General features: G+C 39.5%; 46 protein-coding genes (2 of these 46 cut by a window edge). 41 read left to right on the top strand and 5 right to left on the bottom strand.

Going from position 1 to position 57,671, the window contains the following annotated elements:
* A protein-coding gene (locus H9I37_RS10530) for a Na/Pi cotransporter family protein (RefSeq protein ID WP_187382681.1) crosses the window boundary here: on the top strand, positions 1-464 show its final stretch. Its footprint begins 1,183 nt before the window's first position; the window shows 464 of its 1,647 coding nt (coding positions 1,184-1,647); its start codon lies beyond the left edge, outside the window; the stop codon is at positions 462-464.
* 58 nt (positions 465-522) lie between these two features.
* On the opposite strand, the gene ilvC is transcribed toward H9I37_RS10530, so the two are convergent.
* Positions 523-2,001 carry a ketol-acid reductoisomerase gene (gene ilvC, locus H9I37_RS10525; RefSeq protein ID WP_187382680.1) on the bottom strand — a complete coding sequence of 493 codons (1,479 nt, stop codon included), beginning with the start codon at positions 1,999-2,001 and terminating at the stop codon, positions 523-525.
* 190 nt (positions 2,002-2,191) lie between these two features.
* On the opposite strand from ilvC, the gene H9I37_RS10520 reads away from it, so the two are divergent.
* From H9I37_RS10520 to H9I37_RS10480, 9 genes are all read left to right on the top strand, one after another.
* A complete protein-coding gene (locus H9I37_RS10520; RefSeq protein ID WP_187382679.1) occupies positions 2,192-3,748 on the top strand; it encodes a pallilysin-related adhesin in 1,557 nt (518 codons plus the stop codon).
* A 176-nt stretch (positions 3,749-3,924) separates the two neighbouring features.
* Positions 3,925-4,209 (top strand): type II toxin-antitoxin system Phd/YefM family antitoxin, encoded by a 285-nt coding sequence (locus tag H9I37_RS10515; RefSeq protein ID WP_187382678.1) that lies wholly within the window; start codon positions 3,925-3,927, stop codon positions 4,207-4,209.
* The gene (locus H9I37_RS10510; protein WP_187382677.1) at positions 4,199-4,540 is read left to right on the top strand and encodes a type II toxin-antitoxin system RelE/ParE family toxin; all 342 of its coding nucleotides are present in this window, start codon (positions 4,199-4,201) and stop codon (positions 4,538-4,540) included. Before H9I37_RS10515 ends, H9I37_RS10510 begins: the two co-directional genes overlap by 11 nt.
* Before the next feature lie 436 nt (positions 4,541-4,976).
* A complete protein-coding gene (locus H9I37_RS10505; protein WP_187382676.1) occupies positions 4,977-5,210 on the top strand; it encodes an AbrB/MazE/SpoVT family DNA-binding domain-containing protein in 234 nt (77 codons plus the stop codon).
* Positions 5,204-5,542, top strand: a complete 339-nt coding sequence (gene mazF / locus H9I37_RS10500) for an endoribonuclease MazF (RefSeq protein WP_187382675.1) — start codon at positions 5,204-5,206, stop codon at positions 5,540-5,542. Before H9I37_RS10505 ends, mazF begins: the two co-directional genes overlap by 7 nt.
* Positions 5,543-5,788: 246 nt before the next feature.
* Positions 5,789-7,615 (top strand): alanine--tRNA ligase, encoded by a 1,827-nt coding sequence (locus H9I37_RS10495; RefSeq protein WP_187382674.1) that lies wholly within the window; start codon positions 5,789-5,791, stop codon positions 7,613-7,615.
* Positions 7,616-7,696: 81 nt separating this feature from the next.
* Positions 7,697-8,779, top strand: coding sequence for an MOSP complex formation periplasmic protein, TDE1658 family (locus H9I37_RS10490; protein WP_187382673.1), 1,083 nt, complete (start codon positions 7,697-7,699; stop codon positions 8,777-8,779).
* Between the two features lie 4 nt (positions 8,780-8,783).
* The gene (nusB, locus tag H9I37_RS10485) at positions 8,784-9,251 is read left to right on the top strand and encodes a transcription antitermination factor NusB (RefSeq protein ID WP_187382672.1); all 468 of its coding nucleotides are present in this window, start codon (positions 8,784-8,786) and stop codon (positions 9,249-9,251) included.
* Positions 9,229-11,076 carry a tetratricopeptide repeat protein gene (locus tag H9I37_RS10480; protein WP_187382671.1) on the top strand — a complete coding sequence of 616 codons (1,848 nt, stop codon included), beginning with the start codon at positions 9,229-9,231 and terminating at the stop codon, positions 11,074-11,076. The genes nusB and H9I37_RS10480 overlap by 23 nt, the downstream gene beginning before the upstream one ends.
* A gap of 2 nt (positions 11,077-11,078) precedes the next feature.
* Here H9I37_RS10480 and H9I37_RS10475 read toward each other — a convergent pair whose 3' ends face one another.
* Positions 11,079-11,351, bottom strand: coding sequence for a co-chaperone GroES (locus tag H9I37_RS10475; RefSeq protein WP_187382670.1), 273 nt, complete (start codon positions 11,349-11,351; stop codon positions 11,079-11,081).
* A gap of 133 nt (positions 11,352-11,484) precedes the next feature.
* On the opposite strand from H9I37_RS10475, the gene glgX reads away from it, so the two are divergent.
* The 24 genes from glgX (at position 11,485) to cheB (ending at position 46,374) form a co-directional block, all read left to right on the top strand.
* A complete protein-coding gene (gene glgX, locus H9I37_RS10470; protein WP_187382669.1) occupies positions 11,485-13,608 on the top strand; it encodes a glycogen debranching protein GlgX in 2,124 nt (707 codons plus the stop codon).
* A 45-nt stretch (positions 13,609-13,653) separates the two neighbouring features.
* Positions 13,654-16,101: a glycogen/starch/alpha-glucan phosphorylase gene (locus H9I37_RS10465; RefSeq protein ID WP_187382668.1), complete on the top strand. Its 2,448-nt coding sequence runs from the start codon at positions 13,654-13,656 to the stop codon at positions 16,099-16,101.
* Between the two features lie 144 nt (positions 16,102-16,245).
* Complete coding sequence (locus H9I37_RS10460) at positions 16,246-17,025, top strand: transporter substrate-binding domain-containing protein (RefSeq protein ID WP_187382667.1); 780 nt, start codon at positions 16,246-16,248, stop codon at positions 17,023-17,025.
* 64 nt (positions 17,026-17,089) lie between these two features.
* Positions 17,090-17,767, top strand: a complete 678-nt coding sequence (locus tag H9I37_RS10455) for an amino acid ABC transporter permease (protein WP_255422573.1) — start codon at positions 17,090-17,092, stop codon at positions 17,765-17,767.
* A complete protein-coding gene (locus H9I37_RS10450) occupies positions 17,745-18,467 on the top strand; it encodes an amino acid ABC transporter ATP-binding protein (RefSeq protein ID WP_187382666.1) in 723 nt (240 codons plus the stop codon). The genes H9I37_RS10455 and H9I37_RS10450 overlap by 23 nt, the downstream gene beginning before the upstream one ends.
* Positions 18,468-18,779: 312 nt before the next feature.
* Positions 18,780-20,381 (top strand): NAD(P)/FAD-dependent oxidoreductase, encoded by a 1,602-nt coding sequence (locus H9I37_RS10445; protein ID WP_187382665.1) that lies wholly within the window; start codon positions 18,780-18,782, stop codon positions 20,379-20,381.
* A 21-nt stretch (positions 20,382-20,402) separates the two neighbouring features.
* Positions 20,403-20,714, top strand: coding sequence for an Asp-tRNA(Asn)/Glu-tRNA(Gln) amidotransferase subunit GatC (gatC, locus tag H9I37_RS10440; RefSeq protein WP_187382664.1), 312 nt, complete (start codon positions 20,403-20,405; stop codon positions 20,712-20,714).
* 15 nt (positions 20,715-20,729) lie between these two features.
* Complete coding sequence (gatA, locus tag H9I37_RS10435) at positions 20,730-22,244, top strand: Asp-tRNA(Asn)/Glu-tRNA(Gln) amidotransferase subunit GatA (protein ID WP_187382663.1); 1,515 nt, start codon at positions 20,730-20,732, stop codon at positions 22,242-22,244.
* Positions 22,245-22,264: 20 nt separating this feature from the next.
* On the top strand, positions 22,265-23,359 hold the full coding sequence (locus tag H9I37_RS10430; protein ID WP_187382662.1) for a 30S ribosomal protein S1: 1,095 nt from the start codon (positions 22,265-22,267) through the stop codon (positions 23,357-23,359).
* A 30-nt stretch (positions 23,360-23,389) separates the two neighbouring features.
* Positions 23,390-25,564 carry a DUF4954 family protein gene (locus tag H9I37_RS10425; protein WP_187382661.1) on the top strand — a complete coding sequence of 725 codons (2,175 nt, stop codon included), beginning with the start codon at positions 23,390-23,392 and terminating at the stop codon, positions 25,562-25,564.
* Between the two features lie 24 nt (positions 25,565-25,588).
* The gene (locus tag H9I37_RS10420; RefSeq protein ID WP_187382660.1) at positions 25,589-30,082 is read left to right on the top strand and encodes a 2-hydroxyacyl-CoA dehydratase; all 4,494 of its coding nucleotides are present in this window, start codon (positions 25,589-25,591) and stop codon (positions 30,080-30,082) included.
* Positions 30,083-30,092: 10 nt separating this feature from the next.
* Positions 30,093-31,454, top strand: a complete 1,362-nt coding sequence (locus H9I37_RS10415) for a hypothetical protein (protein WP_187382659.1) — start codon at positions 30,093-30,095, stop codon at positions 31,452-31,454.
* Between the two features lie 4 nt (positions 31,455-31,458).
* A complete protein-coding gene (locus H9I37_RS10410) occupies positions 31,459-34,302 on the top strand; it encodes a tetratricopeptide repeat protein (protein ID WP_187382658.1) in 2,844 nt (947 codons plus the stop codon).
* A gap of 27 nt (positions 34,303-34,329) precedes the next feature.
* Complete coding sequence (locus H9I37_RS10405; protein WP_187382657.1) at positions 34,330-35,982, top strand: hypothetical protein; 1,653 nt, start codon at positions 34,330-34,332, stop codon at positions 35,980-35,982.
* A gap of 41 nt (positions 35,983-36,023) precedes the next feature.
* A complete protein-coding gene (locus H9I37_RS10400) occupies positions 36,024-36,632 on the top strand; it encodes a MotA/TolQ/ExbB proton channel family protein (protein WP_187382656.1) in 609 nt (202 codons plus the stop codon).
* Positions 36,633-36,658: 26 nt separating this feature from the next.
* Entirely contained in the window at positions 36,659-37,072 is a 414-nt protein-coding gene (locus H9I37_RS10395; RefSeq protein ID WP_187382655.1) for an ExbD/TolR family protein, read from the top strand.
* Positions 37,069-38,112 carry an energy transducer TonB gene (locus H9I37_RS10390; RefSeq protein WP_187382654.1) on the top strand — a complete coding sequence of 348 codons (1,044 nt, stop codon included), beginning with the start codon at positions 37,069-37,071 and terminating at the stop codon, positions 38,110-38,112. The genes H9I37_RS10395 and H9I37_RS10390 overlap by 4 nt, the downstream gene beginning before the upstream one ends.
* 111 nt (positions 38,113-38,223) lie before the next feature.
* The gene (gene uxuA, locus H9I37_RS10385; RefSeq protein WP_187382653.1) at positions 38,224-39,330 is read left to right on the top strand and encodes a mannonate dehydratase; all 1,107 of its coding nucleotides are present in this window, start codon (positions 38,224-38,226) and stop codon (positions 39,328-39,330) included.
* 79 nt (positions 39,331-39,409) lie between these two features.
* A complete protein-coding gene (locus H9I37_RS10380) occupies positions 39,410-41,017 on the top strand; it encodes a mannitol dehydrogenase family protein (RefSeq protein WP_187382652.1) in 1,608 nt (535 codons plus the stop codon).
* Entirely contained in the window at positions 41,018-42,433 is a 1,416-nt protein-coding gene (gene uxaC / locus H9I37_RS10375) for a glucuronate isomerase (protein ID WP_187382651.1), read from the top strand.
* An 84-nt stretch (positions 42,434-42,517) separates the two neighbouring features.
* A complete protein-coding gene (eda, locus tag H9I37_RS10370) occupies positions 42,518-43,156 on the top strand; it encodes a bifunctional 4-hydroxy-2-oxoglutarate aldolase/2-dehydro-3-deoxy-phosphogluconate aldolase (RefSeq protein ID WP_187382650.1) in 639 nt (212 codons plus the stop codon).
* A 33-nt stretch (positions 43,157-43,189) separates the two neighbouring features.
* Positions 43,190-44,215, top strand: coding sequence for a sugar kinase (locus H9I37_RS10365; RefSeq protein ID WP_187382649.1), 1,026 nt, complete (start codon positions 43,190-43,192; stop codon positions 44,213-44,215).
* Positions 44,216-44,303: 88 nt separating this feature from the next.
* Complete coding sequence (locus H9I37_RS10360; protein ID WP_187382648.1) at positions 44,304-45,122, top strand: CheR family methyltransferase; 819 nt, start codon at positions 44,304-44,306, stop codon at positions 45,120-45,122.
* A 52-nt stretch (positions 45,123-45,174) separates the two neighbouring features.
* Entirely contained in the window at positions 45,175-46,374 is a 1,200-nt protein-coding gene (gene cheB / locus H9I37_RS10355; RefSeq protein WP_187382647.1) for a chemotaxis-specific protein-glutamate methyltransferase CheB, read from the top strand.
* A 221-nt stretch (positions 46,375-46,595) separates the two neighbouring features.
* On the opposite strand, the gene H9I37_RS10350 is transcribed toward cheB, so the two are convergent.
* Together H9I37_RS10350 and H9I37_RS10345 are read right to left on the bottom strand one after the other, a co-directional pair.
* Positions 46,596-47,114, bottom strand: coding sequence for a tetratricopeptide repeat protein (locus H9I37_RS10350; protein WP_187382646.1), 519 nt, complete (start codon positions 47,112-47,114; stop codon positions 46,596-46,598).
* Positions 47,111-48,157 carry a polyprenyl synthetase family protein gene (locus H9I37_RS10345; RefSeq protein ID WP_187382645.1) on the bottom strand — a complete coding sequence of 349 codons (1,047 nt, stop codon included), beginning with the start codon at positions 48,155-48,157 and terminating at the stop codon, positions 47,111-47,113. The genes H9I37_RS10350 and H9I37_RS10345 overlap by 4 nt, the downstream gene beginning before the upstream one ends.
* Before the next feature lie 218 nt (positions 48,158-48,375).
* Between H9I37_RS10345 and H9I37_RS10340 the strand changes: the two genes are divergently transcribed.
* The 5 genes from H9I37_RS10340 (at position 48,376) to H9I37_RS10320 (ending at position 53,681) form a co-directional block, all read left to right on the top strand.
* Positions 48,376-49,686, top strand: a complete 1,311-nt coding sequence (locus tag H9I37_RS10340) for a phenylacetate--CoA ligase family protein (protein ID WP_187382644.1) — start codon at positions 48,376-48,378, stop codon at positions 49,684-49,686.
* Positions 49,687-49,819: 133 nt separating this feature from the next.
* Entirely contained in the window at positions 49,820-50,251 is a 432-nt protein-coding gene (locus tag H9I37_RS10335; RefSeq protein WP_187382643.1) for an amino acid-binding protein, read from the top strand.
* Between the two features lie 106 nt (positions 50,252-50,357).
* Positions 50,358-51,728, top strand: a complete 1,371-nt coding sequence (locus H9I37_RS10330; protein ID WP_187382642.1) for a carbohydrate ABC transporter substrate-binding protein — start codon at positions 50,358-50,360, stop codon at positions 51,726-51,728.
* Between the two features lie 116 nt (positions 51,729-51,844).
* A complete protein-coding gene (locus H9I37_RS10325; protein WP_187382641.1) occupies positions 51,845-52,843 on the top strand; it encodes a carbohydrate ABC transporter permease in 999 nt (332 codons plus the stop codon).
* Positions 52,836-53,681 (top strand): carbohydrate ABC transporter permease, encoded by an 846-nt coding sequence (locus H9I37_RS10320; protein WP_187382640.1) that lies wholly within the window; start codon positions 52,836-52,838, stop codon positions 53,679-53,681. Before H9I37_RS10325 ends, H9I37_RS10320 begins: the two co-directional genes overlap by 8 nt.
* Before the next feature lie 118 nt (positions 53,682-53,799).
* On the opposite strand, the gene H9I37_RS10315 is transcribed toward H9I37_RS10320, so the two are convergent.
* Positions 53,800-55,890 (bottom strand): methyl-accepting chemotaxis protein, encoded by a 2,091-nt coding sequence (locus H9I37_RS10315; RefSeq protein WP_187382639.1) that lies wholly within the window; start codon positions 55,888-55,890, stop codon positions 53,800-53,802.
* A gap of 307 nt (positions 55,891-56,197) precedes the next feature.
* On the opposite strand from H9I37_RS10315, the gene H9I37_RS10310 reads away from it, so the two are divergent.
* The gene (locus tag H9I37_RS10310; RefSeq protein WP_187382638.1) at positions 56,198-56,683 is read left to right on the top strand and encodes an Lrp/AsnC family transcriptional regulator; all 486 of its coding nucleotides are present in this window, start codon (positions 56,198-56,200) and stop codon (positions 56,681-56,683) included.
* A 30-nt stretch (positions 56,684-56,713) separates the two neighbouring features.
* Positions 56,714-57,671: the 5' portion of a pyridoxal phosphate-dependent aminotransferase gene (locus tag H9I37_RS10305; RefSeq protein WP_187382637.1), read on the top strand. The gene runs 212 nt beyond the window's last position; only the first 958 of its 1,170 coding nucleotides appear in the window; its start codon is at positions 56,714-56,716; its stop codon lies beyond the right edge, outside the window.

The raw sequence follows: 57,671 nt of genomic DNA, 5'->3' as shown, positions 1-57,671 counted from the left end.
ATGAGCAAATTACTCGTTATTTAATAAAATGTGAATCTTTGCAGCTGACTGAAAAACAGCTCAATCATGTTTCAAATATGATTCAGATTGTAGATGAGCTTGAAAATATGAGCGACAGTTGTTATGCTACAGTCATGCTGATTGTCCGCAGCATTCAGAAGAAGATGAAGTTCCAGCAGGATGATATGGAACGCCTTTTACCTTATATAGAATTAGCCCGACAATTCCTTCAGTTTATAAGAATCAATATCAACAAACACATCACGCCTGAAAAGCTTGAACTAGCACGCGAACTCGAAGACGGAATCGACGCATTCAGAAAAGACCTTAAAAAAGTTGCCCGCAAACGGCTTGAGAGCGGTGCAGATGTCAAATCTGAACTTTTGTATATCGACCTAGTTCGTACAATTGAACATATCGGTGACAACTGTTTTAACATTTCGGAAGTGCTTGTAAATATTTAGATTTTGAAACGAGAGAGGAGCGGGGCGGCAAAATTCTGCCACCCCCTGTTGATGTTTTTTAAATTATAGCTTTCATCGCGGTCATGTAATCGCGCAATCTTTTTCCAACTATTTCAATCGGATGATTTCTGATTTCGTCGTTTACTTTTACAAGTTCTGCGTTGTTTACAGAATTGTCTTTGAGGCTCAATCCTTTTCCTACAACGTCTGCATGGAGATTTGGCATCAGCTCTTTTTCCATGATAGGAACGGCAACTCTGCTGAACAAATAACAGCCATATTCTGCCGTATCGGAAATAACTCTGTTCATTTCATAAAGACGCTTTCTGTCGATTAAGTTTGCAATAAGCGGAACTTCGTGAAGCGATTCGTAATAAGCCGATTCAGGTTTAATTCCCGCATCAACCATTGTTTCAAATGCGAGCTCACAGCCGGCTTTTACCATCGCAACCATCAAAATCCCTTTGTCAAAATATTCCTGCTCGGAAATTTCTTCGGATGTTTCTTTTGCAGACTCAAACGGGAGTTTTCCAGTATCTTCGCGCCATGAAAGCAAATCTTTGTCGCCGTTTGCCCAATCTTTCATCATTATTCTTGAGAATTCGCCTGAGATTATGTCATCCATGTGCTTTTGGTAAAGCGGAGTCAGGATTTTTTTGATTTCTTTTGAAAGTTCGTTAGCTTTGATTTTTGCAGGATTAGAAAGCCTGTCCATCATGTTTGTGATTCCACCCCATTTGAGAGCTTCGGAAATTACGTTCCATCCGTGCATCAGCAATTTTGTCGCATATTCAGGGCTTATTCCTTCTTCAATCATTTTGTCAAAGCAAACTATTGTGCCGGCTTGGAGCATGCCGCAGAGAATTGTCTGTTCTCCCATCAAGTCTGATTTTACTTCCGCAATAAACGAAGATTCAAGCACGCCGGCTTTAGTGCCGCCCATTCCAACTGCAAGAGCTTTCGCATAAGCCCAGCCTTTTTTTTCCGGATCGTTGTCAGGATGAACAGCGATAAGGTCCGGAACTCCAAATCCCCTTTGGAATTCATGCCAAACTTCTGTTCCCGGTCCCTTTGGAGCACACATCACGACAGTTATATCAGGGCGAATCTGCATTCCTTCTTCAATCAAATTAAAACCGTGTGAGTACCACAACGCAGCGCCTTTTTTCATCAGCTTCATTATTTCTGAAATCACAGCAGAGTGTTGTTTATCAGGAGTGAGATTTCCGACAAAATCAGCAGTCGGAATTATTTCATCATAAGTCCCAACTCTAAATCCATTTTCTACAGCATTTTTCCAAGATTGACGTTTTTCCGAAATTGCAGACTCTCTGAGAGCATAACTGACATCGAGCCCTGAATCACGAAGACAAAGCCCTTGATTCAATCCCTGTGCACCGCATCCGACGATTACAATTTTTTTACCTTTAAGGACGTTTACGCCATCTGAAAACTCTTCTTTTGCCATAGAACGGCAGCGTCCCAACTGAAGGCGAGCTTGGCGCCATGTGATTTTGTTGAAGTAATTTTCACCCATTTTTGTCTCCTCTAAAATAAAATACTTTGTGATTTGCTTAAATTATCTGACAAAATTATATTTAATTATAAACATTGCGTAAAGTGAAATATTTGCAATTAATTGTTGAACAACTTGCAACGCTATGGTTTTTAAATTGCTAACTCATATACCTTGAGAAAAAGTAGATTTGTCAATATTATTTAGAACTATGAAGTCTAAAACAGTAACTTTAATGTTTATTTTTGCAATTGCAGTTATTGGAATTGCATTCCTTGCGACAAATGTATTTTTTAACTATAGAGAAAAAACTATGACGCGGGCAAAAATTGTAACGCCTAAATCTTCTTCAAATTCAGATGCTGAAACTGAAGTAGAGCGCCAATCTTACGAAACTGAAAAATATGAAACATTTGTTCCATTGTATTCAGGAGAAACTCTGATAAGCACGCTTACAATGGATATAAACAACGATGGTTATGATGATGAGGTTATCGTTATTCGACAATCCAATTCACAGAGTCTTTGGATTGTACCTGCTTTGCTTGAGCCTAAAACAGGAGCTTTCAAGAGACTTACGCCGATTGATACAAAGTTTACAAAAACAAGAACTTTTTCATACTCAGGAATGGATGTAACAGGTGAGCACAAAAAAGCTCTCATCTATCACGGAGTCGCAGATGATGGAAATTATGTGATGAAAATCTATTATTTTGTTGCAGGCAATGGGAAAAATGATATGGAATTGATCGGCGATTTTGAATCTGACGGAACAGTGTTTATTCAGCAGACAGAGCGATCAGAAGCTTATGAGTTGGCGCTATCAAAAGGAGAAAGTTTTTCTGTTTGGGTTTATAAGTCTGACAAAGCGGAAACTGACGGAAATTCGGAAGACACAAAAAAAATCAACCAAAATCAGATTCAGCAGGAATATAGGTGGAATCCTTCTGCTCAAAAATACGAACTTTACCGGCAGATTAGAGTAAATGCAGACAGGCTTGCAGAGACCGCACTTTCAAAAATTCAAGATGGAACTATCGAGACTTTTGCAAAATTTTTGGACGGGCTTTGGTACAAGACGGACAATACTGATGGCAATATCAGATATCTTTATTTTAATTACGATGACCGTCAGATTATCCAGCTTTACAAAGATTATCAGGAAGTTTACGAGTGGGAAGATGGAAAACTTCGCCACAATGGTATTTATATTTCGACAACAAATGCAGACATAATGAATCTACACAGGCGTTTTGATGTTTCAGTTTCGAGCCTTGATGAAATTAAAGTTGCCCTCAGGGATGATGTAAATATCATCATAAAAAGCGATTCACTTTGGAACGGTAAATACAAAAAGCTCAGCCTTCAAAGCTCTTTTGAAAATGAAAAAGACGATGTAGAACTTGCAACTTATAACAATGAAATAAAAAAAGCTCCTTTATGGACATCTTCAGATTCTACAGTAGAAGTATCATTTACCGATTACAACTACAAGGCAAAGTATAACGGCATAGATGAAACAGGAGTTTATTCTACAGGGAAAGCCGGCGCTTACAATGTAATTCAATTTCGCTCAGATGGAGACACTTCGATTTTCGGCGAAGTCTATGCGATGCAGTTCGGAACAAAGACAATCACAGAAACTGTAAAAAAACAGACGGTCGAAAAAGTTGTTACAGATTTTGACACAGTGATTTTTAGTCCGGTAAAAGTTACCCCAAAAGATTGTTTTGTAACCGAAGGAAAAGTATACACTTTCACGAGATAAAAATTGCTCCACAAGCGGCAGTCAAAGCTGTTGGCAATAATTAGCGGGGTGGTTTTTCGTGGGATTGAACTGCTTCCCTTTGGTGTACACCTCTTTAAATTATTGATGATACTTTTATCCAAAAACAATTGTTATTCCAGTCTAAATATGGCATAATAAAAAGACTGGAGACAATCATGATTACGAATGTTCAAGAATGTATAAAACCAATTTCTTACATCAAAACAAATGCGGCTGATATGATGAATTTTGTCAATGATAGGAAAGAACCTCTTGTAATTACTCAAAATGGGGAATCAAGAGCTGTTTTAATAGATGTAGAATCTTATCAGGAAATGAAAAATGCCTTTAACCTGTTAAAAATCATTCAATTTTCTGAACAAGATGTAAAAAAAGGAAAATGTAAACCTGCAACAGAAGTCTTTTCAAACTTGAAAAGGAAATATAACTGTGAAAAATGAAATTAGAAAAGTTATAGTTTCTCGGTTTGCAGAAGACGATTTGAATGAAATTATAGAATATTATTTTTCTTTGTCGCAGAATTATGTTGAAAAACTAATTTCTGAATTTGAAAAAAATGTAATGTCGTTGCAGAGGCACCCCAAAAGTGGTAGGGTTGTCCCAGAACTGGAAAAGCAAGGAATTTTACGATATAGAGAACTTATTCAAGAATATTATAGAATCCTCTATGAAATATCTGATAACAAGGTAATTGTTCATACAATCATTGATGGTCGAAGAAATTTTGAAGATATAATAATTTCAAAATTATCTCGTTATTATGGAAACTAAGCCTAACAACGTTTTCAAACCCGACAACGCAAGGCTTTTCTTGCGTTTGCGGTACAACCAAATGTTATGTGGATGACCGTACCAGGTTGCTAGGAGAAAAAATTATGTCAGATGTAAATGAAAAAGTTATAAAAATACAAGAATAAAAATATTTCTTGTGTTAGCGTTTGTTGTAATAGGTGTTTTAGTTATAAAAATTGTGAATTAAATCAGAAATTGGAATATTACGCAGAAATGAGCGATGAATTTCACAAGAACTTATATGCACAAGGTTAAGGTTCTTATAAAGAGGTGCTCATACTATGTCTATTTCTGATATTTATTATCGAAAGTATTTTAAATCTGAAGATAAATAAAAATAAAGTTTTTTTATCTAATATAATCTCTTGACAATAAGAATATACAATGTATATACTTAAAGTGATGGAGGTGAATTATGCAAGCAGTCGTTCAGAAATGGGGTAACAGCCTCGGTTTCAGGATTCCTTCACATTGGGCAAAAGACAATAACGTAAAGAATGGAAGCAAAATTGAAGTAATCGCTGAAAAAGGAAAGATAGTTATTCTTCCTCAGAAAAAAACTCTTGATGGTATGCTTAAAATGGTTTCTTCGGAAAATATTCATTCAGAAATTTCAGCAGGATTTTCAGTAGGCAAGGAAGAATGGTAAACTCAAGTTATGTTCCTGAAAAAGGTGATTTAGTCTGGCTTGATTTTGATCCACACGCAGGTCATGAACAGAAAGGTCATCGCCCGGCAATTTGTATTTCTCAAAAAATGTATAATCAGAAAATAGGTCTTGCTTTATTTTGCCCGATTACAAGTCATATAAAAGGCTATCCTTTTGAAATTGTATTGGACAAGCATTCTATAAAAGGTTGTATTCTTAGTGATCAAATAAAAAATCTCGACTGGAAACAAAGAAACTGCGATTTTATAGAAAAAGCAACTGAAGAAGAAATTGATTCAGTAGTTGATAATATAAAATTGTTAATAGAGTAATCACATAACAATGCCTTCAAATCCGACAAACGTGTCTGCCCCACACACACACCACCGTTTAAGCTCATAGTTAGAACGACCCCTTTTGTGTAAATACGAAAATACGACGGGGCCCGACAAATATCGCAAATGATTCAATTTGAAAATCGAACGGGCGACAATTTTATATGTGCGCAACAACTTGCAATAACAATATAAAAACAATCCTGATGACACAATCGCTGAAATTAAATATAATAAAAGATTATGAACGCTAACGAACTTCGCTCAAAATATATTGAGTTTTTTAAATCAAAAAATCATGTTGAAATTTCAGGGCAGTCTTTAATTCCTGAAAACGACCCTTCGGTTTTATTTACGACAGCTGGAATGCACCCTCTTGTTCCTTACCTTCTCGGTGAAAAACATCCTGCTGGCACTCGCCTTACTGATTATCAGAAATGTATACGCACCGGTGATATCGATGAAGTTGGGGATCCGTCTCATCTCACTTGTTTTGAAATGCTTGGAAACTGGTCTCTCGGCGACTATTTTAAAAAAGAATCTATCGGATTTTCTTACGAATTTCTTACATCTCCTAAATGGCTTGGGCTTGACCCTCGTAAAATCTCTGTGACTGTTTTTGCCGGAGATGAAAACGCTCCTCGTGATGAAGAGGCGGCTGCTGCATGGATTGCTAACGGTATGCCGGAAGACAAAATTGCGTATCTTCCGGCAAGCGATAACTGGTGGGCTGCTGGTCCAACCGGTCCTTGTGGTCCTGATACAGAAATTTTTTACTGGGTCGGCGAAAATCTTCCTCCAAAAGGTTCAAACAAAGGTACGGACCCTGAAAATTGGCTTGAGATTTGGAACAACGTATTTATGCAGTACAACCGCATAGACGAAAAGAATCTTGAGCTTCTTCCTAAAAAAAATGTCGACACGGGAATGGGGCTTGAAAGAACTAACTGCATCCTTCAAGGAAAAAAATCAGTGTATCTTACAGAAGTCTTTCAGCCTATCATTAAAACGATAGAGAAACTTTCTAATTACACATACGGAACTGATGAAGAAAAAGATAGGTCTGTTCGCATCATAGCAGACCACGCTCGTTCGTCTGTATTTATTCTCGGTGATCAAAAAGGTGTCAGCCCGGCTAGAGTTGGAGCCGGTTATGTCCTTCGTCGTCTTATCCGCCGTGCAGTTCGTCACGGGATGAAACTTGGAATTGACAAAGATTTTATGGCAGAAGTTGCAGTCACCGTTGTTGAAAACTTCAAAATCGCTTATCCGGAGCTCGAACAAAATAAAAATAAAATTTTTAGCGAACTTACATCTGAAGAAGCAAAATTCCGTCAGACTTTGAAAAAAGGCGAAGCTGAATTTGAGAAGATGCTTCCTAATTTGATGAAAAATCCTAAAAAGATTATCAGCGGAAAAGTTGCTTATAATCTTTATGAAACTTACGGATATCCGCTTGAACTCACTCAAGAGCTCGGTGCGGAAAACGGATTTACTGTCGATGTTGAAGGTTTTAAAGAAGCGGAGAAAAAACATCAGGAAGCATCGAAAACTGCAGAAGTTGGGGCTGCAAAAGGTGGATTGGCTGAACAGTCTGATGTTACAACAAAATATCACACTGCAACACATTTATTGCAGCAGGCTCTCATAGATGTTCTCGGTGAACAAGTTGCTCAAAAAGGTTCAAACATCACAAATGAACGCATGCGCTTTGACTTCACATTTGACCGCCCGATGACTAAAGAAGAAATTCAGAAAGTTGAAGATATTGTAAACGAAAAAATTAAAGAAGATTTACCGGTTACGATGCAAGTTATGCCGCTTGATGACGCAAAAAAAGCCGGGGCACGTGCGTTGTTTACAGGAAAATACGGGGAAGACGTAAAAGTTTACACAATCGGCCGAGATGCCGAAAACGACTGGTTCAGCAAAGAAGTTTGCGGAGGTCCGCATGTTCAGCACACTGCACAGATCGGTCAATTCAAGATTCAAAAGGAACAAAGTTCATCAGCCGGCGTGCGTCGTATTCGCGCAGTCATCTCCGGGGGACTTCCTCTTGATAAACACTGATAAAATTAACTGTTGTAACTTGTTCAAATGAGTTTTGTTATATAACTATAAAGAAGAGACTAAAGAAATGAGGATATAAAAATGAAAAAAATTGTTCTTGCTTTGATGATTTTATTTGCGACAACTGCTATGGCGTTTGCTCAGTCTGACCTTCAGGTTCTCGCTGTTGTAAAGCTGAATAAAAATGAATCTATCACTCTTAAGCAGCTTAAAACACAGTGCAGTAACTACGAAAAGCAGCTTGGAAAACCGTTATCGCTTGACGGAAGAAAAGATGTTTTGAATAAAATAATCAGCGACAGGTTGTTGATTCAAGCCGCAGCAAAAGATGGGATTTCAATTCCTGACAGCTACGTAGATCAGGTTTTTATGCAGCAGATGAGTCAGTCTATCGGTCGAAATGTTACAGAAAAAGAATTTGCGGAGTTGATTCAAAAAACTCAAAACAAATCGATCGACCAATTTATGGTTGAACAGACAGGAATGAATACTTCCGAATTTAAGACATATCTAAAAAATCTTTTGATTGTACAGCAGTATGTTATTCAAAAAAATCAGTCGGGACTTCAAAATGTTGCTGCATCGGATGATGAAATCAGGCTTTACTACGAAAACAATAAGTCTTCATTTGTGTGGAGCGATATGCTCAAATTGTTCATAGTGATTGTTCCAAAAGGAAAAGACCCGGACGCCGCTAAGCTCAAGCTGAACGGGCTATTAAACAGTTATAAAGATAAAAAATTGACGGCAGAGCAAATCATTGTTCAATCTCAGGCATCAGGCTCCGGATATCAGGCATCTACAGGAGTAATCCCTAAAACAGAAATCTATGCCAATTCTATCGGAATGACTTATCAGAATCTTCTTTTTGTAGCAAGTCAGAAAGAAGGGTTTGTGTCAGACATTGAAGAAACTTCAAATGATTACAGATTCATTGCCCTTCTTAAAAAATATGATGCAAAGATGCTCGGCATAAGCGATATTGTTCAACCTGATACAACTGTTACCGTTTACGATTATATCCGCTCTGCACTTTCACAGCAAAAACAGCAAGAGTACCTTGGAGGAAAAGCCGCAGAGATGGCTGCTGCTCTGAATACATCAGATAATGTTGAAATGAAAAAAACAGGTTCAGCTCTAGACAAGTTGATGAGTTGGGAGTAGGATTTTGTCCAGGAGAAAAGAAAGGATAATTGCGTTTCAGGCACTTTATTCATGGGACGTAAGCAGGGAACCGCTTGATAAACTTTTGACTTTTTCGTGGCTTGAAAACGATTTTGAAAATCGGGCTGAAAAAAAAATCGAAGAATCGGGTGACGCTCTTAAAGCTTTTAAAGACAAGAAAACTTTTGCAAGTTTGATAATTGCAGGTACAATCGAGCATTTGGACGAGATTGATGAAATGATAAAAAAACATCTTGCTGCAAACTGGTCTCTTGAACGAATCAATAAAGTTGCCCTAGCAATTTTGCGTACGAGCACTTACGAAATTGTTTTTCAAAAAGATATTGAGCCTAAAATCATAATCGATGAAGCTATAAATATTGCAAAAGATTACGGGTCAGACGATTCCTATAAGTTTATTAATGCAGTGCTTGATAAAATAGGAAAAGATGAAGAGTCGAAAAAAGCTTAAAAACACAATCCTCATTTTTATTATTTCTTACATTTTGTTCTGTTTTTTCGGTTGCAGGCTGAAGGCGGAACAAAAGTCATTGTCAAAACAGTTTGATTCAATCGATGCTCTGATTATGCAAAACCAGACTTTATCTGCTTTGAAAGAATTGAAAAAAACTGAAAAAAAAGTTCACGATGTGTGGTCGTATATCGGGGTTTTCAAGCGATATCAAATACTCGGAGAATCTGTAAAGTCTGAAAAAATTCTTCAAAAGGCACTCAAAAAAAATAGCGGAAATGTTGAACTTCTTGCAGTTTATACGAACTTTCTTTTGCGTCAGGGACGGCTAGACGAGAGCGCAAAGACTGCACAAAAACTTCAAGGGACAAAATACGCATCTTTATATTCGGAGTTTGTTTTGCGCAAAATGCTGTGGAAAAAAGACGTTACTTTTGACGTTTTAGTCAACGATGAAATGTATTATCAGATTTTTATGGACGCATATAAAGGCGGCAAAAATTCGATGTGGCTCAGAAACTGTGCTGTTTATTGCCTTTTAAAAGGTCTGTACAATCAGGCGGTTTCTGTAGTTCCAGAGTATTACGCTGACGTCGATGACTCTTATTTTTGGGCGCTTTGCTACTATGATGCCGGGAAATATTATGATTCAATTGAGGCGCTCGATGCTTCTAAAAGCCTTTTAAAAGATTATTCAAATAAAGCGATTTTTAAGACAACTTTGGTCAGGCAAGTTTCGCTTGAATCTGATGCGTATATGGCAGTTTCCGACATGCAATCGGCAGAAGCGGCGCGTCAGGCAATTGTATTAAATATAGACAACATGAACGTCCGTAAAAATGACGAGGCTTTGCTTTCTACAATTTTGCTCAACAGTGCAGTTTGGGCAGGCAATCAAGGAATGGATGGGCAAAGCGCTGACTTGCTTTTTTACATTGTAAATCGCTGGCAAGATTTTGTTCCCGGTCTGATTTTTTATTCAGATTTTGCTTACCGTTCCAGCCTTGAACGCGAGGAAGATGCTGAGATTAAGGCTTTGCGCCGTGCAGGAATTCGTTCTTTGGAGATGGAAAAATACGACAATCGACGAAAAATTCCTTTGAGCGATGCGATTTTCAGAATTGACAGCTCTATTGAACGGACTAATGACCCTTATCTCAATATCGCAAGGCTTGATTTAAAATATAAGACAGACAAATCTATTTCGGAAAAAGACAAAAATCGCGACTTGTGGATGCTCCTCGAAAACAGTTTTTCAAAAGGCAATGGATACGATGTTCTTCTCGTCGAATATGCGTTGAGTTTTTTGCTCAAAACAAAGCAATATGACGACGCATGGAATCTTTTTTATAAATATGTAGTCGCAAATGGTTCGTATGATGAAAAAAAGCCGTTCTGGCAGCAATTTATCGCTCAGGTTAGATTGTACGATTTGCCTATAGCGGAGTTTGGTGCATGGTTTTCTGCATTCAAAAAGCTTACTGATGAAGCACTTCGCCTCTACGAATATTGCGTCTACGAAAGCGGCGGTATTTTAGAAGATGGATTTATTTCACAAGATGTATCTACAGCTTCGTGCATGAATCTCGGAGATATCTATGTCTCACTCGGAAAAAACAACAAAGCTCTTGATGTTTATGGAAAAATTGCCGGCAGGGAAAGCCGCAACTCTCTTCGTTCAGAAATTTTTTACAGGATTGCATGCATTTATGCAGGTCAAGGAGATATAAAAAATGCCCTACGTTCAGCCGAATATTCTTATTCACTGTATCCTGAAAACGCAAGGGCATCTTTACTTAAAGAAAAACTCATGATAAACGAGTAAACCTATTCTATAACGGCAATTATATCGCTCATGCGTAGAATCAAATGGTCTTCGCCGTCAATTTTTACCTGTGTTCCGGCGTATTTGTCGTACATTATTCTGTCACCTTTTTTTACTGTAATTTTATTTTCATCAGTGCCCGGTCCAACTTCAACTACTGTTGCTGTCTGAGTTTTTTCCTGTGCTGCTTCTGGAATAATGATTCCACTTGATGTTTTAGACTCTGCTTTATCATTCTTAACAAGAACGCGGTCTGCTAACGGTTTGATTTTCATTTTATTACCTCTTACCTATAAATTAATAATTAATAAGTTTGGCGTCAACTAAAAAATAGCTAATTGCCTTTATGCCGAAAATAGCATGAATTGTTGATAAATCAAAAATATATATGGAAAATACATCTGATTTATGATAGACTTCACAATCATGTTTAACATTTTTGGAGCAGTTGTTACACCTGCCGGCGTAAATTTTTCTATTTACAGTAAGGATGCTACAAAGGTTAGCCTCGTTCTATTTAATTCACAAGACGATAAACAACCGTCGCATATTATTGATTTTGATCCTGTTTTAAACAGAACCGGTGATGTTTGGCACGTTTTAGTTCCTGGAATAGGAGCCGGAACTCTGTACCTTTACAAAATTGACGGACCGTATGACCCGATGAGAGGTCTGCGTTTTAATTATCACAAATATTTGTTTGATCCGTATGCAAAAGCGTTTACAAATGGTTCTGTATTTCGTTCATACAATGAGCTTCGGAAAAACGGATTTTCATTAAATGAAAAAGGAGAAATCCAAGATTTATCAGATTTTCCTAAATGCGTTGTCGTAGATGATAATGATTTTGATTGGGAAGGAGATAGACCTCTTGGTATTCCGCTTGATCAATCTGTTATTTATGAAACACATGTCAAAGGTTTTACAGCATCTGCCAATTCAGGTGTAGGGGAAGACTCGGGAACTTATCGCGGATTTGCAAAAAAAATTGATTATTTAAAGAAACTCGGAATCACTGCTGTAGAATTTCTTCCTCTTTTTGAATTTGATGAAAATGAAAACTACAATTTAAATCCACGCACAGGAGAAACTCTTGTCAATTATTGGGGCTACAGCACAATAGGATTTTTTGCACCTAAAACTTCATATTCATTTGACAAAACTCCGGGAGGCTCTGTCCGCGAATTTAAACAGCTTGTAAAAGAGCTTCATAAAGCCGGAATTGAAGTTATTCTCGATGTAGTTTACAACCATACAGCTGAAGGAAATGAACACGGTTATACGTTTGAATTTCGCGGTATTCAGAATAATGTTTATTATTCTCTTCCTGAAGCTCGAAAAGAATATTACATGAATTTCAGCGGATGCGGTAACTCTGTAAACTGTAATCACCCGGTTACTTATCAGTTTATTTTAGACAGTCTGCGTTACTGGGTTGTTGAAATGCATATTGACGGCTTTAGGTTTGACCTTGCTTCGATTTTGACTCGCATGGGAAACGGAAATGTTTTGAATGGCGATGTTCCAAACCTGACTGTCGCAATAAATGAAGACCCTGTTCTAGCTAAGACAAAAATCATCGCCGAACCTTGGGATGCGGCAGGGCTTTATCACCTTGGAATGTTCCCAGGTGGTCCGAATAACCGCTGGAGCGAATGGAATGCACGTTTCCGAGACGATATAAGGCGTTTTTTGCGCGGTGACAACAATAGCATAACAGCTGCTGCAACTCGCGTATGTGGAAGTTCTGATTGCTACAATCACGATGGACGTTCTCCTTTAGCATCGATAAACTTTATTACTTCTCATGACGGTTTCACTTTAAACGATCTTGTAAGCTATAACAGCAAACACAACGAAGAAAACGGTGAAGGCAACCGAGACGGAAGTGATAATAACTTTAGCTACAACTGCGGATACGAAGGCGAATGCGTCAATCCGAAAATAGAATTGCAACGCATCAAAAAAATCAAAAACTTCTTTTTATATTTGCTTGTTTCTCAAGGAGTTCCGATGATTCTTGCCGGTGACGAGATGAGACGCACTCAAAAAGGAAACAACAATGCTTACTGCCAAGATAATGGCTTGAGTTGGGTTGACTGGGAACTCGCTGAAAAAAATGCAGGTCTTGTAAGGTTTGCATCGGTTCTCATAAATTTAAGAAAAAATCACAGAGTTTTTAGAAGAACTTCATTTTTCCCCGGATTCTATGAAAAAGGTGATTCTCATGAAATCTCGTGGTACGACGTAAAAGCTACTGTACCTGACTGGAATAAAATGGGGAATTTCCTTGGTTTCAGGCTCGACGGCTTAGGAAATGACAATGATTTTTACGTTGCAACAAATATCGATTTATATGATTTGACAATCGTGCTTCCTTCTTTGACAGATAATAAAAAATGGTACAGAGTTGTTGATACATCTTTCGACAGCCCTGATGATATCCTTGAAATCGGCAAAGAGGAAGTTCTGAGTGAACAGAGACGTTATGTATTGTTTTCTGGCGCTTCAGTAGTTCTTATGAGTAAATAAAAAAAGTTAGTTAGCTGAGTAAATACGCGAACGGAGGATTTTTATATGGTATTTAACAAAAACGAATTTAAGGCAAATCTTTCTGCACGACTTCGACGTCAGTATGGTAAAGATATCTCTCAAGCAAATAAGCATGATCTTTTTGATGCTGTTTCTGCTTCTGCGTTTGAGTTGATTATGCCTAACTGGATGGCAACTCGTGCCGAGTATGAAAAGAAACCGACGAAGAAACTTTATTATCTTTCGGCTGAGTTTTTGATGGGTCGTGCTTTGAGCAACAACCTTATAAATGCGGGAATTAAGGAATCTGTAAAAGAAGTTCTCAAAGAAATGAACATCGATTTTGATATGATTGAAGATGAAGAACCTGACGCTGCGCTCGGTAACGGAGGACTTGGTCGCCTTGCTGCCTGCTTCCTCGATTCTCTTGCAACTCTTGATTACCCGGGACACGGATATGGAATCCGCTATGAATACGGAATGTTTGAACAGAGAATTGAAGACGGCTATCAGGTTGAATATCCTGACAACTGGCTGATTCACCGAGACCCATGGGAAGTAAAACGTTCAGACCTTTCTGTCACTGTAAAATTCGGCGGCAATATCGCTTATGGCAAAACTCCTGACGGACAGCCGAGATTTTACATTGAAAACGCAGAAGAAGTCACAGCAACTCCATTTGATATGCCAATCATCGGTTATGATACAAAAACCGTAAACACATTGCGTCTGTGGTCTGCGTCATCTCCAAACGGATTCGACCTTCAGCTTTTCAACAATATGGAGTACAACCGTGCCGTTGAGCGACAGAACAGTGCCGAAAATATCAGCCGAGTTTTGTATCCAAATGACAGTGGTCCTTCTGGAAAAGAGCTCCGACTTAAGCAGCAGTATTTTTTCAGCTCAGCTTCATTGCAGGATTTGGTGCGTCATTATGTTGCAGATCACGGAACTGATTTTAATAGATTTGCAAGTCTTCATGCTATTCAGCTCAACGATACACATCCTGTTGTTGCGATTCCTGAGCTTATGCGTATTCTCATAGATGATTACAATGTTGGCTGGGACGATGCATGGGATGTTGTAACACACACTTTTGCTTATACAAACCACACAATTCTCGCTGAGGCTTTGGAAAAATGGCCGATTGAGATTTTCCAAAGACTTTTGCCGCGTATTTATCAGATTGTTGAAGAAATCAACCGCCGTTTTGTGATTGAATTGCGTCAGAAGTTCCCTAACGACTATGATAAGCACGAACACATGGCAATTATCCATAACAATATGGTTTATATGGCATGGCTTGCCATTCATGCTTGTTTCAGCGTAAACGGTGTTGCAGAGCTTCATACAGAGCTTTTAAAAACGTCTGAACTTAAAGACTGGTATTTGATATATCCTGAAAAATTCAACAACAAGACAAACGGTATAACACAGCGCCGATGGCTATTAAATGCTAACCCAGAACTTGCAAAATTTATTACAGACCGAATTGGACATGGTTGGGAAAAAGATTTGACTAAACTCAAAGGGCTAGAAAAATATCTAGACGATGAAGAGTCTTTGAATGAAATCATTCGCATAAAAATGGAAAATAAACAGGCTCTCGCTGAGTACCTCAAACATTCGCAGAATGAATTTCTCGACCCGGAATCTATCTTTGATGTTCAGGTAAAACGCCTTCATGAATACAAACGCCAGTTGCTCAATATAATGCATATAATGTATTTGTACAACAGGATTGTTGAAGACCCTACGTTCGATACTCCATCTCGCACATTTATTTTTGGTGCAAAAGCTGCAAGTGGATATCGCCGTGCAAAATCAATCATCAAATTGATAAACACAGTTGCCGAAAGAATCAACGGGGACCGACGCGTTCGCGGAAAAATCAGAGTTGTATTTGTAGAAAACTATCGTGTTTCGGTTGCAGAAAAGATTTTCCCGGCTGCTGATGTTTCTGAACAGATTTCGACAGCAGGTCTTGAAGCTTCAGGTACATCTAACATGAAGTTCATGCTCAACGGAGCGCTCACTCTCGGAACAATGGATGGCGCAAATATTGAAATTTTTGAAGAAGCTGGAAAAGAAAACGGATTTGTATTCGGTATGCATACAGACGAAATCAAAAAGATTGAAGCGGAGCATTCTTACAATCCTCAAACTTTCCTTGACTGCAATCCTGCTTTGGCAAAAGTTGTTGAACAACTTGTTGATGGAACATACGATCCGACTCATCAGCTTTTTAAAGAGCTTCACGATTCTTTAATTTACGGTGTAGAAGGTCAGCGCCCTGACGTTTATTATATTCTTGGGGACTTTGATTCATACTGCAAAGCACAGGAAAGCATTGCAAAAGCTTATTCCGATAAAAAAGGTTGGGCTAGAAAAACGCTCAAAAATATTGCTAATGCTGGTAAATTCTCTTCTGACCGCACAATCGAAGATTATGTAAGAGATATTTGGCATATCGAAAAAGTTATAACTAAATAATTTTTTTTAGAAACTTAAAAGGCGGCAATATTATTGATTGCCGCCTTTTTTTATGCAAATTTATAAAAAAACATTGCATAAATATGCAAAAAACATTGAATAAATATGCATAAAAATGTATATTTTTGCATAAGAGGTATTTATATGAAAAAAATAACAGTTATATGTGCAGTTTTGTCAGCTGCTTTATATTTTGTAGGATGTAGCAAATCAAAAGTTGAGATCAAATCAATTGCCGACCTCTCAGGAAAGAATATTGGAGTTCAGGCAGGAACTACAGGAGAATCTTGGGTTCAGGACAATGTTGAAGGGGTAAAACTCAATTCATTTAAAACAGGTATGGATGCAGCCCTCGACTTAAAAAATCGTGCAATCGACGCTGTAGTCCTCGATGAACTTCCTGCAAAAAAAATTGTAGAACGCAACAACGAGCTTAAAATCATCAAAGCTCCTGAATTTGCAGCAAACAAAGAAGCTTATGCGATTGCGGTAAAAAAAGGAAATACAAAACTTCTTGATGCAATAAACAAGACGATTTCTGAAATGAAAGCAAACGGCGAATATGAAAAGCTGATAAACGCTTTTATGCCGGCTGACGGAAAAATCGTAGTTCCCGATTCGGAAGAGACATCTGGTTCATCTGTTTTAAAACTCGGAACTAACGCCGCCTTCCCTCCTTTTGAATACGTTGAAGGAAAAGATATCGTTGGATTTGACATATCTATGGGCGAAAAAATAGCACAGACTTATGGTGCAAAACTTAAAGTTATCGACATGGCATTCGACAGCTTGATTCCGGCTCTTCAGGCAGGAACAATCGACTTTATCGCTGCAGGAATGTCTGTAAATGAAGATAGAAAAAAGAATGCGGATTTTTCAGACACATACTTTGAATCTGAGCAAGTCATCATTGTTCGCAAATAACATTGCTGACAAAAAAATTAATAATTCTGATTTTTATTAGTTGTAGTTTTATTAAGGGAAAGTCATGATTCAATCTTTTATAGACACGATGATTTCCGGGCAACGCTATTTGCTGATTTTACAAGGGCTTGGAAACACTCTTTTAATCGCACTTTGTGCTGTTTTAATCGGAACGGTTTTAGGATTCGCTTTTGCATTGATGAAAGTGTCTGGAAACAAGGTTTTAAAAGCAATCGCAGAAATTTATACGACAGTCCTCAGGGGAATTCCTCTCGCAACACAGTTGATGATTTTCTACTTTGTGATTTTTGCTCCTCTTGGATTAAATCGTCTGCTCGTTGCAATTTTAGCTTATGGGTTTAATTCAGGCGCTTATTGTACGGAGATTTTTCGTTCCGGAATTCAGGGGATCGATGCAGGGCAGACTGAAGCCGGACGTTCGCTTGGTTTGAGCCAATGGCAGACATTTTTTAAGATTGTTCTTCCTCAGGCTGTAAAAGCGGTGCTTCCAACTTACACGAGCGAATTCATCGTCTTAATAAAGGAAACTTCTGTCGCAAGTTTTATAGCTGTGACGGATATGACGAAAGCCGGAGATATGATTCGCAATGCAACTTACAATGCATGGATTCCTCTTTTGACTTGTGCGGTAATTTATCTCGCGCTCACCGTTGGACTTACAAAGTTCTTTGGTAGTTTTGAAAAAAGGATGGCAAAAAGTGATAGAAGTTCAAAATCTTAAAATAAGTTTTGGGAACCTTCACGTATTAAAAGGAGTCTCTTTAAATATCGAGCGAGGAGAAAAGATTGTAATTATTGGACCGTCAGGCTCTGGTAAAAGTACATTTTTGAGATGTTTGAACCGTCTTGAAACTCCAAGCGAAGGAAAGATTTTTTTTGAAGGAAAAGATTTGACATCTCCAAAGACGAACCTTGACCTTTGCCGCCAGAAGATGGGAATGGTCTTTCAGCATTTCAATCTTTTTCCACACCTGACAGTTTTGCAAAATATCACACTTGCTCCTGTAATTTTAAAGTTGAAGAGTGAAGAAGAGGCAAATGCTGAAGCTATGAAACTTCTTGAGAGAGTTGAGCTTTCCGATAAAGCGAATGTTTATCCTTCAACATTGTCTGGCGGACAGAAACAGAGGATTGCAATTGTCCGTTCACTTGCTATGCAACCGGATGTGATGCTTTTTGATGAACCTACATCAGCGCTTGACCCAGAGATGGTCGGAGAAGTTCTTGAAGTGATGAAAGATCTTGCTCGTGATGGAATGACAATGGCTGTTGTTACGCACGAGATGGGTTTTGCCCGAGAAGTTGCAGACAGAGTCCTTTTTATGAACGATGGATATATTGAAGAAGAAGGAACTCCACAGGAGATTTTCCAAAATCCAAAAAGTGAGCGATTGAAGCAATTTTTACAATCTGTTTTGTAACGGTTTTGAAGAAAATGGGAAAAGTATCCGTCAGAACTTAAAAGAGACATAAAATAACCACGGTTATTTATTTTTAACTTTGGTTAAACCTGCTCTAACTTTATTGACGGTACAACATAATCAATCTATCATTAAAATGTAAAATAAAGTTAATAAGTTCGTATTTTAGATTATCGTTGTTGATTATATAAAAAGCGTTGCTTGGAGAGTTTATTTTTCGGAGAGAAGTTTATTGGTGAGGGATAAGCCGTCAATCTTAACTAAAATGTTACAGATTGACGGCTTTTTTTTTGCCCATTATAATCGTCCGAAATGATTGAGAAGATTTCTATTACGATAAAACCGGAAGATGAAAAAAATCTAAGCTTGCATAAGTCCCTTGTTATTAAAGAATTAAAAAAAAATAACTTGTCAACAGATGACTTTTCTTTAGTTTTTGTAAAAAAATCGATAGATGCTCGACATGGGCAGTTAAAGCTCCATCTGAGCTATAAAGTTTACATCGGAGAGAGTCCTGAAGAGACAGCAAAATCGTTGCCGGTTTGGAAAAAAGCTGACGGTAAACATTCTGTCATAATTGTGGGAGCGGGACCTGCCGGGCTCTTCGGGGCGCTTAAACTTCTCGAAAATGGTGTAAAACCTGTAATCCTCGAGCGCGGTTCCGAAACATTTAAGCGCAAAATAGATATTGCAAAAATCAGCACAAAAGGATATGTCAACGAAAATTCAAATTACTGTTTTGGGGAAGGCGGAGCAGGTACATTTTCCGATGGAAAGCTCTACACTCGTAGCAATAAACGCGGAGACATCGGGGCAATACTTAGAATATTAAACTATTTCGGCGCTGACAATAAAATTTTGACAGACGCACATCCTCACATCGGAACTGACAGGCTTCCTCAAGTGATAAATGAGATTCGCAAAAAAATTATTGAGCTTGGCGGCGAGTTTTATTTTGACACGAAAGTTACAAATTTTTTGATTGAAAACGACAGGGTTGTCGGGGTAGAAGCTTTAGAAACGATTGATAGTGAACGGAAAACCTTTTATGCAGATGCTGTTCTCCTTGCAACAGGTCATTCAGCTACAGATATATATCAGCTTGTGGCAAAAACCGCTCCGTCTGCACTTGAAGCAAAAACATTTGCAATGGGAGTTCGAGTTGAACACCCGAGAGCGCTGATAGACTCTATTCAGTATCACGGAAAAACTGACAAAGGGCTCGGCGCTGCTGAATACAGAGTTACTGCGCAAGTAGAAGGGCGAGGGGTTTATTCTTTTTGCATGTGTCCCGGAGGTTTTGTAGTGCCTTCAAGTTCTGGACCTGATGAGATTGTCGTGAATGGTATGTCAGCCGCTTCCAGAAATTCAAAATGGTCTAACGCTGCGATTGTTGTTGAAATAAGGCCGGAAGATATTCCCGACGAGTTTAAAAAACAGGCTGAAAGGAGTGGATGTCCAGAAGTTGCGGGGCTTTTGTTTAGGACAGAAATTGAACGCAAAGCTAAAGAAAACGGATGCGGGCAGGCAGCTCCGGCACAGCGAATAAAAGATTTTATTGACGACAAAAAATCTGAAGATTTACCTAAAACAAGTTACACTCCCGGTGTTGTCTCTTCAAACCTCAACTCATGGCTTCCAAAATATATGACAGAGCGCCTTCGACTAGGCTTTAAAGAAATAAACAAAAATATGCACGGCTTTATATGTGATGACGCTGTTTTGATTGCAGCAGAAACTAGAACAAGCACTCCCGTACGAATTAAACGCGATAAAAAGACTTTTGAATGCACATCATTAAAGGGATTGTATCCTGCCGGCGAAGGAAGCGGATATTCTGGCGGAATTGTTTCAAGCGCAATGGACGGTGAAAACGCATGTGCGGCAATCTGCTCTACTTTCCAACGCTCTTAAAAAATTGTATAATGAACCACTATGGCAACACAACACAAAGAAATCGATGCAGAAACTCTTGAAAATCTGCTTTACTTGTCTCGTCTTTCTCCTGAAAGCACTGATATGCAGACTTTGAAAAAACAGGTTGATGATATTTTAGGTTATTTTGAAATTCTTTCAAAATATGATGACAGCGAAAATCCGTATGATGCATACCCAAAAACCGAAGCCGACAAACTTCGCGGCGACACTGTAGTTGAAGGGCTAGAGATCAGTGACGTTAAAAAAGTTTCGGAAAACTTTATGGACGGATATTTTCAAGTGCCTAAAGTATTGGGCGCCGGTGCCTGATAAAGAGGAAACACAATGTACTATACGATAAAAGAAACAAGGGATGCGTTGAAATCAGGAAAAATCACAAGTGAACAGCTTGTCCAAGACGCCGTCTCAACTTTTAATAAAGATAAATCTGCTGCAATTCCGTTGAATGCATTTATAGAAATCTACGATGATGCGGTTGACTATGCTCGTCAAGCTGATAAAGAAATTTCTGCTGCACGTGCTGGCGGAAAAACAGAACTCGACAAACTGTTTTCGGAAAAGCCACTTGAAGGTATTCCGTTCGCGCTCAAAGACAATATGAACTGCAAAGGCCACCGCCTTACATGTTCTTCTAAAATTCTTGAAGGATATGTCGCTCCATACAATGCGACTGTTATTGAAAGGCTGGAAAAAGCCGGGGCAGTTCCGCTTGGACGATGCAATCAAGATGAATTTGCAATGGGTTCTTCCACCGAGTATTCTTCTTACGGTCCTACACGAAACCCTGTAAACCGCGAATTTGTTTCAGGCGGTTCTTCAGGAGGGTCTGCCGCCGCAGTCGCTGCAAATCAGGCGTTGTTCGGGCTTGGAACAGAGACAGGCGGTTCAGTTCGTCTTCCTGCATCATACTGTGGAATCTACGGACTAAAGCCTACTTACGGTGTTTTGAGCCGTTGGGGAATTGTCGCTTATGGTTCATCTCTAGATCAAGTTGGAATTCTCGGTCACACACCGGCAGATATTGCAGAGCCTCTTTCTCTTATGTGCGGAGTCGATTTTTATGACGACACATCAGCTGATTTACCTGAAGCTGACAAATTAAAAGACCTAAAAGCTTTTACCGACGAAGAATTCAAATCTCTAAAAATTGCAATTCCAAAGCAGTTTCTGAAAACGGAAGGTTGTTCTCTTGATGTTGTAAAGTGCTTTGAAGATACTCGAAATTGGTTTTTGAAAAAAGGTGCAACTGTGGAAGAAGTAGATCTACCTGTTCTTGATGCTTCAATCGCTGCTTACTATGTTATTGCCCTTGCAGAAGCTGCCTCTAATTTGAGCCGCTTTGACGGTATTCGCTATGGAAAGCGAGTAGACAACGGCAAAGGTTATGATGAACTTTATGTCGACACGCGTTCCGCAGGTTTTGGTCCGGAAGTAAAACGCCGCATTGTAATCGGAAATTACGTTTTATCTGAACAATTTTCAGGCGATACGTACAAAAAAGGAATGACAGTGCGCGCTCGTATTCAAAGGGAAGTTGCAGCTGTATTTGAAAATTACGACATAATCTTGTGCCCTACTTGCCCTACGGCAGCTTTCAAACTCGGTTCAAAAGTCGACAGTCCGTTGGAAATGTATTTGAGCGATTTGTATACGACGTTTGTAAATCTTGCACGAATCCCATCAATAAACGTTCCTGCGGGATACACTTCAGACTGCAATATGCCGATAGGTATGCAGTTTGCAGGAAAAATGTTCGACGAAGTAAAGATTTTGAGACTTGCACAATCGTGGGAAGAAGATCATTCAGGATGCGGAATCCCAGTAAAGGAATCCATGTAAAAAAAAATTTGAGGAATGAGATGATAAATAGATTTAATATTGGAGATGCTTTTGAAACTACTGTTGTTGCGGTGACAGATTCTACAGTATTTGTTGACTTAAGCGCAAAATCTGAAGGCGTCGTAGATGCCGCTGAATTTAAAGACGAGAACGGAAACTCTACAGTAAAAGAGGGCGATAAAATAAAAGTTTTTTTTACAGGCGACATTCACGGTGAAATGCATTTTACATCTAAAATTGCAGGCGGAAAAGCCGACAACACGATGATTGAAAACGCTTATAAAGGCGGAATCCCTGTAGAAGGTCATGTTGAAAAAGAAATCAAAGGCGGATTTGAAGTAAAAATCGGAAGTGCACGAGCATTCTGTCCTTATTCGCAGATGGGATTCAAAAATCGCGAAGAACCTTCCGCTTACGTCGGACGCAATTTGACATTTATCATCACCGAATACAAAAACGATGGAAAAGATATCCTTGTGTCTAACAGGAAAATCGGTGAAAGCCAGTATGCGGAACAGCTTGGGAAGATTGCCAATCAGATTAAAGAAGGCGTGATTGTAGATGCCGTTGTGGAACGCATTGAAAAATTTGGCGCTTTTGTAAACATAATGGGATTTCAGGCGCTTCTTCCGATAAGCGAAATGTCGTTTGACAGAGTTGAAAACGCAGGCGACATCGTCGAAGTCGGTCAGGAAATTAAAGTAAAAGTCATAAAGACAGACTGGAAAAATGAAAGAGTCAGCGTAAGCCTCAAAGCTCTGATGGATGACCCTTGGGAATCCGCCGCAAAAAAATTCCCGGTCGGAACAAAAATTACAGGAAAAGTAAGCAAAATCACAGACTTCGGGCTTTTTGTCAATCTCGACAAAGGGATAGATGGGCTTGTTCACATTAGCGAGCTTGAAGGAGTCTCATCTAACACGAACCTCAGAAAGACATACAAAATCGGTCAGGAAATCAGCGTAGTCGTAGACAAAATAGATTCCGCTTCAAAGAGAATATCACTTGTCCCTTCAACTTCAAAAGAGCAGGACGAAACTGCAAGTAAATATTTGAGCAGCCAAGATGATGACGGTGAAACTTACAATCCGTTTGCATCGCTTTTGAAAAAATAAAACATACTCAAAAAAGGCAGGTCAAACAGTATGGTCAAAGTTGAACAACTCGCAGAAAATGAAATCAAAAATGTTCCGAAAAATCTGTTTGAAGGAAAACGTCATCTCACTGCAAAAGAAATTGAAATTCTCGAGAAAAATCTGAACCATAACTCAGACCCTTCATGGAACAATTTTTATGTCGACAACGAAGAAGGTGCATTTGACCCATCTTTAATTCACATGTCATTTTTTTCTGGATTTATTGTTCTCGGTAAATTGAAAAAATTAAACCTTCATTTTAACGACCTCATACTTGAATGCGGAATCAGGCGTTCAAACCTTCACGATGTAGTTACAGGCGATGATTGTGTGATTCGCAATGTCTATTATATGGACAACTACAGGATTGGAAACAGAGTCATAATATTCAATATTCAAGAGCTTTGCTGCACAAAACATTCAAAATTCGGAAACGGGATTCTTAAAAAGGGCGAACCTGAAGAACACAGGATTTGGATCGGTGTTGCGAACGAAAACGACGGGCGCGCAATTCTTCCTTTTGAAGATATGATACCGGCTGACGCATACTTATGGTCGCATTACCGCGAAGATAAAAAACTTTTAGACAAGTTTAAAGCTCTGACAGAAAACGAAAATTCTAGAGAGCTCGACACTTACGGAATTATCGGGAATGACTGTGTAATTAAAAATTCAAGCATCATCAAAGATACAAAAATTTACGATTCCGCATATATAAAAGGCGCTTTCAAACTGAAAAACATCACGATTCTTTCATCGGAAGAAGAGCCGTCACAGATTGGCGAAGGCGTTGAACTTGTAAACGGTATTCTTGGATACGGATGCAAAGTTTTTTATCAGGCGATTGCAGTTCGTTTTGTGATCGGGCGCAACTGCCAAGTAAAGTACGGGGCTCGTCTTTTAAACTCTGTGCTCGGCGACAATTCTACAGTTTCATGTTGTGAAATCTTAAACAATCTGATTTATCCGTTCCATGAGCAGCATCACAATTCCTCATTTTTAATTGCGACAACAGTGATGGGGCAAAGCAATATTGCGGCAGGCGCTACAATCGGAAGCAATCACAACAGCAGAAGTCCGGACGGCGAAATTTTTGCAAAACGCGGATTTTGGCCGGGACTTTGCTCTGATTTTAAACACAATTCACGGTTTGCTTCTTTTACATTGATTTCAAAAGGAAGTTATCAGTACGAGCTTGATATTCCTTATCCGTTTGCGCTCGTCGCTCAGGGAACTAACGGTTCTCCTAAAATTACCATAATTCCGGCGTGGTGGTTCATGTACGATATGTTCGCAATCACAAGAAATAAGAATAAGTTTCTCAGCCGTGACAAAAGAGTAAAAAAAATCCAGCATATTGAAACAGACCCGCTCGCTCCTGATACTATGCAGGAAGTTATCGCTGCGCTTGACAGACTGATTTTTCTTACATCTGAATATCTTAAAAAGATCGGAAACGATTATATGAATGGCGCCGATACTCCGGAAAAAGTTTATCAGGCTGCAAAAGATTTTCTTCATCAAAATCCGCAAGCAGATTTTACGCTCGACGATCCTGTTTGTCAAAAAAAATATGGAGCTGTCATCATTAAACCTGTTCAGTCATATAAAATGTACAGAAAGATTGTAAAATATTTTGCGACAAGGACGCTGATGGAATTTTGCAGCAGCCTTAATCACGAAAAACTCACTTTTGAGCTTGTTGATAAAATCAGGCAGTTTCCTCTTTTCACAGAATGGGAGAATGCCGGCGGTCAAATAATACCTTCCAATAAAATTCAAGAGCTTTTTACAAATATCAAAAAAGGTGAAATCAAAAGTTGGAAAAGCGTCCACCAGTTTTATGATCAGTGCCAAAGCGAGTACGAAAAATATAAAGTTCGTTATGCGCTTTATCTTCTTGAGCAGCTTTATTCTCGCCCTATTGAAGAGTTCACTGTAGATGTGTACCGAAATGTAACAGAAGATGTGACGATCGTAGCTGATGATATTTACAACGCTTCATTGCAGTCGCGCGAAAAAGATTATACAGATTACTACCGCAAGATGACTTACGTCAGTGAGCGCGAAATGCAAAACGTAATTGGAATCCTCGATGAAAATTCTTTCCTCTGCCAGCTCAATTCATACACTGAAAAATTTAAATCCGATATTTTCCAGATTTTTCTTGGTTTGACTAAGTAATAGATAATGATTAAAATCATTAGTATGTCAGATTCTTTGTTACCTGTCCGAATGGGTATTGATGTAGGTTCAACTACAGTAAAAGTTGCTGTTCTCTCTGATGATGATAAGCTTATCTATGGCGATTATCAGCGCCACCGTGCTGATATCAGAAGCACTATCATTTCTGTTGTAAATAAAGCCCTTGATTTTCTTGAAAAAACAATAGAGGGCGGAAGCTCTAGACAGCTTACCGTAAAAGTAACCGGTTCGGGAGGACTTTCAGTTTCTCAGTGGCTCAACATTCCATTCATCCAAGAAGTTATAGCCGCAACTACAGCAGTAAAAAAACTTATCCCGCAGACAGATGTCGTAATTGAACTCGGTGGCGAAGATGCCAAAATTACATATTTCCGCGGCGGCGTTGAACAGCGTATGAACGGCACATGCGCCGGCGGTACAGGTGCGTTTATTGACCAGATGGCTGCTTTGCTAGAGACGGATGCATCAGGTTTAAATGAACTTGCAAAAGGTTCTCAGCAGATTTATCCAATCGCTGCACGCTGCGGTGTCTTTGCCAAAACCGATATTCAGCCTTTAATTAACGAAGGTGCGCGCCGAGAAGATATCGCTGCATCTATTTTTCAGGCGGTTGTAAGCCAGACAATTTCCGGGCTTGCATGTGGAAAACCGATAAGAGGTCACATCGCATTTTTGGGAGGTCCGCTTCACTTCCTTGACCAGCTGCGTCACCGTTTTATAGTGACACTCAATCTTAAAGATGACGAAATTATAGTTCCTGACGATTCACAGCTTTTTGTAGCGAGCGGATGTGCTTTTGGAGCTGAACGCAAATTTAGCGGCGAAAACGGAGATTTTAAGTTCCCTACGATTGCCGAATTCCGTGATTCATTGAAAAATCTTGTCGGCGCCGAGCTGAGAGAAGTTCAGCGCCTTGACCCACTTTTTACAGGTCAGGCTGAGTTGGATGAATTTCAAGTTCGCCATTCGGAACAAAAAGCAAAACGCGGAGACCTGAAAAAAACTCACGGTCCTGTTTTCTTGGGGCTCGATTCAGGTTCTACGACTACAAAGGCGTGCCTTATAGACAAAGATGGAAGAATTATCTGGGATTTTTACGCACATAATCAGGGGAATCCTGTTGAACTCGCAGTAAAAGTTCTCAAAGATTTATATAGACAGTTGCCGGATGATGTTTACATTGCACGTGCTGTTTCTACAGGTTACGGAGAAGCTTTATTCAAAGCGGCTCTCGGTGTAGATGCAGGCGAAGTTGAAACAATCACTCATTTCCGTGCTGCAAACTTTTTTGTTCCCGGTGTCGAATTCCTTTTGGATATCGGCGGTCAAGATATGAAATGCCTTAGGATGAAAGACGGAGCTATTGTCAGCATTCAGCTGAATGAAGCGTGCTCTGCCGGATGCGGTTCTTTCCTCGACAACTTTGCAAACACGATGGGCATGGACGTAAAAGAGTTCAGTAAAATTGCCCTCATGGCAGAAAAACCTGTAGATTTGGGAAGCCGATGTACAGTATTTATGAACAGCCGTGTAAAACAGGCGCAAAAAGAAGGTGCGTCCGTAGCAGATATCGCCGCCGGACTCTCTTATTCAGTTATTAAAAACGCATTGTTCAAAGTCATAAAACTTCGCAAAGCATCTGATATTGGGCAAAAAGTTGTCGTACAAGGTGGAACGTTCTTCAATGATTCAATTCTCCGTGCTTTTGAAAAAATTGCAGGAGTAAAAGTCTATCGTCCCGATGTCGCAGGTTTGATGGGCGCATACGGCTCTGCTTTGATAGCTTATGACCAGTGGTGTGACCTTATGGAACCTAAACCTGATGAACCGGAAGGAACAGTCCATGATGTTCGCTCTAACATCGCAAAATTTGATGAACTTGAAAATTTCCATGTTGACCTAGAACTCAGGCGCTGCGGAAAATGTCAGAATAACTGTCTCCTCACAATCAACACATTCTATTCAGGAAATGAAAAACGAGTTTTTGTGACTGGCAACAGATGTGAAAGAGGAGCGGAGCTTGAAGGCAATGTTCAGGATGCAAGCAACAATAAAAACAATAGCCTTGATGACGACGCAGGACCTCTTCCAAACCTTTTTGACTGGAAATACAAAAGATTGTTCAGCTATGTTCCGCGAAAACCCGAAGATGCTCCAATGGGAGATGTGGGAATTCCTCGCGTCCTCAACATGTACGAAAACTATCCTTTGTGGTTTACGATTTTCAATGAACTCGGATTCCGCGTAATTCTGAGCCAGCGTTCAAGCCGCACAGTTTATGAAAAAGGATTGGAGACAATTCCGTCAGAATCTGTGTGTTATCCCGGAAAAATCAGCCACGGGCACGTCGTTTCTTTGATTCAACGCGGCGTTAAGTTTATATTTTATCCGTGTGCGCCTTATGAAAAAAAGGAAGATACAGGGGCAGGCGACCACTACAATTGTCCGATTGTAACAAGCTATCCGGAAGTCCTCAAAAACAATGTCGACGAACTTCGTCAAGACCCTTCAATCTTATACATGAATCCGTTCCTCCCAATTGATGACAAAGATCGTCTAGCTGAAAGGATGTGCGAAGAGCTGATGCCGAAATTCCCTCAGTTCAAAAAACAGCAAATCATAGACGCAGTAGAAAAGGCTTGGGCAGAACAGGAAAAATTCAAAGACGATGTTCAAAAGGCAGGCGAAGACGCACTTGAAGAGATAATCACAAAAGGTGGAACAGGAGTTGTGCTCGCGGGAAGACCTTATCACCTTGACCCTGAAATAAATCACGGTATTCCGGAGATGATAAACGGGCTCGGGCTTGCAGTCCTTTCAGAAGATTCTGTTGCCCATCTTGGAAAAATAGAGAGACCGCTACGTATAATTGACCAGTGGGTGTATCACAACAGGTTGTATCGCGCAGCACAGTTTGTAAGCGAAATGCCGAATCTAGAGCTTGTTCAGTTGACTTCTTTTGGCTGCGGTCTCGATGCTGTCACAGCCGATCAGGTAGATGAAATTCTTCGGGCAAAATCGAGGATGTACACTCTCATCAAAATTGATGAAGGAAGCAACCTCGGCGCTGTGAGAATACGTATTCGTTCGCTTATCGCCGCTGTAAAAGAAAGGCGAAGAAATAAAACTCGCGGAACAGTTCAGTCTTCTGCATATCACAGAGTTGTCTTTACAGAAGAGATGAAAAAAGATTATACAATCATCGGACCGCAGATGTCGCCGATTCATTTTAGAATTTTGCAACAGGCGTTCCGTTCCGGCGGATATAATTTTGTTGTTCTCGACGCAGTTGACCCGAAAGCTGTGGAAGCCGGATTGAAATATGTAAACAACGATGCTTGCTATCCATCTTTGATTGTCGCAGGTCAGATGATTTCTGCGCTCGAAAGCGGCAAATACGACCTCGATAAAGTTGCGCTTATCATCACACAGACAGGCGGCGGTTGCCGTGCGACAAACTATATCGGATTTATACGTCGGGCGCTCAACGATGCGGGACTTTCTCAAGTGCCTGTCCTTTCTTTAAGCGCTCAAGGTTTTGAAAAAAATCCGGGATTTAAGCTGACATTTTCTCTCGTGGACAACCTTGTAAAATCCCTCGTTGTAGGCGATGTTCTGATGCGTGTTTTGTATAGAACTCGTCCTTATGAAGATATTCCAGGCAGTGCAAATCAGATGTATGAAAAATGGAATGCTGTTGCGGAAGATTTGTTTTCAAAGCACGTTTCTTTTAGAAAGTTCAACAAACTGATTAAAAATATAGTAAACGACTTCGATAATCTTCCACTGAAGCCAATAAAGAAACCTCGCGTCGGCGTAGTTGGAGAAATTCTTGTAAAATTCCACCCGATGGCAAACAATCAGATTGTCGAGACAATTGAGCGTGAAGGTGCAGAATGCGTAATGCCGGATTTGCTTGATTTCTTCTTTTATTCATTCTCTGATGGCATTTTCCGTCACAAAAAACTTGCATTTGCTAAAAAATCTGAAACAGAGGCAAGACTCCTTGTCTGGGGACTTGAGCTGTACCGCCGTAAGATGAAAAAATATCTAAACAAGAGCCGCCGTTTTGAAGCGCCGCATTCAATCTACAGCATGATGAAGTGCGTCGACGATATTATCTCTCTTGGAAACGTAACAGGAGAAGGTTGGTTCTTGACTGCCGAGATGGTTGAACTCATAAACGAAGGTGCTCCGAGCATCGCGTGTGTCCAGCCGTTTGCGTGTCTTCCAAATCACGTAACTGGAAAAGGCGTAATAAAAGAGCTTCGCCGAAGATTCCCAGATGCAAATATAAGCGCAATCGACTATGACCCGGGCAGTTCTGAAGTCAATCAGCTCAACAGGCTCAAGCTTTTGCTTTCAAATGCCCCGATTGGAAAACATCCTGATGAAGTTGAAAACGACATGATAAGAATGCCTGACGGACATTTTGTCAAAGCGGAAATCAGATATGCGGAAGGTACTACCGACACAGACCCGGCAAATGAAGCCTAACTTAAGATAGATGAAAAGAGCTATATTTACGATTTTATTTTTATTTACGATTTCCTCGTTGTTTGCAGCGTTCAACATGTTTGGCATTCCTGATTCTTCCGAAATTCGCCGAAATCTTGAAGAAAAATGGTTTACGGCTCCGCTTAGCGAAATCCGTTCTTACATGCCTGAAGTTTTTACGAATGAAAACGGTGAAAAGTTTCAAGTTCGGCTTGAAGAAGATGAGTATACGTTCAATGTCTTTGTTGCTCCTCACACCGTAATCAATGTACACGTAGTTTCCGACAAAGAAGACTATTATGAAAAACAAGATGTTTATCCAGGTGACTACTCTGGCAGCTGGGTTTTGATCAGAGATAAAAAATCTGAAAAACCTTTAAGAATCAGATATTACTTTATGAAAGACTCGGGAGTGTTTATTCAGTTTACGCCAAACGGGAAAACGGCTCTTGCAGACTTAGTTATTTACGGAAATTATGCAGCACGCGGAGTTCCTACAGGAATGCCGTTTGATAAATTTTTTAGCGCTTCTTTTGCAGATGTGATGGATATAACAGAGACAAAACTTCCGTGGAAATATGTAAAAATCGACACTGATATGTATCACAGCATGAAACAGATGTGCGCCGTAATTGATGAAAAACTTCCCGAGATTCAGATTGTGCCGGACGCAATGTACGATGAAAATGATGAGCTTGTCTACATCTCTACAGGAAAAAAACTTGTTGTAGAAAACCAAGATAAAAACTCTTCAAAAATATCGCTTTCGTCGGCCGGTTTTATAAAATGGATTGCTGACGGGTTGGTTGAACCGATGTCACATGCTTTGATAAAGCGAGAACCGCTTATAAGAGAAACTGTCGAAGTTAAAGATATAGGCAGACAAGGCATTTTATCGCAAAAATACAGTTTATATTTTGCTTTAGACTGGATCAGAAATCTCGCTTCAGCTGTTATCTCCGCATATTCCGATTCGACTTACTTGTTCAATCAGTCAGGTGTTGATGTGACGATAAGCCCTTTTGCATCTTCAATCACTGAAAAAGGCGTTGCAAATACTGTAACTTTTGTCTCTAATTCAGGTTATACAACTAGCGTGCTGCGCTCTCTTATGTACGTACTTGCAGCAACAGAGCCTGGAACGTTGTATTTCGGGGCGATTCGTGGAACAGACAGAACTGTTTCTCCTGAAATTATGGCATTCAATGAATGTGCAGCATTTTTTCCATATTTTGAGGACGACGGCGGGTTCAACTGCTACGTGTACATAAACGGGAAGAAAAAAACTCTTGAAGATTTCTGCATGTATTACAGCGGAGATTTTGTTTATCTGACAAAAGTAAAATCTTCAGAGCAGTTTTTCCCAAAATGAAATTATGAAAAAATTAATATTATTTGTTAATATCATTTTCTTTTTGTGTCTTTCAGCACTTTTTGCAGTGGAAACTCATTCGAGTCAGAGCTCCGATGTTTTTTTATACAACGAGATTCTTCTGACATTTAAAAACGGATTTTATCCGGGAACTGTCGACAACGCAGAAGAGCTTCAAAAATCATATCCTGATTCGCCTTTTATGTATTCTGCTCTCGCTTACAAAGGAGATGCTCTGATAAAGATGGGCAGCTATGAAGAAGCCGGGAATACTCTTGAAATGGCAATTTCGTATATGCATTCAGGGTCGAAAGAGATCACACGTTGTGTGTTTTTGCTTGGAAAATCGTACTTCAAACAATCAAAATATTCTCAAGCGGCACAGCAATTTCATAAAGCATGTTCGCTTGCAGAATTAAACAACGAACCTGAATATTATTCTCAATCTTTGATGTATGCGGGACGAATCTTCTTTATATCAAATGATTATGAAAGCGCAATTCCGTTATTTGAATATGCGGTCTCTAACGGCAGTTTGTACAATCAGTCAGATTATGTCGAAGCCGCCCTCAAACTCATCATCAGTTACAATAATACAAAAAATCAGCGTAAAACTGTAAAGCTTTTTAACAATCTTTTTGCAAACGGCTACGATGAAAATAAATCGATTTTTTCTTCGGGGATTTATGCAGAGCTATGCCTTTACAATGCAGACGCAAATAATGCGCTTGGTCAAAAAAAAGAAGCGTATGAAAGTTATCGAAAAATAATAGAATTAGGAGATAAAAAACTTTCTCCTGTTGCACTGAAAAATGCATATCAGCTTTCAAAAGACAAAAGCGTTTCGGCAGATTCTGCGTCGCTTTTTGCAGATGTTGAAATAAAATTGCATGATAAACCGGAACTCCTTGATGAATTTTGGGTTAGGCTCGGAATTGATGAATATGAAAAAAATGACTTTTCTCAGGCGGAAACATATTTTTCTAAAGTGAATCCCGAAAGCGAAAATTTTCCTGTAGTTTTAATCTACTGTGGAAAAATCGCTGTAGACAGCAAAAATTATTCTCAGGCAGAAGATCTTTTGATTCAAAACGAACAAGTGATAAAAAAATCTCAAATAAAAAACATAAACGACTCTTATTATTCACTTTTGCTCAAATGTAAATATCTTCAAAATAAATGGGACGAAATTCCATTATTTTTTGCAAAACTCACTTCCCCTTCAACTGAAGACATATATGAGCTTTCTGTTTATCACTATCGGAAAGGGGAATACTCAAAAGTTGACAAGTCTACAGGAGAGCTGTATGCGTCGGCATTGTGCAAACTTGGAAAATTCAATCAGGCTTGCCTTGTCTATGACGAGCTTAAATTAAATACAATTGACTATGCAAAAGCGCTTTTTGCCGCCGGAAGATATCAGGAGTCATATAAAGTTGCGAGCCTTACAGACGACGTTCAAAAAGATTACGTGCGTGGGCTCTGTCAGATAAACCTCAAAAACTGGAAAGATGCAACAACATGTTTGTCTTCTTATATCAAACAACGTTCTTCGAATTCAGATTTTATGAAACTCAGTTTTTTCTATAAAGGGTATTCGGAATATTGTGCAGGTTCTTTTAAAGATTCTTATGCGTCTTTTGTGCGTTACACTCTTGAAAGTGGGGATGAAATCACAAATTACGTGCGAAAAAGTTATGAATACGCAGCAAAGTCTGCATTGCAGAACGGTGATTTTCAAAATGCGGCAGTTCAGGCAGATAAACTTATAAAAGTTTCGTATGATGAAAAAGAAAAACATGGAGCAATCATATTCAACGCTGAAATTCTTATTGATTATGGCGAGTATGAAAAAGCTGTTTCATCGCTTCAGCCGTATACAAAACAAAAAAATGATTTTGCAGTTCAGGCTCTTTTTGTTACAGCACGCATCTATGAAAAGCAGGGAAATCTTGCAAATGCAGACAGAGTTTATACACAGATTTATGAATCATTTTCACGTTCAGAATATGCAGAAGAAGCGATGTTTAAAAGCGGAGAGATTTTTTATACAAACAAAGATTATGCCTCTGCTTTGACAAGGTTGAACAAATACATATACAGATATCCTGATGGAAAATTCAGTCAGGCTGCGCTTTTTTATTCGGGTGACAGTGCGTACGGACTTGGAGAGATTGACAAATCAATCGTTCTGAATAAAACTCTGCTCCAAAAATACAGTGACAGCGTTTATGCATACGCTGCGAGCAAAAATCTCCTTTCAGCTTATTACGAACAGGAAAATTACAGGCAGGCACTTTTGACAGCCCGGGAAATCGTTCAAAAATTTCCAAAACAAGCTGGCGACGATGAAATAAATAAAAAAGTTGCGCAGCTTGAAAAAATAGTAAATGGAACAGATAAGCGCATTGTAGAAAAACAATCTGAATACGAAAGGCTAGGAAAAAGCGGAACAAAAAAAGGACGCATTGCAGGTTCAGAGCTCGTAAAACTTTATGCAGAAAGTTCGTATACGCAAAAAGAAGCGTACGATTTGGCAAACGAGATTCTTGCAAAACAGACTTCAGACGATGAAGTTTCTTATGCTGCTGAAAATGCGGAGATAATCGCTGACTTTCTTAGAAAAAACAATCAAAATAAAAAAGCTGCCGAAATGTATCTCAAGGCGGCTCGTTATTTTAGGAGCGCCGGTAATTCTTCGGAAGCGGCAAGCGTGCTTTACAGCGCTGTAGAGGCGTTTGTAGTTGAAGGGCTTGAAGGAGATGCAAGTGAAACTTCAAAACTGCTCAAACAGCTTTATCCAAATAGTCGTCAGGCTGAAAAAGTAGACAGACTTTTTTTAAATTAATTTAGCCTATAAAACAGGAGTAACAAATTGAAAAAGACAAGAATTCGTAGAATAAATAAATCTTTTCTTACATATATTTTGACTGTGATTGCCGGTCCTTGCATTTTGTACGCTCAAAATATTGAGCTGCCGGAAATTACAACAGTGATTACTGAAGGCAACGAAACAGAGATTGCGGAAACACAAGCTCTTCCCGATTTTAGCGATATTCTAAAAACTTCCGAAAAAAAATATTCAAAAAGCGGAGATGTTGTTCCTCAGTTGCCGGAATTGAACACGGCTAAAGGCGATGAAGAAAACGAGACCTCCGACGAAGTTCAAAAAAAATCAGTTTATGCACAAGGCGTTATCGGCTGCGGATATCCTGCATTGTTTGAAGGGAATTTTTCTGTATTTCGCACAGTCGGAGATAATCCTTTTAAATTCTCATTCGATCACAATTCTGCAGCAGGTTATTCAGGGCATCAGCTGACACAATGCTACAGCGATAAGGCAACGGAGCTTACTGTCGAAAAATCGTTCAAAAATAAGAAATTTGACTGGGGATTTTTTGGCACATATAAAAGCGTTTCCGACGGATTGCAAAATCATTCGGAGTTCATCACAGCGCTAAATCATAATATTTACGGAGCTAAAGCAGATTTTTCATATCGTTTTGGAAACGGATTTTCAACAGGATTGCTGGCAAACTTAAATGCATTTAATAGATATTCAGATGTTGTAAAAAATGCGTCAAGCGTAGAAGTCCCTTCTGTTGCTTATGTCGGGCTTTCTCCAAAAGCGTTTGTTCAGTGGAAAAATTATGGTTTTACTGTAGGATTTGACGCAGAGTACACTTTTGGAAAACCCATAAATGGAATTTCTGATAAAAATCTGATAAACCGCGGACAATTTAAAATCAATTTTGCATGGGAAAAACAATACATAAAAACTTATGCAGACGCTTCTGCAGTTGTCGGAAACAAGATTGGGAAAAATTCAGTTGTAGTTCCATTTACTGTCGGAATAGATTCTTCGTTTCCTGTTTATTTTGCAAACAGGCGCTTTTATATTTCAGCTGAAGGCGGTATAGATTCAAAACTCCCGAAATTCTATGATTTTGAAGATAAATATAAATTTGCCGTGCTCGATTATATTCCGTCGGAAACTTCCAACTGGTATGGCAGATTTAGTGTTTCTGTTCCTGTAAAATCGTCATTTACAGGTTCTGCGCTTATTGAATACAGGCAGACTGCATTTGGAAACAAAACCGATGCTCCTGATTATTCTGTCTTGAACGGCTTTTTGTACAGCTATAAATCAAATGAAAAAAAACAGCTGATTTCTGATTTTACGATTGCGTACAATTTCGGCAAATTCAGCATCTCCGGAGAATGGCGTTCAAACTGGATTGATGTGCCGGCTCTTGAATACACGCAGATTGTGTCGCTTGGATTTCACCTGAAAGATGATAATTCCAGATGGGGCGCAGATTTATCAGGATATGTTCCTTTTGATGACAATGTTTTTTCACCGATAGTCAATTTTGAAGGATTTTTAAGGCTCACTCCGGCAGTTCGTGCAGTTCTTTCAGTGAATGACATTGTAAAATTAGTTCAAGGCTCTCCGCGAGTTTATTCATCAAGCGATTATATAACACGCGGCGGAAATGCGACGTTGTTGTTGAAATTTATCTTTTAATTTTTTTTAATTAAAAGACATAAAATATAAGAGAGGTTTTTATGTATCAAACTTTAAAATCTGGCGGACCTTTGATGATTCCAATCATCTTGTGCGGAATTATCGCGGTATTTATAATAATTGAGCGTTGTATTTATTTTTACAACATCAAAATTCGTGATCAAAAACTGATGACCTCTTTGCGCGATTCATTGAGCGCAGGAAATTACGAAGCTTGCTCAGCTGCTTGCGTTCAAGCAGATACGCCAATGTCTCAAGTTGTAAAAAAAGCTGTCGATTGCCGGCGTTATCAAGAAAATGATTTGCGAGAAGCTGTTGAAGCAGAGATGGATTTTGTAGTCCCAAGACTCGAACACTTTTTGACTCCGCTTGGGACAATCGCAAATATTTCTACGTTGCTTGGACTTTTGGGAACTGTAACGGGAAATATCAAGGCTTTTGGAGTTCTTGGAGCAGGCGCTTCAATGGGAGACCCTGCTTTGCTTGCCGGTGCTATTGCAGAAGCCCTTGTCACAACAGTTGCAGGATTGTGCGTCTCAATCCCTGCCGTCATTTTCCATAACTATTTTGTTTCTCGTGTAAACCGAAGAATTGTAGAAATGGAAGCAAATGTTACGTCGGTCTTACTTCGTCTTACAGGACGTGTGTAATCTATTCGTATTTTACGGAGCACAAAATGAGATTAAAAACAAAACGCGGGCAGATAAAATCAAATGTTGATATGACCCCGATGATAGATATAGTTTTTCAGCTTATCCTTTTTTTTCTTGTCTCAACGACGTTTGCTGTTCTGCCTGCAATAAAATTGAAACTCCCTGCCAGCCATACATCTGAAGGTGCTGCTGTGAAAGGAATCACAATTACAGCTGATGAAAATAATTCTCTTTATTTTAATGACAAACCGGTAACTATGGATACGCTAGGAAACTCTCTTGTCACCTATGATACGGGCGACACGAAAAAAGAAGAATTTCCAGTTTCGCTCGAAGCGGACTCGCAGGTGACAAACGGAACAATTGTAAAGATTTTTGATGTAATTCGTGAAAGCGGTTACTGTGTAATAAATTTAAGGACGACATCTGAAAAATGACGCGATTTAAAGGCACTCCATTATTCGGCGCTGACAGCAACCCTGAACACACAAGCGAAATCATCGGAATTGTAGGAACATGTTTTCTGTTTGTGATTTTTTTAATATGCTCGTTTCTCATAAAATTCGACCAAAAGCCGAAATTCAAAGAAGTGCAAATTGTATTAGAGAGCACGCCTGTAAAAGAAAAACTCAATTCCGAAAAAAAATCTATTGAAGCAAATTCTTTGCAATCTTCACCTCCCGCTCCTCAAAAAAATGAAATTGCCGAATCTGTTGTAAAGCCGAAAGAGCCTGAAAAAGAGAGCGCAAAACCAGCTGCCGCTAAAAAAACAAAAACTTCCGCCCAACCAAAACCACTTCCGACATCTGCCGAAAATAATGCAGAGCCTGTCACATACGCCGCAGATCCGATGGAAGCGTTCAACAGCCAACTTTCAAAGAAAAAGAAACAGGATTTTGACTGGAGTCAGCTGGAAGACGATGATTCTTCCCAGTCAAAAACTACAGCAGAACCTTCTCGCAAAGTGACAACTCAGACACAGACTTTTGGTGAGGCTGCGAGAACTGCTGATTCTTCTGTCCGGGCAATAAAAAGTTCGTCAGAAACTACAAAAAAAACTACTACGCAGACTTCTTCTTCAACTGTGCAATCTCTCGCCGGCATTGCAAATACAAAATTTTCGGGTCTCGCTACAGATTCTGTAAGTTCAGAATCGAATGTAAAGACAACAAGAAAATCGAGCGGCGAAGTTTCAATTCAAATGACAGATGGTTCTACTCGCGCACTTTTTTACCCGAAAGAACCTGTCATAAACCTTTCAGCGGGTGCGGCAAGTACCATAGACTCTTCTAAAAAAGTGACAATCTCTTTTAAAGTCGATACTGCTGGAAATGTCTCCGCAATAGAAATTACGCCGGAATCGATTCTTCATCAGATTGTCCGCGATGAAATCAGAAAACAAGTAGGGCAATGGCTGTTCGAACCTGCAAATTATTCTGCATCAGCTAATTTTGAATATAACATCAAATTAAAATAAATTATTTATACTAGTATGCAAGTATTTTAGTTGCTAAATCATTATCCAAGTGTTATACTTTATCCATAATAAAAAGGAATCATAGAATCACAATAAGAAGAGGATTTTATTATGGAAATGACTTTACGTTGGTACGGAAAAGGTTTTGATTCCGTTACTTTGCAGCAGATCAGACAAGTGCCGGGTGTACACGGAGTTATCACAACTTTGTATGACTCTGTTCCGGGAGAGGCTTGGGAACTCAATGCGATCCGAAAAATAAAAAAAGAAGTTTCAGATGCCGGACTTAAGATTGCCGGTATCGAAAGCGTAAACATTCATGATGACATCAAAATCGGAAGCGGCAGCAGAGACAAATACATCGAAAACTACATTAAAACGCTTGAACTGCTTGGTCAGGAAGATATCCGCATGGTTTGCTACAACTTTATGCCTGTTTTTGATTGGACTCGTTCGGAGCTAGCTCGTGTTCGTGAAGATGGTTCAACTGTCCTTGCGTATAATTCAAATGCAGTAGATTCTATAAAGCCTGAAGAGATGTTCAAGTCAATAGACAAAGATTCAAATGGTTTTATTCTTCCCGGTTGGGAACCTGAGCGCATGGCGAGAGTAAAAGAGCTTTTTGACATGTACAAAGAAGTGACACCGGAAAAACTTTTTGAAAACCTTGTATATTTCTTAAAAGCTATCATGCCGGTCTGTGATAAATACAATATCGATATGGCAATCCATCCCGATGATCCTGCATGGTCTGTTTTTGGACTTCCACGCATCATAACATGTCAGGAAAATGTAGTAAAAATGCTAAGCGCCGTAGACAATCCTCACAACGGAATTACATTTTGTACAGGTTCTTATGGAACAAACCGCAAAAACGACCTTTGTGCAATGATAAAAGCGGCTACGGGACGCATTCATTTTGCCCATATCAGAAACTTGAAATTCAATACCCCGATAGACGATCCTGTTCAGGATTTTCAGGAGTCTGCACACCTTTCTGCTGACGGCACATTCGATATGTTCAAAATAGTAAAAACACTTTATGAGACAGGTTTTGATGGAGTTGTCCGCCCTGACCACGGACGTATGATTTGGGGCGAAAAAGCGATGCCGGGATACGGCTTGTATGACCGTGCACTCGGCGCTTCTTATCTCAACGGACTTTGGGAAGCATGCGAAAAGAGTTTTGACCGTTCAAAAACAAAATTGTATAGATAATCAGGCGGAAGTTTTTCTCGGACAGCGTTTACCGCAACCGTTTGACTCGTGCAATGTTGATATTTTCTTTGGAGGATGAATGAAACTTACAGAAGAAGGATTAAAGAATAAGGAAGAATGGCTTAAAAAAGGTTATTTTCTTCCGAAGTTTGATAGAAAAGCTGTAGAAGCTGCAACGAAAAAATCACCGTTTTGGGTTCATTTTGGTGCAGGAAATATATTCCGTGCATTTCAAGCAAATGTAACTCAAAATCTTTTAAATGACAGCGTGATAGAATGTGGGCTTGTCGTTGCCGAAGGTTATGATTACGAAATCATAGAAAAGATGTACCGGCCGCACGATAATATCGGCGTTCTTGTCACTCTCAAATCTAATGGTTCAGTCGAAAAAACAGTTGTGGCGTCAATCATGGAATCTTTGACAGCTGATTCCGACAATGAAAAAGACTGGGCACGCTTGTGCGAGATTTTCAGAAATCCTTCACTCCAGATAGTCAGTTTTACAATCACAGAAAAAGGTTACTTGCTCCGCAACGCTGCAGGAGTCTCAATGCCGGGAATAGAAGAAGACTTTGCAATGGGACCTGTTCTTCCAAAATCTTACATAGGAAAAGTCGTTACATTGCTTCACGAACGTTTTGTGAACGGAGAGCTCCCTGTTGCAATGGTCAGCATGGATAACTGTTCACACAACGGCGATAAACTTTACGCTGCTGTAAACGAATTTGCGCGGGAGTGGGAAACACGCTGCGTATGCAAGCCGGGATTTTTAGATTATGTCAACGACGAATCAAAAGTCAGTTTTCCGTGGACAATGATAGACAAAATAACGCCTCGCCCCGATACAAAAATAGAAAAGATTCTCAGCGATGACGGAATTGAGCAGCTTGAACCTGTAATCACTTCTAAAAAAACTTATGTTGCGCCATTTGTAAATGCCGAAGAATGCCAGTATTTAGTTATCGAAGACAAATTTCCTAACGGTCGCCCTGAACTCGAAAGAGCCGGATTGTATTTTACAGACAGAGAAACTGTAGACAAAGTTGAAAAAATGAAAGTCTGCACTTGTCTAAATCCTCTGCACACTTTTCTCGCTATAAGCGGCTGTTTGCTCGGCTATACTTTGATTTCCGACGAAATGAAAGACGCAGACTTGCTTCGCCTTGTAAAGCGACTCGGATACGAAGAGGGGCTTCCTGTCGTTGTAGACCCTAAAATCATAAAACCTCGTGATTTTATAGACGAAGTTGTAAACATCCGTATTCCGAATCCGTTTATGCCTGATACTCCGCAGAGAATTGCATGCGATACTTCACAAAAATTGAGCATTCGTTTTGGAGAAACTATAAAAGGCTACCTCGCGCGAAAAGATTTATCTATTGAAAACTTAAAAGTTGTTCCCCTTGTATTTGCATTGTGGCTTCGCTATCTTATGGCAATCGATGATGATGGAAACGAGTTTGAATTAAGCCCTGATCCTCTTTTGTCCGATGTGCAAAAATATGTCGCAAATGTAAAACTCGGCGAGAAGTTCGATGTTCACAAAGCAGCCGGACAGTTGCTGAAGCGCTCGGAAATCTTCGGCGTTGACCTGTACAAAGTGGGGCTGGGCTCAGTTGTAGAAAAATATTTTGAAGCGCTCTGCCAAGGCAATGGTGCAGTCAGAAATGTTATTCAGGGAATCTAAATGAAAAAATTCTTAGACAAAAATTTTATACTTAAGACAAAAACCGCTCAAACTTTGTTTCACAAATACTGCAAAAATCAGCCGATTTTTGACTTTCACAATCACCTTCCGCCTCAGGAAATCTATGAAGACAAAACTCTGGGAAACCTCGCAAACGCTTGGCTTGACCATGATCACTACAAATGGCGTGCAATGCGCGCTTTTGGAGTTCCTGAAAACTTGATTACTGGTCATCTCAACAAAGACGGTTCTGTAAAAAAGGAATATTCAAACGATTACGAGCGCTACTTCGCTTTTGTCAAAACTCTCCAAAGCTGTATCGGAAATCCTCTCTATCATTGGAGTCACCTTGAGCTTCAGCGTTATTTTGGAATTACAGAAGCAGTGACAGAAAAAAATGCGAGAGATGTGTGGAACAGATGTAATGAACTTTTATCAAAAAAAGAGTTTACGCCGCGCAGCCTGCTTGAAAAAATGAATGTTCGTGAGCTTTGCACAACAGATGATCCTGTAGACAATCTCGAATATCATCAGAAACTCGCAAAAGAATGGAAAAATGTAAAAGTCAGACCGTCTTTTCGCCCTGATAACGTACTCTCCGCAGATTCCCCGATTTTCAAAGAATACATAAAAGGTCTCGAAAATCTTGCACAAAGAAAGTTTAAAAATATAGATGACATGATTGACTTTTTAGGAGAGAGAATCGATTTTTTCAAATCTTGCGGTTGCGTTGTGAGCGACCATTCACTTGAAAATGATTTTTTTGCGGAAACGACAAAAAAAGATGCCGACCGTATTTTTAAAAAGGCGGCAGGTGGAAGCGCAATTTCTTCAGAAGAGTTGTGCAAATATAAAACTTACGTTCTGGCAAAACTCGGTGAACTATATGCGCAAAAAGGTCTTGTGATGCAGATTCACATCGGGGCTCTTAGAGACAATAATTCAATTCTATATGAAACTGTCGGGAAAAACATCGGCGAAGACAGCCTTGCAGATTTTAATTATGCCGCTCAGATTGGCGGACTTTTAAACGAAATTTACAGCCGCAATCAGGACGCTCGCGTTATCTTGTACAATCTCAATCCAAAAGACAACGAAGCGCTTGCGACAATGGCTGCAAATTTCCGCAACTGCCAGTTCGGGCCGGCGTGGTGGTTTAACGATCATAAAGACGGAATCGAAGAGCAACTAAGAGTTTACGCTCGCACCGGCGTTCTGGGAAAATATCCTGGAATGTTGACAGACAGCAGAAGTTTCCTTTCTTATCCGCGTCACGAATACTTTAGGCGCATTTTATGCAATTTTGTGGGAAATATTGTTGAAAACGGAGAATTTCCGTCTGATGAAAAACTGCTCGGAAAAATAGTTGAAGGAATCTGTTATAAAAATTCTGTAGAATTCTTCCGAATACCGTAAAATATAAAAAAGATGACGGAGTTTATTAAACGTGGTAACATGATGTTATAAACTAGAATACTAGTACATTGAAATGAGGTTGTTATGAATGATGCTTTATTGCAGATTGGAAAGATAGGAATTATTCCTGTCGTTGTTTTAAATAAAGTCAGCGACGCAGAACCATTGGCAAAAGCTTTGATGAATGGCGGACTTCCTTGTGCAGAAGTCACATTTAGGACTGATGCGGCAGAAGAAAGCATCAAAGCGATAACAAAAAAATACAGTGATATGTTTGTGATTGCCGGAACAGTTCTTTCGATAGAACAGGTAGACCGCGCAATCGGGGCAGGAGCTAAAGCAATCGTATCACCCGGATTTAATCCGAAAGTTGTGGAATATTGCCTCAAAAACAACTATCCTGTCTGTCCCGGAATTATGACACCGTCAGAATTGGAAATGGCTTTAGGGTTCGGGCTCGATGTTGTAAAATTTTTCCCTGCGGAAAATGCCGGCGGATTAAAAATGATAAAGGCGATGAGCGCACCGTACACGATGATGAAGTTTATGCCGACAGGTGGAATCAACTCTGTAAATGTCCGAGAGTACCTTGCTTGCGATAAAATCTTAGCGTGCGGCGGCAGTTGGATGGTGAAAGGAGAGCTGATCGATGATGGTGATTTTGGAAAAATCGAAAAACTGACACGAGAAGCTGCAAATATTGTTGAGGAAATCAGAAAATAAATCACACGCAGTAAGTGTGAACAAAAGAGAGGAATGACAATGAAAGTAGTAACATTTGGTGAACTTATGCTTAGACTTGAACCGGAAGGATATTTCCGTTTCGTTCAGGTAGACAAAATGACTTCGACATTCGGAGGTGGAGAAGCAAACGTCTCTGTTTCCCTCGCAAACTATGGACTAGATTCTTATTTTGTAACAAAATTGCCGAAACACGAAATCGGACAAGCCGCAATCAACAGTTTGCGCCGTTACGGTGTAAACACTAATTATATTGTTCGTGGGGGAGAGCGCGTAGGCATCTACTACAACGAACGTGGAGCTAGCCAACGCGGTTCAAAATGCATATATGACCGCGCTCATTCATCGATTGCAGAGTCAAAACCGGAAGATTTTAACTGGAAAGAAATTTTTAAAGATTGTAAATGGTTTCACATCACAGGAATAACTCCGGCACTCGGCGGAAATATGGTTCAAATCTGTATCGAAGCGTGTAAAGCTGCAAAAGATGCCGGTGCTACAGTGAGCTGCGATTTAAACTATCGTGGAAAACTTTGGACACGAGAACAAGCCCGCAAAGCAATGACAGAAATCTGCAAATACGTAGATGTTTGCATTTCCAACGAAGAAGATGCAAAAGACGTATTTGGAATTGAGGCTGAAAACACAGATATCAACAGCGGAAAGTTGAACAAAGACGGATACAAGTCGGTTGCGAAACAGCTCGCCGAAAAATTCGGCTTTAAAAAGGTCGCAATCACACTTCGCACTTCAATAAACGCAAACCGCAACAACTGGGCAGCACTTTTGTATGACGGCAAAGATTACTGTTTTAGCAAAGAATACGAAATGTACATAGTTGACAGAGTAGGGGGCGGTGACAGTTTTGGCGGCGGATTGATATATGCGCTTTTGAACGGAAAATCAATCCGAGACTCCGTCGAGTTTGCAGTTGCCGCATCTTGCTTAAAGCACTCAATCGAAGGCGATTACAACATGGTCAGCGTTGACGAAGTTGAAAAGCTCGCCGGAGGAAACGCAAGCGGCCGGATTCAGCGTTAGTCAAAGTGATGTTGGGGAAAATTAAAACTATTCAGTTTTTAAGTTTATTTCTTTTACTTTAAACAAACAATCGTGTATAATATTCTCTATGTTAGAAGTTCTTACTGATACTGACTATGAAATGTTCCGTAAAGTCATCTATGATGAGAGCGGAATTACATTTTCGGATACAAACCGGTCTATTCTTGACAGCCGCATAAAAGAGATTCTGCGTAATAATAATATTGCCACTCCACAGGAATATTATGCGATTATCACGAAGAATCCTGAAGAGATGAAAAAGATGCTGGATTCGGTCACAACTAATCTTACGCGTTTCTTCCGAAACCAACCTCACTTTGATGCTTTTATTCATTACGTAATTCCAAAAGTAATCGAATTTAAAAAAGCAAGCGGGGACCGCAACATTAAGATTTGGAGTGCCGGATGTTCGACCGGAGAAGAACCTTACACAATCGCAATGATTATGAAGGAAATTTGTCCTCCTGGTTTCACATTCCATATTACGGCATCTGACATTTCTCTAAAATCACTTATGGTGGCACAGCAAGGGTTTTATTCGGAAGCAAGGGTTGAAGGTGTCCCTCCTAACTATCTTGCAAAATACTTCACAAAAGTTGATGGCGGATATCAGATTAAAGAAGATGTTAAGAAAACAATTCATTTTGACTATCACAACTTAAAAAATGATTCAGGCGCAAGAAATCTTGACGTTATATTCTGTCGCAATGTTCTTATTTATTTTGATGAACCTGCGCAGCTTACTGTAGTCAATCATTTTTATGATTCAATGTCAGAGCATTCATTTCTTTATATCGGGCACTCAGAATCTTTGTTTGGAATGAATACAAAGTTTGAATTTTTAAAAACGGATTGGGCTTGTCTTTACGGCAAAAACATAAAGTAGCAGTCTCATTCGGTTTGAGTGAGCATAAATTTATTTTTAAAGAGCGTTTATTATGGATGATATTTCAGTAATGATTTGTGACGATTCTGCCTTGATGCGAAATTTAATCGGTAGAATTATTGATGAGACAACAGGGTTGTCTGTTTGCGGAAAAACAGAAAATGGCAAGGATCTTCTTGAAAAATTAGAGTCGACAAAGCCCGATGTTATTCTTCTTGATATTGAAATGCCTGTGATGAATGGAGTTCAATTCCTTGAAGAAAGAAAAAAGCGTTTGAGCAATATTCCGGTCATTATCCTTTCAAGTGTTGCAACTGAAGGTGCTGCGGTAACGATGAAGTGCCTTGAGCTTGGCGCATCGGATTTTATCACAAAACCGGGCGGAGCTTCTGTTACGCTGAGAATCGGTGATGTAACAAAAGATATTATAGAATATGTTGCTTCTTATGGAGGAGCATACGCTAAGGCTCATGGCAAGAAAGTTCCTGAACCTGAATTCTTTAGCCACCAGATTAAACTCAAAGAAGCGGAAAGATTTATCATAAAGAAGAAAGGCGAAGATGTCGCAAAGACAGCATCAATTACAAAACAAGACAGCGTCCCTCAAGCTTGGTTCCAATCAAAAGTAAAAGAGCCTATCGTGATTACTCCTGAGCGTCCGGGCGGCAAAATTGAAATTATCGGAATAGGAATTTCTACGGGAGGTCCTAACGCCCTTCGCGATGTATTTAAGACAATTGACCCGAATTTGAAACAGCCTATACTTGTTGTTCAGCACATGCCTGCCGGATTCACCGCGGAATTTGCTCAGAGTCTCAACAGTATATGTCCGCTTGAAGTTTCTGAGGCAAAAGACGGAGAACCGGTTCTCGGTGGGCACGTCTACATTGCTCCTGGAAGTTACCACATGTTTGTTGAACGCAAAGCGATAGGAAACTTCATAAAACTTTCTCAAGACAATCCACGAAATGGACACAGACCTTCTTGCGATGTTTTGTTTGAGTCAATTGCAGAGATATTCCAAAACCGTGCGCTTGGTGTAATTATGACAGGTATGGGTAGAGATGGTGCTGCAGAACTTGCAGAAATGCGTAAAAAAGGCGCATGGACGCTCGGGCAAGATAAAGATACAAGCATCGTTTACGGAATGCCGAAAGTAGCCTTTGAACTCGGTGGGGTAGAGCGCCAAGTCCCTCTCTCTCAGATGGCAGACGAAATCAGTAAACTTGCGCGAGAGCACTTGTATTCATAAATCTAATCAAAGTTGAAATTATTTAATTTTTCTGGTCGCTGCGAATATTATGATTACAGTGACCAGAAAAAAACATCCCGAACAGATAAATCTGTACATCTCTGTTGTGCATTTTATTGAAAACAATCGCGAGAGCTGCGGTGAAAAGTACCATCCTGAAAATGCGGCTGCAATCGGGATAAGCAAGCAAAAAATGTGGACGAGACCCGAAAAAAAACTTTTCATTTTTCTATTTCTTTTATCCTTTTGATACATTCACATTCTCCGTTTTTATTTTTAAGAAGCGAATAAGTGTCTCGCAGATTGTAAAGAGCGTCAAGATAATATGGATTTAATGAAACTGCTTGTTCAAAATATTCAGAAGCACATTTATAATTTTCAGACTGAAATTCACATATTCCAAGCAGATTCCAAAGATGAGAATTGCGAGGATTAAAGTCTAACGCTTGGACGCAGATGGTGTGAACTTTTTCCAAGTTTTTTCTCATCAGGCAGATTGTCGCATAAGTTTCGGCAACATCTGTTTTTTCTGGGGCAATTCTAAAAGATGTTGAGAGCGCTTTTTCTGCATCTTCAAGTTTTCCGGCATCGCGGTATGTAACTCCCAAATTGTACCACAAAAGATAATTGTTTTTTTCAATAACGATTGCGCGTTTAAAGCAGGCGATCGCTTCGATAAAATCGCCATCAGATGCAAATATAATTGCCTGATTGTTGAGTTTGTCCGGTTTTTCTGTCATCTGAATGCCTCCGGAATCATTGAAATGAATAATTCCTCTATTGATGAGGAAGCAAAAAGCTTTGAATTATCGTAAATAATTTTGCTTCCGCGCGATGCTGCTTCCTTTATGCATGAATCTGTCTCAAGCAGCTTGATGCAATCTTCAACTGCCGGCGATTCAATTCCTTCTTTTGAAGCTCTCATCATAAAGTCTTCGAGTTTAGATTTATCATCAGCGTGTTTTTGAGAATAAATGATGATAGGAAGGCTTTTTTTGCCTTCTACGATATCGTCGCCACGTTTTTTTCCGGGGTTACCTGTCGTAAGGTTTATAACATCATCTATAATCTGAAACCCAATCCCAATATTTGAAGCAATATCACCGTATATATTTGCTTGTTCAAAATTCATTCCGCCTGCAATACATCCTAGCTTTGCAGCAAGGCTTGCAAGAGTTCCCGTCTTTGATTTTACCATTGCAAAGTACTCCTGTTTAGATGGAAAAACAGAAGGATTTCTATGCCAAAATATGTCCATAGCCTGCCCAAGGTGGAGTTTGCGGAGTTCGCTTGAATAAACTTTGTAAAGTTCAAGTTTTTTTTCAGCGCTAATTTTAAGTTCATTGATGCACGCTGTAGCTTCAAAATAAAGCCAAGAAGCTGCATTTAGTGCAGTATCTAGCCCATAAGTTATATATGCAGCAGGTTTTCCACGCCGTAAATCTGATTTATCTTCTATATCGTCTTGGATTAAACTTGCTGTGTGGGCAAACTCAACAAGCGGAGTTATTGAATATGCCTGTTCTTCTGTAAGAGCACTTTCACTATGCTGATTTTTTGCCGTCTCATAACACAATATCAACAAGAGAGGACGCCAGCGTTTTCCACCAAGTTCAATCAGAGCTTTGTTGGGTTCAATAAGATTTTTGATGTGTTCGGCTGTGACTCCATCCGGGAGTTTTCCAAACGAACGCATCGTCCAATCTTTTTCTGCGTTTGGAGGGAGAGCTTTTGTTAGGTATTGTTCTATGTTATTCAATCTGACAGAAAAATCTTTGTTCATATCACTGTTAAATATATATAAATTTTGACAAAAAGACAAATCAATGGTAAATTAAGCGTATGTTAAGCTCTTCAGCCTTATTTAAGGTTTTTGTCTTTACATTTTTTTTCGCCTAATGGCGAACACTTCTTTCTTTTTTGTGCGATGTGCCTCGATGGTAGTCCACGGTAACTAATCAAACAACATAGATCAATTGTCCTTTTTTACGGGAGTAATATATGAATTTAAAATACTATCAAAAAGAAATGGAATGTATGCCTGAGGCAGAACTCAAAAAACTTCAGGGAGAACGGCTTGCAGCCAATTTCCGCCATGTTTATGAAAATGTTGAATATTACAGAAATCGCTGCAAAGCTGCTGGCGTAACTCCTGATGATATTAAAGGTCTTGAAGACCTCGATAAAATTCCTTTTACATGCAAAGACGACTTGCGTGCGACTTATCCGTATGGACTTTTTGCCGTTCCGATGAAAGATGTCGTCCGTGTTCACGCATCTTCAGGGACAACAGGCAAACAGATTGTCGTCGGATACACTGCCGGTGACCTTGAAATCTGGAATGACTGCTGTGCGCGTCAGCTTGTTGCAATCGGAGCCGGGTCTGACGATTTTGTCCAGAACTCTTATGGCTATGGTATGTTCACCGGAGGTTTTGGCATCCACGGAGGAGCGACAAAGCTTGGGGCTGCTGTGATTCCTGTTTCTTCAGGAAACACGACTCGTCAGATAACATTTATGCGCGATTTTGGTTCTACTGTTTTGTGCTGTACACCTTCTTATGCTGCGTATCTTGGTGAGACTTTAAAAGAGATGGGGCTTTCTCCATCGGATATCAAACTAAAAGCCGGTATTTTTGGAGCTGAACCGTGGACAGAGGAGATGAGGGCAGATATTGAAAAAGCTCTTGGAATTAAAGCGTACGATATCTACGGGCTTACAGAAGTTATGGGACCGGGAGTTGCTTATGAATGTTTTGAACAAAAAGGTATGCACGTAAACGAAGACCATTTTATAATTGAAACAATCGACCCTGAAACAGGAAAACGTTTGCCGGACGGCGAAAAAGGGGAGCTCGTGTTCACCGCAATTACAAAGCAGGCATTTCCGTTGATGCGTTTCCGCACAAAAGATATCGGTGTTTTGAATCGTAAAAGATGCGCATGTGGACGTACATTTGTCAGAATGTCAAAACCTATGGGACGCACAGACGATATGCTTATAATCCGCGGTGTAAACGTGTTCCCGAGCCAGATAGAAGGAGTTCTGCTCCAAAACGGATATCAAGCTAACTATCAGATTATCGTTGGAAGAGAAAACAACAACGACACATTTGAAATCAAGGTAGAGATGATTCCTGAAAAATTCAGCGATGTCGTATCGGAAGTAAGCAAACAGGAAAAACTGTTGGAATCATCGCTTTTAACTGTCCTTCAGATAAAAGCAAAAGTGACGTTAGTTGCTCCAAAAAGCATTGCCCGTTCTGAAGGAAAAGCAAAGCGCGTGATTGATACACGAAAACTACATGATTAACAGGAGCGTGCTAAAAATTACTTCCGTATAATTTTTAGCACTAAAGTTTACTTTGCGCGTCGCGCTTCATAAACTTTGATACAGAGCGTCCGTGCGCTGCCGCTAACGCGGTGTTTAATAGGAGATTTTAATTATGACAGTCAAACAACTTTCTATTTTTTTGGAAAACAAACCTGAAACTCTTGCAACTCTCACAGATATTCTTGCAAAAAATAAAATCAACATGCGGGCTTTGATGCTCGCCGATACATCTGATTTTGGAATTGCACGGATTATAACAGACGAGCCTGAGCAAGCGGCAGAAATACTTAGGAAAGAAGATTATGTCGTGAATGTGACTGGAGTCATCGCAATTGAGATACCGGATGAGTCAGGCAGTTTAAACAAGATTCTCAAGATTTTGGGAGAGAACGGCCGCAATTTGGAATATATGTATGGCTTTACCGGAAAGAAGACAAATTCTGCATGTATGATAATTCGTTGTACCGATGTTCCAAAAGCAGAAGAAATCCTCATAAAACAGGGAATAAATACTATCGGTCACGCAGACCTCAAAGACTTATAGGAAAAAAAGAACCAAACCGAAATAAAATGATTTGACAAATGGAAGCTATTGTCCTACCCTTTAATAAATAACATGAAACATTTTCGTGTTATTAAAGGAGTTTTTTATGAAAAGAACAGCAAAATTGTTTATTTTGGTTGCGGCAGTTTCTGTGTTTTCATTTACGAGCTGTACTAAAAAAGATTCAACAACTAAGTCTGATGCGTCAAAAACTGTTACACTTAATTTGTGGTCATTTACAGATGAAGTGCCCGGCATGGTCGAAAAATACATTGCTACACATCCGGACTGTGGTTTTACATTGAATAAAACTATCATTGCTACAACTGATGGTGCTTATCAACCGGCGCTAGATCAAGCTCTTCAGGCTGGCGGTAAAGATGCTCCAGATATCTATTGTGCAGAAGCTGCTTTTGTTTTGAAATATACAAAAGGTTCCATGCAAGATTATGCAATGCCTTATAAATCTCTCGGCATTGATGTAAAGTCTGCCGTATCGAAAGCAGAGATTGCTCCATATACGATTGATATCGGATCTAACTCTAAAGGTGAACTCGACGGGCTCGGATTCCAGACAACCGGTGGATGTTTTATCTATCGCCGTTCTGTTGCAAAAAAAGTTTTTGGAACAGATGACCCTGAGGTAATTCAGGAAGTTCTTGGTGGTGGAACAGGAAAATGGGATAATTTCTGGGCTGCTGCTGAAAAATGTGCTTCAAAAGGTGTGTCAATTGTTTCCGGCGATGGCGATATCTGGCATGCTTACGAAAATTCTTCTGAAAAAGGTTGGATTGTAGATGGAAAACTCTATATCGACCCTAAAAGAGAAGCTTTCATTGACGCTTCAAGAATGCTTACAGATAACGGCTGGTCTAACAAGACAACAGACTGGCAGGACGCATGGTTTGCTGATATGAAAGGAACAGGACCAAAGCCTATTTTCGGATATTTTGGACCTGCTTGGCTTATAAACTATACACTCGCTCCAAACTGCGGTGGTTCTGCCGTTGGTGAAGGAACTTACGGAGATTGGGCTGTTTGTAACTCGCCAATAGGATTTTTCTGGGGCGGTACATGGCTTTTAGCTAACAAAAACGTACCAAAAGAAAAAATCAACGCCGTTAAGACTATCATAGAATGGATTACATTGGATACAACAGAAGATGGTCTGCTTTACAAATGGGCTAACGGTACTCTGAACGGCGAAGGCGGTACAAAAGATACAGTTGCATCAGGCGCAGTAATGGCGAAATCTGATGGTAGATTGGCATTCCTTGGCGGACAAAATATGTTCGATTACTTCGTACCGGCTAATAAATATGCTAATGGTAAGAACCTCACTGAGTTGGACGAATCAATCAACTTGCTCTGGCGTGATCAGGTTCGTGCTTATGCCAACGGACAAAAATCACGAGAAGCTGCAATTGCAGATTTCAAACAGACTGTATCTGACACACTCGGTGTGGATGTTAAGTAATTGATTGACTTAATCATGTAAATAATAAGAGGGCTGTCATTTATTTGATAGCCCTTGTTTTTGTTTAATAATATTTAATAGCATAAAGTTAAATCTGTTTTATTTGAGGTGTCCGCATGAATAGAAAGAGGAAAATTAGTTATGCTAAGTATGGGTATATATTTAGCATTCCTTTTATAGTTGCATATCTTATATTTTCGCTTTATCCGACTTTATATACAGCAATAATAGGTTTTACGGATTTGAAAGGGGTTGGTAAAAATTCTTGGAATTTTCTTTCTGTTACGAATTTCTTTGCAAATTACGCAAAAATTTTGACAATGCCAACTTTTCATATTGCCTTGAAAAATACTGTAAAAATGTGGGTTTGTAACTTTATACCGCAAATGGTTATGGCGCTCTTGCTTTCTGCATGGTTTACAAATAGACGCATAAAAATCCCGGGACAGGGAGCATTTAAAGTATTGTTTTACATGCCAAACATTATAACAGCAGCTACAGTTGCCATTCTGTTTGCCGCGTTGTTTGGCTATCCTATGGGGCCTGTCAACGATCTTCTCCAGCGATTCCATATTACAAAAAAGCCATTCTTTTTTCTGGCTAGTAGAACGGCTGCACAGAATATCATCATCTTTATTCAGACATGGATGTGGTATGGTTATACAATGATAATCATCATTTCCGGTGTTCTCGGTATTAACCCTGATATTTTTGAAGCGGCAGACATTGATGGCGCAAACGGCTGGCAAGTTTTCTGGAAAATCACAATTCCAAGCATCAAAACTATACTTTTATTTACTTTGGTAACATCGCTTATCGGCGGTTTGAATATGTTCGATATTCCGAACCTCCTCGTAAGTCAGAGCGGTCCTGATAATGCAACTTTGACAACAAGTGTATTGATATATCGGCTTGCGTTTCTCGGTGGCTACCAGTATAACCTAGCTTCTGCAATGTCTATGCTCATGTTTATCATCATTGTTATTTGTTCTGCACTTTTATTCTTTGCTCTTAGAGATAAAGATGAAGCAGCCCTGAAAAAAGAGAAAAAAATGGCCTTAAAAGAATATCGCAAGTCTCAGAAACTTGAATCAATAGGAGCGTCAAATGAGTAATAAAAAAGCAAAGGATGAGATTTTTAAAATTTTCGTTTTAATTGTGTGCATAATTCTCGCATGTTTAAGTTTGTTTCCTTTTATAATTATGATTGTGAATTCCACTCGGTCAACTTATGAAATTCAGCAGAGCGCAGTGTCGTTTATTCCGTCAAAATACTTTATTTCAAACCTCAAGATTCTTACAGGCAAGAGTTTTAATCCGGCTGTCGGGTTTTTGAATTCTTTGATAGTATCGATTTCTGTGACTGTTCTGACTTTATATTTTTCTACGTTGACTGCTTATGCGCTTGTAATGTATGACTGGAAATTAAAAAATGCATTTTTTAGTTTTATCATGGGTATAATGATGATTCCTGCAACAATTACAATTATCGGGTTTTATCAGATGGTTTACAAAATTCACATGACAAATAAATTTATCATGCTGATTTTGCCGGCGATTGCAGCTCCATCTCTTGTATTTTTTATGCGTCAGTATATGAAACCGGCAGTTTCTCCGTCATTAGTTGAATCAGCGCGAATAGATGGCGCTCACGAGTTTTTTACATTCAACATGATTGTTCTCCCCATTATGAAACCGGCACTTGCTACACAGGCTATTTTTTGTTTTGTAACTTCATGGAATGATTTGTTTAAGCCTCTTGTCTTGTTGACAAAACATAGTAAATACACATTGCCAATTATGGTCTCGCTTTTAAAAGGAGATATATATAAGACTGAATTTGGCAGCATTTATCTTGGACTGACATTTACAGTTTTGCCTCTTATCATAATATATATGCTTCTGTCTAGGTACATCGTAGCCGGGGTTGCTCTTGGCGCAGTAAAAGGCTAGCGAGATATTGAGAACATTGAAATTGAGCCTTATGTAGTGATATAAAAAAAATCCCTTGTTCATAATTGAGTTTCCGATTATAAACAAGGGATTTTTTTTGTTTTAGATTGGAATGAAATTATACCTTGAACTTGTTGACTTCATTTGTAAGTGCGTCAATGCTGTTTTTGTTTTTTACAGCAAGGTCTTTTACTTCATGGACAGCGTTGTTGATTTGCTGTACGCCGGCTGCCATCTCGTTCATGCTGTCTTTTGTGACTGTCGTGAGGTCGTCGAGTTTGCGCATTTCGTCTGCAACACCTTTGCCGCCGACGAGCATTTCCTCCGAACCGTTTTTAACTTCCACTGTTATAGAGCTGATGTTTTTGATAGCTGTCAAAACTTCTCGGCTTCCGTTTTCCTGTTCTTTCATTGCAGCTGTAATCTCCGCACTCATTCCTCGCACGCTTTCAGAGAGCTGGAATATTGCAGTAAACTTTTCTTCAACAATCTTAGAGCTTTCAGAAAGACCTGTTATGTCGTCGCCTAGCTTTTTGAGAGTATCTGTGATTGTCTTTCCCTGCATAGACGATTCTTCTGCAAGTTTTCTGATTTCGTCTGCGACAACTGCAAATCCTTTTCCCGCTTCTCCGGCGTGCGCTGCTTCTATCGCTGCGTTCATAGCGAGCAAGTTTGTTTGACTTGCAATGTTCTGAATTACGCTTGAAGCTTCAATCAAACCGCCTGATTCTGCTGCGATGTTCTGAGTTACAGTGTTCGAATTGACAAGCGTAGCTTTTCCTTCGGAAGTCGCCGTTGCAAGCTGTCTTACCATGTCGTCACTTTTTTCCAGAGATTTTGTGATAGATGCGATATTTGCAACCATCTCTTCTACAGCTGCCGAAGACTGCATTACGCTAGTAGCCTGAGTTTCTATGCTTGCGTTCAACGCTTCTATTGTGCGGATAATTTCTTCGATAGTGCCTGCCGTCTCTGTTACGCTTGCAGCTTGAGAAAGCGTCTGCTGTTTTACGCCGTCGATGTTTGCGCTTATTTCGTTTATTGCACTTGCAGTCTCTGTCATATTTGACGAAAGCTCTTCGCCTATTGACTTCATCTCGTTGGCGCTTTTGCCTGAGCTTTTTACTGCAATCCCAATTTTTTCAATTGTCTCGTTGAAATATTCTGAGAGGTCTGTGACTTCGTCATTGCCTGTTACAGGCAGGCGCACTGTCAAGTCTCCGTCTCCCTGAGCAATGTTTTTAAGAGCGGCAACTGCTGTTTGAACCGGTTTTACCATCACGCGCGCTATAAAGTATACGATAGCTATAGAGAGAACAAGAATAACTATGCCGATTACAACCATTGAAAGGCTTAGTGCGTTTACATATCCCATAAACTCCTCTTTAGGAGCTCGAATGATAACAGACCAATCAGTCGTCTTCATTGTTGCAAAAGATGCTATATATTCTTCACCTTTATATGTGTAATAGCCAATATCGCTTTCGTCTGTAGCTAAAACGTGTTTCAAAAATGTTGCTGTGGAATCGAGGCTTTCATCAGTTTTTCCCTGTTCTATGATGTTTGCTTGGTTTTTTACCAGCTCTGTATCTTTGTCGCCGATAATATTGCCGCTTTCTCCCATTACGTAGCATTTTCCCGTTTTACCTACAACAATGTCGTCTATCTGCTGAGAAATCCATAAACCATCGATGTCGGCGCTCAAAACACCGACAACTTTATTACCTTTTCCATAAATTGGTACTACAAGCGTTATTACGAGAGAACCTGTTGTGCGTTCATGGTAAGGTTCAGACATATAATTTTTTCCGGCGCTTGCCTGCTTGAAGTAGTCTCTGTCTTGTACGTTTACAGAGCCACCGTCATAATAAAATGTTCCGCCTATATCGATTACGTTAAATTCTTTTACATCCTTGTTGTGTTCAGCTTCTGCTGTAAGGCGCTTTGCCTTTTCGGGAAAAGAACACGAATCATCATAAAGAAAAGGCATTCGGGCAACCCCTTCCATTTTTTGAAAAAACGCTTTTACTCTTCCGTCAACAATTCCTGCAGTGTCGCCTGCTTTATTTGTTAGCTGTTCTTCAACTCTTTCTGTAACCGCTTTTCTTGCAATTTGAATGGCTAGGGCACCTTCAATAGAGGTTGCGATTGCAATAAGAAGTCCGAACATTAAGATTAATTTGCTTTTTATAGTAAACCTTTTTGACATGATAAAAACTCCTTGATTCATGTTGATTGAAAAATTATACCGGGATTTGTGAACATTGAACGCTGCAGTGTTATATATGCAAGTCCTAGTTTTAATTTAGTTAAATCATACTTTTTATGTTCATTAATATTTTTGTGTATAGACTTGTTATATTGTATATCAACTATTTTAATAATACAAATACTTTTTCAATTAGGTGACTAACAATTTGTGAGCTGATTCTTCATCTGTATGCTTATTGTAACTAATGCTTTAAAAGTGTAAAATGTTATCTCATAACATCATAAAACTTTTGGAGTCTTAAATTATGGAAGAGATACTTGAGTTGCTGCGGCAAAATGCCCGCCTTTCTGTTGAAGACATCGCTGCTATGACTAAAAAATCCGGCGAAGAAGTAAAAGCAATTATAAAAAAGCTCGAAGATGATGGAGTAATTCTCAAGTATGCCGCCATTGTAAACCCTGAAAAAGACAGAGTCGCGAAAGATAAAGTTGTTGCAGAAATCCAGATTCAGGTTCAGCCGCAGCGTGAGCATGGTTTTGATGCTATCGCTGACCGTATTTACCGTTTTCCTCAAGTGAAATCTCTTTATCTGATGAGCGGTGGTTATGATTTGAAAGTTTTAATTGCAGGTGACAATCTTAAAGATATTGCGCTCTTTGTTTCCGAAAAACTTTCAACTTTGGAAGGTGTTCGTTCTACAAAAACAAACTTTATCCTAAAAACATACAAGGAAAACGATATCGTTTATGTAGCTGACGAGCGTGACAATCGTGAAGGAGTGCAAGCTTAGTTTACGATTGCTATTTTTAACAGGTAAGATATGAATACACGTGAAGATAAATTTTCCAGCAAGATGATGTCTATTCAGTCTTCTGGAATTCGAAAATTTTTTGAACTTTGTATAGGTCATGATGATATTATTTCTCTCGGTGTCGGTGAACCTGATTTTCCGACTCCTTGGGTTGTCCGTGAAGAAGCGTTTTATCATCTTGAAAAAGGGCATACATCATACACTTCTAACTGGGGATTGATAGAACTACGTGAAGAGATCTGTAAATATTTGACACGTTTCAATCTGTTTTACGATCCAAAAACTGAGATTCTTCCGACTGTAGGTGCAAGTGAGGGGCTTGACCTTGTGCTTCGGGCTATTTTGAACAAAGGTGATGAAATTATAGTTTGCGAACCATGTTATGTTTCTTATCAGCCGCTTGCAACTTTATGTGACGCAAAAGTAATTCACCTTGATACAAGCAAAACAGGTCTTTATCCGACTGCTGAAGCGATTGAAGCTGTCTGCACAGAAAAAACAAAAGCTGTGATGTTTTGTTCTCCAAGCAATCCTACCGGGCGCATAATTCCGGAGCAAGAGTTAAAAAAGATTGCAGAAGTTGTAAAAAAACATCAGATTTGGTGTTTGAGTGATGAAATTTACTGCGAACTTCTGTATGATGGACATAAGCACGTTTCAATCGGGCAATATCCTGGAATGAAAGATTATACAGTAATCTTCAACGGTTTTTCTAAATCTTTTGCGATGACAGGATGGCGTATCGGTTATATTGCAGCCCCTCACGAGCTTCTTGTTCAGTGCTGTAAACTTCACGGTTATAATGCAATTTGTCCGCCAATTTTTAGTCAGTACGGTGCAGCAGAAGGATTGCGCAATGGTTGGAGTGAAGTTGAAAAAATGCGTATAAGTTATCAGCAGCGCCGTAATTTGATGTACGCATCTTTTATTGATATGGGACTTTCGTGTGTAGAGCCGGAAGGGGCAT

Source organism: Treponema sp. Marseille-Q3903 (genome assembly GCF_014334335.1).
In the GTDB taxonomy this organism is placed as follows: Bacteria; Spirochaetota; Spirochaetia; order Treponematales; family Treponemataceae; genus Treponema_D.
Note: the sequence above shows the minus strand (reverse complement) of the source record. Positions and strands in the feature narration are given on the sequence as shown.

Coding starts and splice junctions, on each gene's coding strand:
- ilvC (WP_187382680.1), bottom strand. CDS start 2,001: ATGGGTGAAAATTACTTCAACAAAATCACATGGCGCCAAGCTCGCCTT.
- H9I37_RS10520 (WP_187382679.1), top strand. CDS start 2,192: ATGAAGTCTAAAACAGTAACTTTAATGTTTATTTTTGCAATTGCAGTT.
- H9I37_RS10515 (WP_187382678.1), top strand. CDS start 3,925: ATGATTACGAATGTTCAAGAATGTATAAAACCAATTTCTTACATCAAA.
- H9I37_RS10505 (WP_187382676.1), top strand. CDS start 4,977: ATGCAAGCAGTCGTTCAGAAATGGGGTAACAGCCTCGGTTTCAGGATT.
- mazF (WP_187382675.1), top strand. CDS start 5,204: ATGGTAAACTCAAGTTATGTTCCTGAAAAAGGTGATTTAGTCTGGCTT.
- H9I37_RS10495 (WP_187382674.1), top strand. CDS start 5,789: ATGAACGCTAACGAACTTCGCTCAAAATATATTGAGTTTTTTAAATCA.
- H9I37_RS10490 (WP_187382673.1), top strand. CDS start 7,697: ATGAAAAAAATTGTTCTTGCTTTGATGATTTTATTTGCGACAACTGCT.
- H9I37_RS10480 (WP_187382671.1), top strand. CDS start 9,229: ATGAAGAGTCGAAAAAAGCTTAAAAACACAATCCTCATTTTTATTATT.
- H9I37_RS10475 (WP_187382670.1), bottom strand. CDS start 11,351: ATGAAAATCAAACCGTTAGCAGACCGCGTTCTTGTTAAGAATGATAAA.
- glgX (WP_187382669.1), top strand. CDS start 11,485: ATGATAGACTTCACAATCATGTTTAACATTTTTGGAGCAGTTGTTACA.
- H9I37_RS10465 (WP_187382668.1), top strand. CDS start 13,654: ATGGTATTTAACAAAAACGAATTTAAGGCAAATCTTTCTGCACGACTT.
- H9I37_RS10460 (WP_187382667.1), top strand. CDS start 16,246: ATGAAAAAAATAACAGTTATATGTGCAGTTTTGTCAGCTGCTTTATAT.
- H9I37_RS10455 (WP_255422573.1), top strand. CDS start 17,090: ATGATTCAATCTTTTATAGACACGATGATTTCCGGGCAACGCTATTTG.
- H9I37_RS10445 (WP_187382665.1), top strand. CDS start 18,780: ATGATTGAGAAGATTTCTATTACGATAAAACCGGAAGATGAAAAAAAT.
- gatC (WP_187382664.1), top strand. CDS start 20,403: ATGGCAACACAACACAAAGAAATCGATGCAGAAACTCTTGAAAATCTG.
- gatA (WP_187382663.1), top strand. CDS start 20,730: ATGTACTATACGATAAAAGAAACAAGGGATGCGTTGAAATCAGGAAAA.
- H9I37_RS10430 (WP_187382662.1), top strand. CDS start 22,265: ATGATAAATAGATTTAATATTGGAGATGCTTTTGAAACTACTGTTGTT.
- H9I37_RS10425 (WP_187382661.1), top strand. CDS start 23,390: ATGGTCAAAGTTGAACAACTCGCAGAAAATGAAATCAAAAATGTTCCG.
- H9I37_RS10420 (WP_187382660.1), top strand. CDS start 25,589: ATGTCAGATTCTTTGTTACCTGTCCGAATGGGTATTGATGTAGGTTCA.
- H9I37_RS10415 (WP_187382659.1), top strand. CDS start 30,093: ATGAAAAGAGCTATATTTACGATTTTATTTTTATTTACGATTTCCTCG.
- H9I37_RS10410 (WP_187382658.1), top strand. CDS start 31,459: ATGAAAAAATTAATATTATTTGTTAATATCATTTTCTTTTTGTGTCTT.
- H9I37_RS10400 (WP_187382656.1), top strand. CDS start 36,024: ATGTATCAAACTTTAAAATCTGGCGGACCTTTGATGATTCCAATCATC.
- H9I37_RS10395 (WP_187382655.1), top strand. CDS start 36,659: ATGAGATTAAAAACAAAACGCGGGCAGATAAAATCAAATGTTGATATG.
- H9I37_RS10390 (WP_187382654.1), top strand. CDS start 37,069: ATGACGCGATTTAAAGGCACTCCATTATTCGGCGCTGACAGCAACCCT.
- uxuA (WP_187382653.1), top strand. CDS start 38,224: ATGGAAATGACTTTACGTTGGTACGGAAAAGGTTTTGATTCCGTTACT.
- H9I37_RS10380 (WP_187382652.1), top strand. CDS start 39,410: ATGAAACTTACAGAAGAAGGATTAAAGAATAAGGAAGAATGGCTTAAA.
- uxaC (WP_187382651.1), top strand. CDS start 41,018: ATGAAAAAATTCTTAGACAAAAATTTTATACTTAAGACAAAAACCGCT.
- eda (WP_187382650.1), top strand. CDS start 42,518: ATGAATGATGCTTTATTGCAGATTGGAAAGATAGGAATTATTCCTGTC.
- H9I37_RS10365 (WP_187382649.1), top strand. CDS start 43,190: ATGACAATGAAAGTAGTAACATTTGGTGAACTTATGCTTAGACTTGAA.
- H9I37_RS10360 (WP_187382648.1), top strand. CDS start 44,304: ATGTTAGAAGTTCTTACTGATACTGACTATGAAATGTTCCGTAAAGTC.
- cheB (WP_187382647.1), top strand. CDS start 45,175: ATGGATGATATTTCAGTAATGATTTGTGACGATTCTGCCTTGATGCGA.
- H9I37_RS10350 (WP_187382646.1), bottom strand. CDS start 47,114: ATGACAGAAAAACCGGACAAACTCAACAATCAGGCAATTATATTTGCA.
- H9I37_RS10345 (WP_187382645.1), bottom strand. CDS start 48,157: ATGAACAAAGATTTTTCTGTCAGATTGAATAACATAGAACAATACCTA.
- H9I37_RS10340 (WP_187382644.1), top strand. CDS start 48,376: ATGAATTTAAAATACTATCAAAAAGAAATGGAATGTATGCCTGAGGCA.
- H9I37_RS10335 (WP_187382643.1), top strand. CDS start 49,820: ATGACAGTCAAACAACTTTCTATTTTTTTGGAAAACAAACCTGAAACT.
- H9I37_RS10330 (WP_187382642.1), top strand. CDS start 50,358: ATGAAAAGAACAGCAAAATTGTTTATTTTGGTTGCGGCAGTTTCTGTG.
- H9I37_RS10325 (WP_187382641.1), top strand. CDS start 51,845: ATGAATAGAAAGAGGAAAATTAGTTATGCTAAGTATGGGTATATATTT.
- H9I37_RS10320 (WP_187382640.1), top strand. CDS start 52,836: ATGAGTAATAAAAAAGCAAAGGATGAGATTTTTAAAATTTTCGTTTTA.
- H9I37_RS10315 (WP_187382639.1), bottom strand. CDS start 55,890: ATGTCAAAAAGGTTTACTATAAAAAGCAAATTAATCTTAATGTTCGGA.
- H9I37_RS10310 (WP_187382638.1), top strand. CDS start 56,198: ATGGAAGAGATACTTGAGTTGCTGCGGCAAAATGCCCGCCTTTCTGTT.